Below are 40,955 nucleotides of genomic sequence, written 5' to 3'. Positions count from 1 at the left end.
GATGGCTCGTTCGTGTTCATCCCCAAGGGCGTGCGCTGCCCGATGGAGCTGTCCACCTATTTCCGCATCAACGCCGGCCACACCGGCCAGTTCGAGCGCACGCTGATCATTGCCGAAGACGGTGCCTACGTGTCGTATCTGGAAGGCTGCACAGCGCCGATGCGCGACGAGAATCAGCTGCACGCGGCGGTAGTGGAACTGGTCGCACAGGAAAAAGCGCAGATCAAATATTCCACCGTGCAGAACTGGTATCCCGGCGACGAAGAAGGCCGTGGCGGCATCTACAACTTCGTCACCAAGCGCGGCGATTGCCGTGGCGACGATGCCAAGATTTCCTGGACCCAGGTGGAAACCGGTTCGGCGATCACCTGGAAATACCCCAGCTGCGTGCTGCGCGGCGATCGTTCGGTGGGCGAGTTCTACTCGGTAGCGCTCACGCATCATCGCCAGCAGGCCGATACCGGCACCAAGATGATCCACATCGGCAAGGGCACCAAGTCCAAGATCGTGTCCAAGGGCATCAGCGCGGGCAAGAGTTCCAACAGCTATCGCGGCTTGGTGAAAGTGGAGAAGGGTGCCGAGGGCGCGCGCAACTACACGCAGTGCGATTCGCTGCTGATCGGCAAGAAGTGCGGTGCGCACACCTTCCCGTATATGGAAGTGAAGAACCCCACCGCCATCGTCGAGCACGAGGCCACCACCTCCAAGATCTCCGACGACCAATTGTTCTACTGCCGCGCGCGCGGCATCGGCGAAGAAGACGCGGTGTCGATGATCGTGGACGGCTTCTGCAAGCAGGTGTTCCGCGAGCTGCCGATGGAGTTTGCGGTGGAGGCGAAGAAGCTGCTGGAGGTTTCGCTGGAAGGAGCGGTGGGTTAAGGGTGGCGCGACATGTTCATGGACGTCATTCCCGCGGAAGCGGGAATCCATCTTCGCTTTTGCATCAGAGCAAAAATGGATTCCCGCTTTCGCGGGAATGACGGCTCTAGGTACATGACGAGGAAAAGGTCAATGGCAGACATTCAAGCTGTTGGATTGAACGCTGCTTCGCCATGGCACGTCGCGGCGGTGATAGCGATGCCGGCCTTCCGTTTGGACGTGCGTTTCGGTGATGGAACATCCGGCGTAATTGACATGTCAGCGCTAGTGAATAGCGACTCCGCTGGCGTATTTGCGTCGCTACGCGAGCCATCGGTATTCGAGGCCGTTCGAGTCGAGTCGGGGGCAGTGACGTGGCCTGGCGAGGTTGATCTGGCACCCGACGCGCTCTATGCGGCCATCAAGGCAAAAGGCAGCTGCGTTCTATCTGCGGAGGAGGTCATGCAATGAAAACATCATGGTTGTTCCTGCTGGGTCTTGCACTCCCCATCAGCGCGCATGCGGCAGGGGCGGATGTTGCTTGCTACGCAACGGGTTCACAGGCCGGCCTCAATGCTTGTGCCGCCGGTGAATTCACCAAGGCCGACCAGCAACTCAACAAAGTGTGGAAGGCCATCCTGGTCAAATACAAAGACCAGCCGGCTTTCCTCGAAAAGCTCAAGGCTTCACAAAAGCTGTGGCTGCAATTCCGGGATGCGGAAGTCGCCGCACATTTTCCGGTAGGCAAAGGCGAAGACGCGGCCACGCAGTACGGTTCGGTTTACCCCATGTGCGTGAGTCAGTTGCAAACCGACCTCACGCAGCAACGCATCGAGCAACTGCAAGCTTGGCTAAAGGGCGCACAGGAAGGCGATACGTGCGCCGGTTCCATCAAAAACTCTGCGGATTTGAAGTGACATGTTGAAGATCGAAAACCTGCACGCCCGCGTCGAGGGCAAGGACATTCTCAAGGGCCTCACGCTCACCGTGAATCCGGGCGAAGTGCACGCCATCATGGGGCCGAACGGCGCCGGCAAGTCCACGCTGGGCAACGTCTTGTCCGGCCGCGATGGCTATGAAGTCACGCAAGGCTCCGTCACGTTCCAAGGCCGCGATCTGCTCGCGCTGGAGCCGGAAGATCGCGCCGCGGCCGGTGTGTTCCTCGCTTTCCAATACCCGGTGGAAATCCCTGGCGTAAACAACACCTACTTCCTGCGCGCCGCGCTCAATGCCCAACGCAAGCAGCGTGGCGAGGCGGAACTGGATTCCATGCAGTTCCTGAAGCTGGTGCGCGAGAAGCTGAAGATCATGCAGATCTCCGACGAGCTGCTGCACCGCGCCGTCAACGAAGGTTTTTCGGGCGGCGAGAAGAAGCGCAACGAAATCTTCCAGATGGCCGTGCTGGAGCCGAAGCTGGCGATTCTCGACGAAACCGATTCCGGCCTCGACATCGATGCACTCAAGCAAGTGGCGCAGGGCGTGAATGCGCTGCGTTCGCCGGATCGCGCCTTCCTGGTCATCACGCACTACCAGCGCCTGCTCGATTACATCGAGCCGGATTTCGTGCATGTGCTGGCGGATGGCCGCATCGTCGAAAGCGGTGACAAGACGCTGGCGCTCAAACTCGAAGAACACGGTTACGCCTGGGTCAACGAGCGCGATCCTGCGCTGGCGAACGGGGCGCGTGCATGAGCCAGTCACCGGCACCGCTGCCTTTTATCGACGCCTTGCGCGAGGCCTCCAACCTGCGCCTGCCCGGTAGCGGACTGGCATGGCTGGATGCGGCGCGGCGCGAAAACCTGGAAGCGTTCATCGCGGCCGGCTTGCCGGATACGCGAGCCGAAGCATGGAAATACACCGCTCTGCGCGCGCTGGGCCAGCGCCGTTTTGCATTGGGCGATGCCGCCGCCGCCACGCATCCGGTCGACACCCATGCGCTGACCTTGCCCGGCATGGATGGTCCGCGCCTCGTATTCGTCAATGGTGTGTTCCGTGCCAACCTCTCGAAGCTGGAAGCGTTGCCGCCTGGACTGACGCTGCAGCCACTGTCCAAGGTGCTGGAGAACGATCCGGAACCGCTGCGCTTCGCGCTCAGCCGTCACTATCGCGACACCGCCGACGTGTTCGCTCGGCTCAATGCGGCGTTGGCCGGCGACGGCGTGGTGTTGCGCGTTGCCGCCGGTGCGCGCATCGCCAAGCCGATTCACGTGTGCTTCGTCGGCACGCCGGCGCAGGCCGACGTGGCCTGGCACGTGCGCAACGTGATCGAACTGGGCGAGGGTGCCGAACTCGATCTGGTCGAGCATCACCTGGCTACCGCGCAGCACAAGCACCTCGGCACGCTGGTCAGCGAGATCGTGGTGCGTGATGGCGCCAAGCTACAACACACGCTGCTGCAGAACGCCGGCGAGGAAAGCACGCTGATCCGGCGTGGCAGCGTGCATCTCGGCGCCAAGTCGCAGGCCATGTTGCACGTGCTGGAACTGGGTGGTGCACTGGTGCGCCATGACCTGCACGCCGAATTGCGTGGTGACGCAGCTCGCTTCGATACGCGCGGCGTGTTCGTGCTGCGCGGACGCCAGCATGTCGATACGCAACTGTCGATCAACCACCAGGCGCTCGACACTGCTTCCGAATCCATCTGGCGCGGCGTGGCCGATGAGCGCGCGCGTGGCGTGTTCCGCGGCGCGATCGTGGTAGCGCAAGGCGCGGATGGCAGCGATGCCAGCCTCAGCAACAAGAACCTGTTGCTGTCGCCGCTGGCCGAGATCGACACCAAGCCGGAACTGGAAATCTACGCCGATGAGGTGAAAGCCGCGCACGGCGCCACCGTCGGCCAGCTCGACGAGCGTGCGCTGTTCTACCTGCGCTCGCGTGGCCTGCCGCAGGCCGAGGCGCGTGCGCTGCTCACCGCCGCATTCTGCCGCGCGGTCTTTACGGCGTTGCCCAACGAAACCCTGCGCGATCACTTCTCCGACGCGTTGCTCGCGCATTTGCCCTGAATCGTTCCCATGACCGTCAAGCCCAGCCATCCTTCCGTTGATTTCGATGTCCAGCGCGTGCGCGCGGATTTTCCGCTGCTGTCGCGCAGTGTGCATGGCAAGCCGCTGGTGTATTTCGACAATGCCAACACCAGCCAGAAACCACGGCAGGTGATCGAAGCGGTCGACCGGCACTATCGCGAGCACAATGCGAACGTCGCGCGCGCGGTGCATCAATTGGGCGAAGAGGCGACGGCGGCCTACGAGAACGCACGCGATAAGCTGGCCGCGTTCATCAATGCCACGTCGCGCAACGAGCTGATTCTCACCTCCGGCACGACGCAATCCATGAACCTGGTGGCGTACAGCTATGCGCTGCCGCGTCTGCAGCCGGGCGATGCCATCCTTACCACGGTGATGGAGCACCACGCCAATATCGTGCCGTGGCAGCTCGTTGCCGCACGCACGGGCGCCACGGTGAAGGCCGCGCCGATCGACCAGAACGGCGAGCTGATCCTGGAGAAATTCGTCGAGCTGCTGACGCCGGAAGTAAAGCTGGCTTGCGTCGCGCATGTATCCAACGTGCTCGGCACGGTGAACCCGGTGCGCGAGATCGCGCGCGAATGCCGCAAGCGTGGCATTCCGTTAGTGGTAGATGGCTCGCAGGCATTGCCGCATCGGCCGGTGGACGTGCAGGCGCTGGGTTGCGATTTCTACGCGATCACCGGTCACAAGATGCTGGCTCCCACCGGTACGGGCGCATTGTGGGCCAAGCGCGAACACCTGCAGGCGATGCCGCCGTTCTTCGGCGGCGGCGAAATGATTCGCGAAGTGCGTTTCGACGGCACCACCTTTGCCGATCCTCCGCACAAATTCGAAGCCGGCACGCCGAATATTGCCGGCTTTGCCGGTGTGGGCGCGGCGATCGATTACTACCAGGGCCTCGGCTTCGAAGCGATCCGCGCGTGGGAATACGAATTGCTCACCTACGCCACCGAGCGCCTGCGCGAGATTCCCGGTGTACGCATCTTCGGCGAGGCCAAGGAAAAAGAGCCGGTAATTTCCTTCCTGATCGAAGGTGCGCAAGCGACCGATATGGCAACGCTACTCGATCTGGAAGGCGTGGCAGTGCGCTCGGGTCACCATTGCGCGCATCCGTTGATGCAGTTCTACGGCGTGCCGGCTACGTTGCGCGCATCGCTCGCGTTCTACAACACGCGCGAGGAAGTCGATGCGTTTGTCACCGCGCTGCTGAAGGTCCGCAGGCTGTTGATGTGACACGTAAGCTGGGATGAAATCCCAGCATCAGAAGGCCGCCAAGCTGGGATTTCATCCCAGCCTGCGCACGGCGGATCACCGCGGGCAACTTGCCAGGCAACGCCCCTGCAACCGTTTTTCCGCCACAGGCATCTACTCTCCGATAGCCCGTCACTTTTTGGCCGTCCATCCCGCTGCATGCCATGCATGCCGGCCGCGGGCCTGCTGCGCCTTTCAAAAGGAGAGCGTCATGCGTTCCTGTCTAGCCATGCTGTGCTTTGCCTGTTTTCCCTTTGCCACCCTGGCCGCCTCGGCGCACAACATTGAGGTGGTGAACGACACCCGTGGCAGCATCGTTTCTTTTGCGATGGCTCCGGCGGGAAGCGAACGCTGGACCGAGATGGACTTCAAAAGCCCCGCGAAGGATTCGTGGTTCGATTACAAGCTTGCCGTAACCCTGGCGTTTCGCGACGATGACGCGGGCTGCCTTCGCGATCTTCGCACCGTACTGTCGAATGGTCATCGCATCCTCGCCCGCAACTTCAACGTCTGCAAACATCACGCCTACCGGCCGGGGACGCTCTATCGCAACGACCACGTTGGTTCGTGGATAGTGCCGTAGCGTTGTAGTCTGCGATGAAATCCCAGCCTCGTCAGGTCATCGAAGCTTGGATTTCATCCCGGCCTACGACGGCGATTCACCGCGGGCAACTTGCCAAGCAGTGCAGGCAACGCAAAGCACACAGCGAGCGCCACCAGCCATGGATTGGACAGCCATGCCTGCACCAGTCTGCTGTAGCGCACGACCAATCCAAGCAATGCGACCGCCAACACGCTGAGCAACGCCCAGCTCAGATAGAGCTCCAGGCGCATCGTGTCGATAGTGTGGCGCTCAACTTCCTTGGCCACCTGGCTGGCGAAGTCGGATGGCAACGCTTCATCCAGCGGCTGCCGCAATGCGCGCGCGACGGCGCGATAACGTTGCAGCCTCGCATCATCGCGCGCGTCCAATCCAAGGCGCTCGTCGCGAAGGGCGCGTTCCTGCAGCGCCCATTCGCGTTCCATGGCGTTGTCGCTGGGCGGTTCGTGCTTCATGGCGATACCCCATAGGCAGTTTCCAGCTGTTGGCGCAGACGAAGCCGCGTGCGGAACAGATGGCTTTTGATCGTGCCGGCGGCAAGTCCGGTGAAGCCGGCGATCTCATCAATGGATAGCTCGTCCAGATGATAGAGCGTAAGCAGCGTGCGCTGCAGCGGGGGCAGGGCTTCGATGGCCTGGTGCAGGCGTGTGGCGATGTCGCGGTCGGCATAGGCCGTTTCCAGGTCGAAGCCGTCGGCCAGGTTCTCGATGGGATCGAGCCCGTCGTCGCCTTCGCCGAGATCGAATACGACGAGCTGCTTGCGCTCCAGATAACGCAGCGCCACGTTATAGGCGACGCGACCGATCCATGACTTCAGGCTGCTTTCGTGGCGGTATTGCCGAAGATGTTGATGCACGCGAAGGAACGTTTCCTGGCATAGATCACGCGCATCCTCCGGATGGCGCGCCATGCGATAGACGATGTGCCAGCACAGCGCCTGATGCTCGCGCACCAAGCGCTCGAACGCGCCGGGCGCGTTCGCCAGCACGGCTTCGACCAACTGGCGATCCTGATGGCTCATCCGCGCTGGCGGCACTCAGCCGAAACGTCGTGCGAGCATGAAGAACAGGAGTGAGCCAAGACCGAAGGTGCCCAGCAGCAACGCGACCACACCTGGATTGACGTCGTCCCAACCTGCAACCTGGATGATGCCAAAGCCGATAGCTTCCATCAGGGTGAGGATGCCCCAGCGCAATGCCGACATCTGGTCGCGACGCGCATCACTCTGCACCACGACGTCTACCAGCTCCTTCGAGCTGCAAACCTGCAACATCTTGATGCGCAGGCGCGCCGTCACCAGCAGCCTGACGATGTAAGTGATGCCGAAGGTGATACACAGGAACAGCACGATCGGAATGATCTCGCTCTTGTCCATCATCTACTCCCAATAAGCAGCGCCGACGAGCGCCAACGAGTATAGAGATACGGCCAGTGGCGGATCGGTTGCAGGCAGCGAGCTTGCAACTGTTTGCGCGCGCCACGCATCTACTTTTCTGGAGTTCGTTACCCCTCGCAGTCATTCATCTCGCTGCATGCCATGCATGCCGGCCAAGGGCTTGCTGCGCCTTTTCCAAGGAGATCGCCATGCGTTCCTGTCTGGCCGTGTTATGCCTCTGGGCTTTCCCGCTCGTCACGCTAGCCGATGCGGTGCACACCATCGAAGTGATCAACGACACCCGCAGCAGTATCGATTCGTTTGCCATGGCGCCGGCCGGCAGCGGACGCTGGACGGAGGTGAGCTTCAAGACGCCGATGCAGGAGTCCTGGTTCGACTACGAGTTTGCCGTGAAGGTGCAATTTCGCGACGGCGACGGTTGCTTTCGCGATCTGCGCACCATGTTGTCGGATGGGCGCCGGGTATTTGCCCGCAACTTCAACCTCTGCCAATACCAAAGCTATCGGCCCGGCACGTATTTCCGGAATGGGCACCCTGGCTCGCGAATCCTCCCGTAGGCTGCGCTAACCCAACCTGCAGGCTTTGGCCGGAGCGCGGGCGCGGATTATCATGCGCGGATGAATACGGTCATCACGCCCGCTTTCCGCAAAGCCGTCGAGACAGATATTGACGCCATCGTCGCCCTGGTTCAATCCGCCTATCGCGGCGACGCCAGTCGCCAGGGCTGGACCACCGAGGCCGATCTGCTCGATGGGCAACGCACCGATCCCGCCGACGTGGCACAGGTGCTGGCTGCGCCGGACAGTGCCGTGCTGCTGGCCTATGTGGACGACGCGCTACTCGCTTGCTGCCACGTGGAGCGGCATGGCGAGGCGGCGTATTTCGGCATGTTCGCCGTACATCCGCCACGCCAGGGCAGCGGGTTGGGCCGGCTGATGCTGGAGGCGGCGGAACGGTATGCGCAGCAAACCTGGCAATGCCGCGCCATGCACATGAAGGTGATCGACGTGCGCCACGACTTGATAGCCTGGTATGAACGCCGCGGTTATCGCCGCACCGGCGAATACTCGGCGTTCCCTTATGGCGACGAACGCTTCGGCATTCCGCGCCGCGACGATCTGAAGTTCGAATTGATGGTAAAGGACCTGGCATGTTGATGGTAAAGGACCTGATGGCATGAGCGAAGCATGGGTGGAAGTGGGTACGCGTTCGGAGCTGCTGCCAGGTGAATTCAAAGTCGTATGGGATGGCGATACCGCCATTGCCGTCTTCAATATCGACGGCGACTTATACGCCGTCGAAGATATCTGCACGCACGACGGCGGTGAGCTGGCCGGCGGCGACATCATCGGTCACGAAGTGGAATGCCCGCGCCACGGCGCACGCTTCGATCTGCGTACCGGCGAGCCGACCTGTCCGCCGGCGTATGAGCCGATTCACCGGTTTCCCGTCAAGGAAGAGAACGGCCTGATCTGGACACGCGATGATCGCTGAGCGCAATGCTCAGTCATCTGCTTGCAACGAATGCACGTGCTTTGTGCCTTGGTTCTCAAAACAAGCAGCATGCATGCGTTGTTGACAGATCTTTCATCATGGGATTGTTACACCGCAACATAAGTTGATTGATGTTGGTAAGTGACGTGATGCATCGATTCGCATCAGGGTCCGCGTAAGCAATCCAAGTGAAACGACGTTAGCCGACAGCATGCCGGCAATCGTCCCTTTTTTGCAGCACCCATCGTGCAAGCGTTTCTTTTCATGGCTGAAGTCGGCTGTGACGGTGCGCTTGCGTCTTGAAAAAGAGAGCGCAGTGCGAGGCGCCAGGGAGCGTGTATCCAGGGGTAACCACGATGAATCACGAAGCGAGTGCGATGCAGATGCAGCCGGCGTAACGATTCAAATCGCCGGCGGAGCCGAGCGTGCGCACTCGCAAGGAGATTGCGCCATGAGTCACGAGTCACCTATGTCGCTGCCGTTGACCACGGCCCAGCGTGGATTGTGGGTCGGTCAAAAGATTGGTGCAGCGGATGCCACCTTGAACATCGCCGAGATGCTGGAAATTTGCGGCCCGGTACAGCCTGACCTGTTCATCCGTGCGTTATGGCAGGTTACTCGCGAAGCCGAAACGCTGCGTGTCGGCGTGATCGAACAGCAAGGACGTCCACGGCAGATCGTGCGTCCCATCTATCACGGCCAATTCCCGTATCTGGACGTCAGCCATGAAGCCAACCCACGCATGGCCGCCGAAACGTGGATGATGGAAGAACTGAGCCGCCCGGTGGATCTGGCCAACGATCCCTTATGGGTGAGTGCGTTGTTCAAGGCGGCGGACGATCGTTATTACTGGTATCAGCGCGCACATCACGTGGTCTATGACGGCTACAGCGGCGGCGCCATCGCGCGGCGCCTGGCCGAGCTTTACAACGCCTATGTGGAGGCACGTGAACCAGCGCCGTGCGAGTTCGGATCGCTGCAGGAACTGATCGATGCCGAAGCGGCCTATCGCCAATCCGATCGCTTGCAACGCGACCGGGACTACTGGAAAGAAAAGCTCGCCGACTTGCCCGATGCGGTATCGCTGTCGCGCCTGGGCCCGCATAACAGCATGGGCGGCTTGCGGCGCGGTACCGGGCATTTGTCCATCGATACCGTGCAGCGGCTGCGCGAGCTGGGCAAGCAGACGTCGACCAGCCTGCCGCAAATCCTGATCGCGCTGGTGGCGGCCTACTACCACCGCGCTACCGGCGCGCACGATCTGGTCATCGGCATGCCCGTCTCCGGGCGCATCAATGCCGCCTTGCGTAAAACGCCAGGCATGGTCGCCAACATCGTGGCCATTCGCCTGAGTTTTGCGCCCGATATCACGGCCGTCGACTTGTTCGCGCAGGTAGCGCAAGTGGTGAGGCAAGCACTGCGCCATCAGCAGTATCGCTACGAAGACCTGCGCCGTGATCTGAACCTGATCGGGCAGGGCAAGCACATCGCGTGGCTGGGCGTGAACATCGAGCCGTTCGACTATCAGCTCACCTTCGGCGGTGCGCGCGTGATCTCGCACAACGTGTCGAACGGCTCGGGCGAAGACTTGACCGTGTTCGTCTACGATCGCGGCGACGGCAGCGAGTTGCGCTTCGATTTCGACGCCAACCCGATGCTGTACAGCATGGCCGATCTGGATGAGCACTGCCGCCGCCTCGCCTTGCTCATCGACGGGGTGTTGGCGGAGCCGCATCGCCCGCTCGATCAGCTCGACATTCTTGGTATCGAGGAACGCCGGCGCTTGCTGTACGTGTGGAACGATACGGCTGCCCCCATCGAACCGGAGAGCCTGCCTGTGCTGGTTGCACGGCATGCGCAGTCGACACCCGATGCGCCAGCGGTGTTTTGCGAAGACCGGGTCGTCAGCTATCGCGAACTGCACGAACGCAGCCTGCAGCAGGCGCGGCAACTGATGACGGATGGCGTGCTGCCCGGTGACATCGTGGCAGTGATGCTGCCGCGTAGTGAACAATGGCTAGTGGTGCTGCTGGCGATCATGCGCACGGGCGCTACGTTCCTGCCGCTCGATCCGGACGGTCCGCCGGAACGCATATCGATGATGCTGGACGATGCATCACCGATCGCGCTGATCGCCCCGCCCAAGCTGTGCGAACGCTTTGGGCTTGGCGGCATGATGTCGTTGCATCCGGAGGATTTGGATATCGCGCGGGATGCGGACAGCGACGAGCCGGACCTGTCGCGTCCGGATGGTACCGCGTATGTGCTTTACACCTCCGGCTCGACCGGACGTCCCAAGGGTGTGGAGGTGACGCATCGCAATCTGAGCAACGTGCTCCAAGGCATGCGAGCGCAGCTTGCGCTTGCGTCCAGCGATCGTTTTCTGGCGATCGGCACCATGGTGTTCGATATCGCTTTGCTGGAACGCTTCCTGCCGCTGACGTGCGGGGCGAGCGTGGTCATAGCAAGCAGCGAGACGGTGCGCCAACCGCCAGCCTTGTTGCGTCTGCTGCAGCAGCATCGCGCCACGCACATGTGGGCAACACCTTCGCTGTGGCGCGTGCTCCTGGCCGGTGCGAATGCGCAGCTCGAACACCTGCACGCGCTGGTCGGTGGCGAAGCCTTGAGTGCAGAGCTGGCCAGCCGCCTGTTGCAACAAGCTTCACGTGTGACACAGCTCTACGGTCCCACGGAAACCACGGTCTTATCCACCGCCATCGAGTTGAAGGAGGTGAGTTCCAACGCGCCACCGATCGGCCGCCCCGTTCTCAATACACGGCTGTACGTGCTGGATCAGCAGCAACGTCCCGTGCAGACGGGCGCTATCGGTGAGCTCTACATTGCCGGTGCCGGGGTGGCGAAAGGCTATCTCAATCATCATCAGTTGACGGAAGAGCGCTTTTCGCCGGACCCGTTCGCCGATGATGGCAGCCGCATGTATCGCACGGGCGACCTGGCGTATTGGGATGATCAAGCTCTGCTGCATTTCGTCGGACGCGCAGATGGCCAGGTGAAGATCCGCGGCCATCGCATCGAGCTGGGTGAGATCGAATGCCAGCTGGCGAAGCATGCTTCGATCGCCCACGCAGCCGTCGCGGTGCATCGCGAGGACGATGGCAGCCACGCCCTGGTGGCTTACCTAGTGATGCGTGAAGGCCGTCCGCTGGTAGCCGACGCATTGCGCCGCGATCTATCCGGTTTTCTGCCGGAATATATGCTGCCCGCACACTTTGTTGCCCTCGATACCTTGCCACTGATGCCCACCGGCAAGCTGGATCGCAAGGCTCTGCCGGCACCGGTACGCACTCAGCGCATGGCGTATGCGGCGCCGGTGACGGAAGTGGAAAAGAAACTGGCCGGGTTGTGGCGGCAGGTGCTGGGCGTCGAACGCATCGGCCTGCACGACAATTTCTTTCAGCTCGGCGGCGATTCACTCAGTGCGGCGGAAATGATTGCGCGCTTCCCCGAGCACTTCGGCATGGAGTTGCCGCTCGCCAGCCTGTTCGAAGCATCCACCATCGCCGGGCTTGCCGCGTATCTGCAGCGTGCGGAAAGCAAGAGCGATCCGCTCGGCGTGGTGCTGCCATTGCGCGTGTCGCATCGCGAGCGGCCCTTGTTCTGCATTCACCCGGCTGTTGGCCTCGGCTGGGGATACACCGGCTTGTTGCGTCATCTGGACGACAAGTTGCCGGTGTATGCCTTGCAGTCGAATGGATTGCGCGGCGATGGCCCATTGCCGGGCAATATCGCGCACATGGCCGCCGACTACCTTGCGCAGATCCGGCGCATTCAACCGGAAGGCCCGTATCGATTGCTTGGCTGGTCGCTGGGCGGATTGATCGCACACGAGATTGCCGCGCAATGGCAAACGCACGGGCAGCAGGTGGAATTTCTGGCCTTGCTGGATGCGTATCCGTTCGTAGTGGACGGTGCGCCTTCCGATCCCGGTTCCGCCCACGAAATCCAGGCGATTCTGCGTTTCCTTGGCTTCCACCGGCACGCCGAAAATCCGCCGGCCGACTTGGCTGCGTTGACCGATCTGCTATGCAGGGAATACGGCGTTTTCAGCATGCCGTTGGTGCAGGAGATCTCGCGCAGCCATCCGTCATTGATCGAGCACGTCTCGTCCGTCACGCTCAATAACCTTCGCCTTGCGCGCAAGCACGTGCCGCGGCAGATCGACGCCGATGTGATGTTCTTCCGTGCCGCGCAAAAGGAGGCCGTCGATCTGAGCGCGCAATTGTACGACCGGCCCGACGCATGGCGTTCTTATGTCGATGGCCGGTTGGAGGTGTATGACATCGCCTGCCATCACCAGAACATGCTGGATGCCACGCCGGCTGCGCAGATCGGAAAGTACGTGATGCAGCGGTTGCATGAACTGCAAGCGGCGCGCACGTCATCAGTGCAAGTCGTCCGTTCCGCGCCCGATCACTCACATGCGGGGGGCGCTGCTGCGTATGCTTGAATCCAGCGCACCGATTGCGATTTTCACCATCGGCACGCAAGGCGATATTCGTCCTTGCGTTGCGCTCGGCGTCGGCCTGCAACGCGCCGGCTATCCGGTGCGGATCGTCACCAGCGACAACTTCGAAGGCATGGTGCGCGCGGCGGGTCTGGCGTTTTTTCCGCTTACGGCCAATTTTCAGACCTTGCTCGACTCCAATCGCGAGATTGCCGACAAGGGTTTGGATATGTCGGCGATGGCGCGCATTTCCCGCCATTTTTATGGCGAATGGGCCATGCAATGGGCGAGCGAAGGCATGGCCGCGGCACAGGGGGCAGGCTTGATCATTGGCGTCGCCAACAGCACTTTGCTGGCCAAGGCGGTTGCCGAAGCGCAGGGCATTCCGTTTGTGGGCGCGCAATTGCAACCGCTCACGCCATCGCGCCATATGCCGCCGCTGGTGCTGGTCGGTGGCCGCAAGCTGGCGCCGGCGTTGAACATGGCGGCGTATAACGTGTTGCGCTTGCTGGTGTGGTACGTGATGAAGCCGGCCATCAACGACATCGTGCGCCCGCAACTCGGTTTGCCGCGCTATCCCTGGTACGGGCCTTATTTCAACAATCGGCATCATCGTGTGCTTTACGGTTTCAGCCATCACGTAGTACCGAGGCCGGCCGATTGGCCGGAGACAGCGCAGATCACCGGCTACTGGTTTCACCGCCAAGCGGATTGGCATCCGCCGGAAGCCTTGCGCGCCTTTCTTGATGCAGGCTCGAAGCCGATCTACGTAGGCTTCGGCAGCATGATAAGTACGCGCGCCGAACAGTTCACGGCGACCGTGCTGGAAGCCGTCAGGCGTAGCGGACAACGTGCCGTGCTCGCGACGGGCTGGGGTGGCCTGGCCGGTGAAGAAGGCGCGCAGGATGGGCAGATTTTCTTCACTCGCGGTGCGCCGCACGATTGGCTGTTTCCGCGCATGGTGGCAGCCGTGCATCACGGTGGTGCCGGCACCACGGCGGCGGCGGTGCGTGCAGGCATTCCTTCGGTGATCGTGCCGTTCTTTGGCGATCAGCCATTCTGGGCGCGATGCTTGCAACGCGAAGGCGTGGCGCCGGCGATGGTGGACCGCCGCACCATGCGCATGGAAACCTTGCTCGCCGCGATCGATGCGGCATTGAAGCCACCCATGCGCAAGGCGGCGGCATCGTTAGGCACGAAAGTGCGCGCGGAGGATGGTGTAAGGGAAGCGATCGCGTGCTTGCGCAATTGGGGATTGTTGAAGCCGGTGCAAGACGAAGAGCTTGCGCTCGCTGTCGCACGGTGAGGTCCAGGTAGGCTGGATGAATCCCAGCATCAGCAGCCATACGAAAGCTGGGATTCCATCCCAGCCTACTCACGATTGCTGCGATTATTTGGGCGCGAACTTCACCAGCACGCGCTGACCGATGCGCAATGGCGTCGACGGCGGTTGATCGAAGGTAAGCACGCATTCTACCGAACGTGTATTGGCGCGCACCTGCGGATCGTCTTCCAGTGTGCTGGCGCCGAACACGCGGCCGATGCGCAATACATGCGCTTTCAGCGGCGCGAGGCCGCTGCCGCTGTCGTCATCCACTTCGGCGGCCATGCCTTCATGCACCACGCCGACAAAGGATTCGTTGAGTTCGGCGCGCACGATGCGCGGCGAATCGGGCAGCATGACAAACAGCGGCCCCGTGGCCGGCGATACCGTGGCACCGGGCTGCACCATGCGCTGCACGATCTCCCCATTGCTGGGTGCATGCAGGCTGCGCAGTTCCAGCTGATAGCGCGTCCCGGCTACTTTCTGTGCGGCCAAGGCCGCGGCAGCGCGCGCGTTGGTCAGCTCAGCCTGCGCTTGCCGTGCGGCTTCGCGTGCATCGTCCGAACTTTGCACATCGCCGGCGCCGGCCTTGGCGGCTTGCTCAAGACGGGATGCGCGCAGTTCGGCGGCTTTGGCGCGTGCTTCCAGCGTGCCGATCTGTGCGTTGGCTTGCTGCTGTTCGGCGAGCGCCGTGTCCAAGGCGAGCCTGGCCGGCTCCAGGTCGAGCTGTGCCAGCAGCTGGCCTTTGTGCACCTGATCGCCTTCGTGCGCGTCGACCTGCGCCACCACCCCGTCGCTGGGCATGGTGAGTTTCAGCAGGCCGCCTTCGATGTCGATACGCCCGCGCGCCACCGCTGCATAAGCCGGCGTTGCGGCGTGGCTGGGCGCCGCCGGGGCATCGTCCTGCGAGCAGCCGGCAAGCAATGCTGCGGCAAGCAGGGTGAGCGGAAGACGGAGCGGGCGCAGGGTCATGCGTGGGTTCTCAACGGGGCTCGTTAGTGGGTGACGAAGGCGGCACATGGTCGCTCAGAATGCGCCCGTCTTCCATCGCCAGCACCCGGTCGGCGTGATGCACCAGGCGCGGATCATGGCTGACGCACAGCACGGTGGTGCCGTGCGTGCGGGCGATGCGATGCAGGATGTCGATCACGACCTGGCCGTTGGCGGCATCCAGCGCGCTGGTGGGTTCGTCGGCAAACAGCAGTTCCGGTTGCTTGGCGAGCGCACGGGCGATGGCGACGCGCTGCTTTTCGCCGCCGGACAATTCGGCCGGCAGCAGCTTCATGCGCGGACCCAGGCCGACTTCTTCCAGCGATTCCATCGCGCGTTTGCGCACCACGTCCTTGGCCAATCCCAGATAGCTCAGGGGCAATTCCACTTGCTCCAGCGCCGTCAGCGCCGGGAACAGATTGAAACCCTGGAACACGAAGCCGGTGTGCTGCAGGCGGAAGGATTCCAGTTCGCGCATGCCCAAGTGGCTCAGATCATGGCCGAGTGCGCGCACCTGTCCTGCATCGGCACGTTGCAGACCGCTTAGGATGGCCAGCAGCGTGCTCTTGCCGCAGCCGGACGGCCCGGAGATCAGCGTGAGTGCGCCGGCATGCACGTCGATAGTGAGGTCGTGCAGTACCGTGCTTTCGATGCGGCCGGAGGTAAATGTCTTGCGCACGCTGCGGGCTTGCAGCGTGACGGTAGTTGCAGACGCAGTGGGGGCGGAGGCGGGCATGCTCATCACAGCGGTTTATCTCAGCAGGCTCGCCGGATCGGCGCGGCGCAGCGTGCGCACCGCCGCCAGGCCGGACACGATCGCCAGCGCCATGCTCAGCGCCAGGCAAACGATAGTGATGAGCGGATTCAACTCCATCGGCACGCTGCGATTGCGCGCAATGGCGAGCAGAATGAAGCCGATCACGATGCTGCATACTAGGCCCAATGCGCCTACCCAGAACGCTTGCTCCAGCACCACTTTGCGCAGCGAGCCGCGGCCGACGCCAAGCGCGTTCAAGGTGGCGTATTCGCGGATCGAACCGATCACGGCGGCAATCAACGTCTGGCTGGTGATTACCGAGCCCACCAGAAACACGATGCCGGCCAGGAACAGCACGCCGGCGCCGGCGCCTGTGTCGAACATCCAGTACAGGCTTGATTCGCGCGCAAAGGCTTTGGCCGTCCAAACGGTGTAAGGGCCGAAGGCATTCGAACCGTTCAAGCGATGGGCCACCACGCGTGGCTTTACGCCAGCGCGAACCTTGGCGATGAAGTACGTCATCATGCCGGCATCGTCGGGCGCCACGTCGAGTACGCGCGCGGTCTCCAGCGAGGCGACGATGTTCACGCCGCCCAGGGCACGCAAGCCGCGGCTTACGCCGACCACGCGCACGCGTTGACCATTGATGGCGGCGGAGTCGCCGACGTTCACGCCGAGGCTGTCGAGGTCTGCCTCATCCACGATCACGGCGCCGGGTTCGTTCAAGCGCGCACGCAAGGCAAGCGGCAGTACGCGCGAGAACATCATGCCGTCAGGGCGTGCATCGATGCCCGATACGAACACCGATACGCCGCCGGTATCACGCGAGCCGCGCCAGTCGGCATCGACCCAGCGGAACGGTTCGACTTTCACTACGTCCGGATCCATGCGCAATCGCATCGCGACGTCTTCGCTGATCGGCCGGCCGAGGTTCACGCTTTGCGTGCCTGGATAACCGGCCCACAAATCAGCGGAAGAACGCGTGATGTATACGCTGGCGCTGCCGAAAATGCCCAGCACCAGTGCCGCCTGCAGCAACTGCAACAAGCTGGCGAAACCCACGGCGAGAATCGCTGGTAGAAAACGGCGCCATTCGTAGATCAGCGTCTTGCGTGCCAGCGCTACCATTATTTGCTTCCCTGTTTGTCGCCGAGCTTGTGGTAATCGGCGGCGACGTCGGGCGGTGGCAGCGGTGCGCCACCCAAGGCCTTGTAGAGCGATATATACGCAAGATCACGCTCGGCCCGCGCCGATACCAGAGCCAGCTGTGCGTTTTGCTGGGCGATCGTGGCGTCCTGCAGTTCCAGCGTGCTGGCAAGGCCAAGGCTGCGGCGCTTGTCCAGCGCGCTTATGTTGTCATTGAGAGCTTGCGCGGCCTGTTCGGCCAGATCTTCGCGCTGCTGCGTCTGCTGCAGGTCGCCCATGGCGGTTTCCGTTTCCGCGACGCCTTGCAGCACGGCTTGGCGATAGGCGTAGACCGCGGCGAGCAATTCGTGTTTCTGCGCGTGCGCCTTGGCCAGGCGCATGCCCCAATCGAACAGCGGCATGTTGATCACCGGGCCGGCCGAGAAGATGCCGTCGCCGGAACGGATGAAGGTGTGGTGGCTGAGCAGGTTCACCGACCAGTCCGCCGAGGCGCCGAGCCCGATGTGCGGATAGACGTCCGCGCGCGCGATGCCAGCCTCGCCGGCCGCGCGCAACACCTGTGCTTCGGCCGCGGCGATGTCGGGGCGTGTACGCAACAGATCGGCCGGGGCATGCGTCATTTGCCAATCGCCGAGCTGCGGCTGGGTGCCGCCTTCCAACCACGCTGGATCGGGTTCGCTTTGGCCGAGCAGCACGGCGAGTTGCTGCGCATTGGCGTTGACGGCGCGTTGCGGATCGGCCAGTGCCATGTCCGAACGGGCCAGTTCAGCCTTCGCCAAACTGACGTCGGTGGGCGACACGAGTTTCAGCCCTTCGCGCACTTCCAGAAGATGCAGCTTCGCGCGATTCGCATCGCGCACGGCGGTCAGTGCTATCACTTGCTGTTGCGCGGAACGTAACGCAATCCAGCAACGCGCCACTTCGGCCACGAGAGTGACGTAAGCGCTCTGCAGGTCCGCACGGGCCGCGTCGAGATTGCCGGCGGCGAGCCGATGGGTGCTTTTCAGCGCACCGAACAGCGGCATCTCCCACAACGCATCCAGGCCCACGATGAAGTAGGAGGCGCTGGCGTCGGGCTGGATCACCTGGTTGGTGTCGAGGGTCAGGCTGGGCAGGAACTTGTCATTGGTGTGCCGGTACAGCGTGCGCACGGCGATCAACCGTTCAGTGGCGGCCTTGACGTCCAGGTTGTTGTCCAGCGCGCGTTTGACCAGCGCATCCAGCTCAGGGTCGTTGAACGCTTGCCACCAGTTGGTGAGGTCCGGTTGCGCGGGGTTGGGGACGTTCGTCGCTGGTGCGTTGCGCCATGCCTGCGGCAGCGATGGCTTCAAGGCTGGCAAGGGGGCCGCGGTGCAGCCTGCCAATGCGGTCAGCACCAGGGCGGCAAGCAGAGCGGGAAGGGCGTGACGCGGTGCGGGATCGTGCACGGGAACCGTCGATGAAAGGCGCGCAAAAGCTAAGCATACCGGCTCAGCCCCAGATTTGGCCTATTTCTGTACGCGCTAGTTTGTCTTTTTGTGTCTGCGTTTTAGTCTGCTTCGCCGGATGGGCAACGTAAGGAAGCAAAAAATCACGGAAAGGAGACCGAAAGGGGCGCGTCGTCAAGATGCACTTATCTTGTGTGGGAGTGGGTGCGAGTGGCTGCTTGGAACATCCTGTGCGACTTCGACGGCACCATCTCCGTCGAGGACGTGATCGATTCGCTGCTGGATCGTTTCGGCCGCCCCGGCTGGGAAGCGTTGGAGCAGGATTGGCGCGCCGGCCGCATCGGTTCGCGCGAATGCATGAGCGGCCAGGTGGCCTTGCTCGACGTGGGTCGCGACGACCTGGATGCGCATCTGGATGGCTTATGGATCGACCACGCGTTTCCCGCGTTCGTTGCGCGCACGGTTGAACTTGGCACACCGATGCGCATCGTGAGCGATGGCCTCGATTACGCCATCCATCGCATTCTTGGGCGTTACGATCTGGATCACCTGCCGTTGGCCGCCAATCATCTGGCGCCGGGCATACCGCCGCGCCAATGGCAACTCACCTCACCATTCCAAAGCGAAGGCTGCCGCAGCGGTACCTGCAAATGCGCGTGCGTGGCGCAGGCGCGCCAAGGTGGCGGCAAGACGCTGCTGATCGGCGATGGCGCTTCGGATTTCTGCGCGGCCGATCGCGTGGATTTCGTGTTCGCCAAGCACCGCTTGATCGAGCATTGCCGCACGTCCGGCATTCCTTACGTGCCGATCACCGGTTTCGAGGATGCGCTGGAACTGCTGCCGCGCCTGCTGGATGGCAGCCTGCTGGAAGAGCATGCGCCGCGGGTGTTGCCGGCGGTTTCGAATTTTTAGTCTGTACGCGTAACGCGTCCCCTTTCCTTCGTGATGGTCGGTTTCCCACGTCGTCATTCCGGCGCAGGCCGGAATCCAGTTCCAATAAACCGTGCGAAGCACACAAAAGTCTTTTTATGTTGTGTGCTGCGCACGTCATGTTCGACTGGATTCCGGCCTGCGCCGGAATGACGAGGTGATACGAGCATCGTCCGCATTCATAAAAACGCTTGCCTTACTATCCATGAATACCTACGACCCCAACGCCGCCTCCTACGTCATCCCCGATGAGCAACTGCTAGCCGACGAAGCCCAATACAGCTCGTTCGGCGACACCGTGCACTACGTCGACCCGCCGAAGATCTTCCGCCACGGCCAGGGCAGCTACATGTACGACACCGCCGGTGTGCCGTTCCTCGATTTGCAGATGTGGTACTCGGCGGTCAACTTCGGCTACAGCAACAAGCGCCTCAACGACACGCTCAAGCATCAGATCGATGTGCTGCCGCAAGTCGCCAGCCAGTATCTGCATCAGACGCGCATTGAATTGGCCAAGACCATTGCGGTCGATGCGCAGAAGAAATTCGGCTTGAAGGGCCGCGTGCACTTCAACGTCGGCGGTGCGCAGGCGGTGGAGGATTCGCTCAAGCTGGTGCGCAACTACAAGAACGGCAAGAGCCTGATGTTCGCCTTCGAAGGCGGTTATCACGGCCGCACGCTGGGTGCTTCGTCGATCACCTCCAGCTATCGCTATCGCCGCCGCTTCGGTCACTTCGGCGAGCGCGCGATGTTCATTCCGTTCCCCTATCCGTTCCGCCGTCCGAAGGGCATGACGCCGGAAGAGTATTCCGATCATTGCGTGCGCCAGTTCGCGCGCCTGTTCGAAACCGAATACAACGGCGTGTGGGATCCAAAGGTCAATCAGGCTGAATACGCCGCGTTCTATGTCGAGCCGATCCAGGGCACCGGCGGCTACGTCGTGCCGCCGCGCAATTTCTTCAAGGACTTGAAGAAGGTGCTGGACCAATACGGCATCCTGATGGTGGTGGACGAAATCCAGATGGGTTTCTGGCGCACCGGCAAGCTGTGGTCGATCGAGCACTTTGGCGTGACGCCTGACATCATCGTGTTCGGCAAGGCGCTCACCAACGGCTTGAACCCGCTCTCCGGTTTGTGGGCGCGCGAAGAGATGATCAACCCGGCCATCTTCCCGCCTGGCTCCACGCATTCCACCTTCAATTCCAACCCGCTCGGCACCTCGCTGGGTCTGGAAGTGATCAAGATGGGCTACGAGCTGGATTACGAAAAGACCGTGCCTGAAAAGGGCGCCTACTTCCTCGATGGCCTGAAGGATCTGCAAAAACGCCACAAGGAAATCGGTGACGTGGACGGCCTGGGTCTCGCGTTGCGCGCCGAGATTTGTACTGACGATGGCTTCACGCCGAACAAGGCACTGTTGGACAAGATGGTCGACATCGGCCTCGCTGGGGATCTCGAACACAACGGCAAGAAGATCGGCCTCGTGCTGGACGTGGGCGGTTGGTACAAGAACGTGATCACGTTCGCGCCGTCGCTGGACATCAGCTACGAAGAGATCGATCTGGCGATGGCGTTGCTCGATCAGTTGCTGACGAAGGCAAAGAAGGCGATGTGATGTTTTTACTTCTTCTTTGCTGAGAAGGAGCGAGTTACACCAGCTGTGTAGGATCTCCGTGGCCGTCAATCCCGCGAAAGCGGAGGCGCTTTACAACGGCGAATGCCGGTCAATCCGTTTGCCCTGGCGCAAAAGGCCAACGTGGACTCCCGCTTTCGCGGGAATGACGGCATAGAAGTGAATCCATGGTTTTTGTCGATGTTCCCATGCAGGGGAAGCTGACAAACACGGCGGCGCTCAGCGCCGCCTTTTTTTCGGCTCTCGTACGTAGGCTGGGATGACAATTCCAGCATGCTTCATGGTCTCTCAATCGCCTGGATTTGTTTTATATCGTTTATCGATATAAGATAAATCATGATCAAGACGTTCGCGGATAGAGACACGGAAGCTCTTGCTAACGGTGAGCGGGTTCGTAAATGGATCAACATCGAAAGTGTTGCCAGACGTAAGCTGGCGCAATTGCGTGCCGCAGCAACGCTGGACTTTCTGCGCATTCCACCGGGTAACCGCCTTGAGGCACTTCGGGGTGATCGGGTCGGGCAATACAGCATACGCATCAACGATCAGTATCGCGTCTGCTTTGTTTGGAAGGATGGTGACGCTTACAACGTAGAGATCTGTGACTATCACTAACTTCTAATGGTTGGCCCGCAATGTTGAGAATGAGAGGAAGGAAAGATCATGGCCGCTAAGAAGCTGCTGCCACCGATTCATCCCGGCGAGATCCTGCGGGAGGAATACATGAAGCCGCTCGACTTGTCTGCGAATGCGCTTGCCCGCGCCATCGGCGTGACCCCGGCACGTGTGAACGAAATCGCCAACGAGCGTCGCGGTATCACCGCCGATACCGCGCTCCGTCTTGCGCGCTATTTCGGAACCGATGCGCAGAGCTGGATCAATCTACAGACGAACTATGAGCTGGAATGCGCGCGCCGAGAGCTTAGCGACGAACTCAAGCGGATTCATCCGCGCGCGGCATAATCAGGCGCTCCACAGCCGACTTTGTTTCACACATCCCGCGTTTGCGGAAAAACAATTTCCACGCGCAAGCCGCGCCCGTTGTTACCGCTGCGATAACGCACGCGCGCCTCATGCCACTCTGCAATGCGCTGCACGATGGCCAACCCCAAGCCGCTGCCTTGTTCCTCGCTGCCGGGCACGCGGAAAAAACGCTCGCCAAGGCGTTCGATCCATGCTGGCGGAACGCCGGGGCCGTTGTCTTCCACGGCCAGGCAGATGTGTTTGTTTTCGCGATCGAGCGAGACCGTCATGACGCTGCCGCGGCCAGCGTAACGCAAGCCGTTGTCGATCAGGTTGTCGAGCAGTTCCTGCAGGCGATGGCGATCGCCCTCGATAAGCAGCGGGCCGGCAGGGCCTTCGTAGCCGAGGTCGATGTCGGCGGCTAGCGCTTCGTGTACGCGCTGGCCGACCAGTTCGGGAATCAGCGTGGCGAGATTCAATGGTTCCGTATCGCCCGCTTCGTGTTGCGCCGTTTGTGCACGTGTGAGCGCGAGCAATTGGCTGGACGTGCGGTTGGCGCGCAGGATCAGGCGTTGGATGTGATTGAGTGCGTCCTTGATCGTGGCCGGATCGAAACTGGCTTGCGCGCGTTCCGCGTGCACGCTCAAGCCGGCCAAGGGCGTGCGCAGCTGGTGCGCGGCGTCGGCAATAAAGCGTTCGTGCAAGGACAGCATGCCGCGCAGGCGTGCGAACAGGCCATCGATGGTGCGCGTCAGTGGCAGGATTTCCACCGGCACCTCGGCATCACCGATAGGCGCCAGATCGTGTTCGCGACTGGCCAGCTGATTGGTCAACGGTTCGAGTTGGCGCAAGCCGGTGCTGACGCCAACCCATACCAGCAAAAACGCGGCGACGATCAGCAATGCCTGCGCAGGAATGCTGAGCAGCAGGATTTGCCGTGCTTCCTGATGCCGGTCGTGCAGGGTTTCGGCGATGGTGACCTCAAGCTGGTCATCCGGCTCGCGCGGGTTGGGCATCTGGATGCTGGCGGCGCGCAGCGCGTGTTTTTCGATCTGGATATCGTATAACTGGGGCGCACGGCCATCCGAAAACAGACCGCGCGGCGGTTTCACCGCTGGATTGCCGGCGATAAGACCGTGGCGTTCGCTGAATACGCTGAAGTAGTTGCGTCCTTCCGGCTCGTACTCCAACAGGAATTGCGCTTGCATCGTGATGCGGCCATCCGGACTTTTGTCGGCCATCAACTTCACCAGGGTCAGCGTGTCGTTGACAAGATTCACGTCGTGCACGTGATTGGCGTAGATCAGCGCACCGATGTAGGTGATCAGGCTGTTCAACAACAACAGTGCCGTGAGCGGCACCAGCAAGGTTGTGAGCAGGCGCCTGCGCAGGCTTTGGCGCCCAGGAGCCCGTCGGACTTTGCTTGGCCGGGCTGCAAATCTGTCTACGCGGTCCATATTTCCGTCCACTCTTGGCCCATAGAACCACTATGGGCCGGCGAGTGACCGAAAATCTGTCCTCGCGCAAACAGATTTTCGCCTCGACCACCAAAGCCCGACGGGCTCCTAGGGATGCTCTGATCTATTCCGCGCACCCGGCATGACGTCCAGAAGGCCCGCTGGGTGTGCTGCGCGGCGCAGGGCAGACTGACCGTCTGTTCAAGCCACGCGGCGCAGCCAGCGGGCCTTCTGGACGTCACCCCATCCTTAATTTCAACCGGTTGGGGCCGTACTTTATGCGCCTGTCGCCACGCCCCGGCGTCTCGACAGACAGCCAGTCTGTCTTCACCGCTGGGGCGTGGCGACAGGCGCATACAGTACGGTGACGGGTACGTGGAATAGATCAGAGCATCCCTAGCCTGCATGGGCTTCCTTGACCTCTTCCAGCAGATAGCCCAGTCCACGGATGGTGCGCACCTGCGTGCCGGAATCAGTGAGCTTGCGACGCAGGCGATAGATGGCGATGTCCAGGCCGTTGTCGGTGAGTTCCTGATCCCAGCTGCATAAGGCTTCGATCAACTGGGCACGGCTGGTGACGCGATCCGGGCGCGCAGCCAAGGCTTCAAGCAGGCCGAATTCGCGTGCGGTGAGTTCCAGCGGTTTGTCGTCCACCCAGGCGCGATGGCCGGGCAGGTCCAGGCGCAGGCGGCCGATGGTGATTTCCGGTGCGCCTTGCGTGGTGTAGCGGCGCAACAGGGCGCGCACGCGTGCCTCGAATTCGGCCAGCGCAAAGGGTTTCACCAGGTAATCGTCCGCACCCAGGTCCAGCACGCGTACGCGTTCGCGCAGGCCTTCGCGGGCGGTAATCACCAGCACCGGCAAGCCGCTGCCACGCTTGCGCACGCGTTGCAGCACTTCGCTGCCGTCCACGCCCGGCAAGCCGAGATCGAGCACGAGCAGGTCATAGGGCGTGTCTTTCAGCGCGGCATCGGCGCGGATGCCATCGACCACATGATCGACCGCATGGCCGCCCTGGCGCAGCGCCGCACTGACGCCGGCGGCAATGGAGGGGTCGTCTTCGGCAATCAGGATGCGCATGGTCGATAGGCTCCCTCGGAACGTCGCAGTATGTCCATGATTTTCAGCGAGTTCCGCGTAACGTGATTGAATGGCAAGCAGCTTAGCGCGTGCGTTTGGATTCGCACAGGTGTGCGCCCGCAGGTTGAGGCGCGAACCGCGACATCGCCATCCCGTGCGTGCTGTCGTGTTGGGGTTCGCACCCCAACCTACCGTGCGGCATGACGTCTGGCCGATGCCGCAACCGCTGCGCATGCCGCACGCTCGACGGATCATCGAAAGGGGAGACCGCAAGATGAGCGTTACGGCAAAACGAAGCGGGCGATGGCTTGCCACCTGCGTGGTGTGGTGGTCGTGTCAGGCGATCGCGCAGACAGTCGCGCCGGCGGGTGCGGTGCAGCGCACCGATGTGCCGCCGGCCCCCGTGTCGCAAGAGATTCCCTTTGCACCCGCGCACGACACCTTCATCCACACACAGAGCGCACCCGGTGCCTGGGGTGGCGAGCGCACCGGGCAGGAGCCGACGCTGTCCGACCGCGTGGTCAGCTACACCATCGATGCGGATCTGGATGCCCCCAGGCACGCCGTGACCGGCAAGGAGCACATGACCTGGCGCAATCGCAGCGATCGCGAGGTGCGCAGTGTCTACTTCCATCTTTATTTGAACGCCTTCCAGAACGAAGGCAGCACGTTCTTCACCGAACGCCAGGTACTCACCGCGCACGGCAGCTCGCGCGGCAACGCGGTGCTGGAGAAGGGCCAGTGGGGCTGGATTCGCTTGCAGAGCGTGCAGCAGGGCGGCACGCCGCTGACGTGGCGCTTCGTGCATCCGGATGGCGGCCCGGCAACGGATGAAACGGTGGTGCGCATCGATCTGGCGCAGCCGGTCCCGGCGGGCGGCACGCTGGCGCTGGATATCGATTTTCTCAGTCAGTTGCCGCGCGTGGTGGAACGCACCGGATGGTGGGGTGATTTCAACCTCGTTGGCCAATGGTTTCCCAAGATCGGCGTGCTCGAACTGCCGGGTGAGCGCGGCGCCACTGCCGTGCGCTGGAACGTGCACGAGTTTCATTTTCTCAGCGAGTTCTACGCGGATTTCGGCCTGTACGACGTGCATCTGACGGTACCCAGCGATTACACCGTGGGCGCCGTCGGCAAGTTGCAGGGCACGCCGGAACAGAAAAACGGCAAGACCACTTATCACTTCGTACAGGGTGACGTGCACGATTTTGCGTGGGTCGCCGCGAAGGGCTTCAAGACCGTGGACGGTACCTACGAAGGCCCAGGCAGCCCGAAAGTGGCGGTGCGCGTGATCTATCCGCCGGAATACGAAGCCAGTGCCGCGCCGACGTTGAAATCCACCATCGACTCGCTCGCTTATTTCTCGCGCATGCTGGGAGCTTATCCGTATGAAACCGTTACGGCGGTCGTTCCACCGTACAACGCGTCGGAAGCGGGTGGCATGGAATACCCCACCTTTTTCACGTCGGAAGGATTCAAGCAGGTCGAGCCCGATACGACGGATCAGATGTTCAGTGATTTCGTGAACATCCACGAATTCGGTCACGGCTATTTCTATGGCATTCTGGCTTCCGATGAATTCGAAGAGCCGATTCTGGATGAAGGGCTCAACGAATATTGGGATAACCGCATGCTACGTGAGCGCAAGCAGGAACTGGTGCTGGCCGCGCACTTCACCAAGTCGCTGGGCATTACGCCGCATTTGAACGGTTTTGATTTCGAGCGCTTGACTGCCACGCTGTTCCAGCCGGCTGATCCCTTGGCGGAAAACAGCTGGGATCGTCTTTCCGTCACCAGCTATGGTATGGTATATGCGCGCACGGCCACCGCCATGCACGATCTGGAAGAGCGTCTTGGCCGGCCCGCCTTGGAAAAGGCCTTCAAGCTTTACTACCAGCGTTGGAAATTCCGTCACCCGTCCGTCGCGGATTTCCGCGCCGCGCTGATCGACAGCTCGGGCAACGCCAAGGAGGTCGATGCCATCTTCAACCAATACGTCTTTGGCACGGCATTCATCGACGACAAGGTCGCGGACATCGATAGCTATGAAGTGCTGCCGCAAGCCGGCGTCACATGGAAGGACGGCAAGCAGACCGAAGTCGATGCCAAGGATGTCGACAAGCAAGTCGACAAGCAGCGCAGCGATTGGGACAAGGCGCACAAGGATGCCAAGCCTGGCGCACCGGGACCGTTTCCCTGGCATAGCACGGTGACGGTGAGCCGCGATGGCGTGGCCGCACCGGAGCTGCTGCGTGTGACGTTCGAAGATGGCACGCACCAGGACATCACCTGGGATGACGATCGCCGTTGGGCACGCTTCGATTTCGTCAAACCCAGCAAGGTGATATCGGCCGAGCTTGATCCGGATCAGCACAACTTGCTCGATCGCGATCGGCTCAACAACAGCCTGACCACCGAATCGAATGGTGCCGCGTCACGACGCTGGACCGCCGACGTCTCTGCGCTGATGCAGAGCCTCTCCGCCTTGCTGACCACGTTTTGAGGGCCGCAGCCATGTCTCGTTCCGTGAATATGGGAGCCTTGCTGTCCGGCATGCGCGCCGCAGTGCAGTGGCGGTTGCTGCTGCTATGGCTGCTGATCATGTTGATTCCCACCGCGCTGGTCGCCTTCCCGTTGTGGAACATGCTGGGCGGCTTGCTTGATACGTCGGTGCATTCGACCGAATGGGCGCAACAGTTCAATGCGGTCATGTTCGGCGATGTGATCACCAGCTTTTTCGATCATCCGGAATGGCTGGTCACAGGCTTTGTCGTCGCGCTCGTGTTTACGTTGCTGTTGTCGCCCTTCCTTGCCGGCATGGTGATCGGTAGCGGCCGGGCAGGGCGGGCGCTGGGCTTTAGTGCCTTGCTACAGAGCGGTGTGGTGGAATACGGCCGCATGTTTCGCCTGTTGCTGTGGTCGCTGGTTCCTTATGGCGTGGTGTTCGGCGTGCACTTTCTCGGCATGCACCTGGCGGACAAGCATGCAGAGCAGGCGGTGTTGGAATCGCAAGCGGATCGATACGCAACGATCGCGCGTTGGGCGTTGTTGATCGTGCTGGTGCTGATGCAGTCGATCGTGGAATCGGCACGTGCGGCGTTTATTGCCGACACCGGTCTGCGCTCGGCAACGCGTGCGATGTGGCGTGGCGTCAGGCAGTTGTTCAAGCAGCCGGTGAAGACGCTGTTGTTTTATTTGGTGGTCACGCTGATCGGCTTGCTGCTGGCATTCGTGTTTGGCGTGCTGCGCATCCACGTGACCGCCGTGGGTGTTGGTGGCGTGGTGCTGGCTTTGCTGCTGAGCCAGTTGATTGTGCTGGCTACAGGTTGGATGCGTGCAGCGCGGCTGCTTGCACTGGCGGAAGTCGCGCGTTTGGTGATGCCCGCACGACCTGCGTAGGTTGGGGTGCGAACCCCAACATCACCATGCATGCGAGATCGGGATGTTGGGGTTCGCACCCCAACCTACGAACTCACGCAAACGCGTGGCGACGCAATTGGCGATGCGGCGGGTAATACGCGAACACGTGGTTGTCGCTGCCGAAGAAATCGATGTCTTCGATGTGCTCGCCGCCCAGCCGTTCGGCAACGCGATCGGAAGCCTCGTTGCCGACGCGTACCAGGCTGATGACGCGCTGCAATTGCAGGTGATTCCAGGCGTAGTCGAGGATGGCGGCGCCGGCTTCGGTGGCGTAGCCGTGGTGGCGATGATCGGGCTTGAGCATCCAGCCCATTTCCACGTCGGGCCAGCCTTCGGGGTGCAACAATCCGGCGCGGCCGATGAATTCGCCGGCGGCTTTCAATTCCAACGCCCACATGCCGTAGCCACGCAATTGCCAGTGCCCGATCAGCATGGCCAGCGAGCGCCAGGCATTGGTGCGATCCAGCGGCAAGCCATCGCCGATCCAGCGCGTGCTTTCCGGATCGGCCAGCATCGCGGCGTAGTCGTTGAAGTGGCGTTCGGTCAGCGCGGTAAGGCGCAGGCGTTCGGTTTCAAGGGTGGGAATGTCGATCATTGCCGGTCAGTCGCTAAGCTTGCGCTATCCAACACTCTTGCCAGGGCGCGAGTGGTGGTCATGAGGCTCTCGTCCCAGGGCAGACCGATGATTTTCTCACCGGTGGCCGTGTCGATAAAGTCCTCCTCCTGCCCGGGCGGCAGCAGGTGACGGTAATCCACGGTGAGTTCGGTGCCGGCGGGCAGGTCGTGCAGGGCGAATACAAAACCCAGATGCCACAGACCGGTTGGCGCAAAGCTATGGTTGATGTAGCACTCGTCCGGCCATTCCGGTGACAGCGTGTAGCGGTCTTCGAACCAGCGTGCGCTGGCGTACATCTGCTCGGGTTTGGCCTGCAATTCGCTCAACGGATAAGTGCGGTCGATCGCATCCGGTGCGGTGATGATGCGCCCTGCTTCCACGTCTTCATCCAGGAACAACCCCTTGCCCGCACCACGAATCGTGGAGGAGCCAATGCGGTAGCGGGGCAGGATCATGGTGAGATGGCGGCGGCGAATGGAGTTGCGGCGCCGCGGAGTGTAGCGCAAGCCTTGCCTGAAAATACGGCCCGCATGTGCAGGCCGTATGGGGCTTGCGAGCGGATCAGTCCTGAGTGGCCTCCTCGGTGGCCGCCTTGGACTTCTTGGCGTGCTTGGGCCTGGTTGCCGCATCCGCAGGTGCTTTCGTGCCTTCGCCGCTGAGCAGGATCGCATCGTGATTGCGCTGCAGCGTGGCCGGGCCGATGCCCTTCACCTGCGACAATTCGTCCGTGCTCTTGAACGGACCATGTTCGTCGCGGAAGGCCACGATGGCTTTCGCCTTGGCCAGGCCGATGCCATCCAGCGACTTGGCAATCGTTTCCGCATCCGCGGTATTGATATTGACCGGCGTGGCGGCGAAGGCGGGCAGTGCGAACGACAACGCCAGTGCGGCAATGGCGGCGAGCTTTTTCAACATATGGAATCTCCCTGGAAAATGAATGGGCGGCGTTGTGCTGCCGCGACTTCACTTTGCGTTGTTGCATACGTGGGAGCCCAGTCGGTGGAGCGCGTACAGGCATGGCTGAGTTGCGCGCATGTGAGTGTCATCCAGACGCCCCGGGGTTGTGAGTGCGGATGTCGGCATGGCGAGTGGTGAACATGCCGTGTTTGCGCGCTTCGGTGACATAGCAGAAAACGCTGCATGTTCTGTTGCAGCAAGAGTTGTGGTAGCGCGCACTGTTAAAATCGCGCTTTCCCACCTTCAGGAGCCACCATGGATACCGCGCGCATCACTCGTTACATCAGCGATCTGTGGGATGCCGAGATCGTTCCGCAATTGGTGGAATACATCCGCATTCCGAACAAATCGCCGATGTTCGATAAGGATTGGGTGTCGCACGGTTACATGGATGCCGCGGTGAAGCTGATGGAAAACTGGGCGCGCAGCAAGCTTTCGCAGTTGCCGGGCGCGACCTTGGAAGTGGTACGGCTGGAAGGGCGTACGCCACTGATTTACATCGAAGTACCGGGCCAGAACGATGACACCGTGGTGTTGTACGGCCACCTCGACAAGCAGCCGGAGATGACCGGCTGGTCCGAAGGTTTGGGACCGTGGACGCCAGTGCTCAAGGGCGACAAGCTCTACGGCCGTGGTGGCGCCGATGACGGCTATGCGATCTTCGGTTCGCTCGCTGCCTTGCTGGCCTTGCGCGAACAAGGCGTGCCGCATGCGCGCTGCGTGGTTCTGATCGAAGCCTGCGAGGAATCCGGCAGTTATGACCTGCCGCATTACGTGGACCATCTTGCATCGCGCATCGGCAATCCTTCGCTGGTGGTGTGCCTGGATTCCGGTTGCGGCAATTACGAGCAGCTGTGGCTCACCACGTCGCTGCGCGGCATGACTGGCGGCGAACTCACCGTGCAGGTGCTGGAAGAGGGCGTGCATTCGGGCGATGCCTCCGGTGTAGTGCCATCCAGCTTCCGCATCCTGCGCGAATTGCTTTCGCGACTGGAAGATCCGCAAACCGGACACATCAAGCCGAAAGAATTGCACGTAGAGATCCCACCGCAGCGCATCGAGCAGGCCAAGGCGGCGACTGGCGTGCTCGGCAAGGCGGTGTACGAGAAATTCCCCTTCGTGGCCGGCATGCAGCCGGTAACCGAAGACCTCGCCGAACTGGTGCTCAACCGCACCTGGCGGCCGCAATTGGCAGTGACTGGCGCCGACGGGCTGCCGCCGCTGGAAAGCGCCGGCAACGTGCTGCGGCCGAAGACGAGCGTGAAACTCAGTCTGCGCCTGCCGCCGACGCTGGATGGCGCCAAAGCCAGTGCGTACGTAAAACAGTTGCTGGAGAAGGATCCGCCGTATGGCGCCAAGGTCACCTTCAAGCTGGAGAAGGACGGCAGTGGCTGGAACGCCCCGCAACTGTCGCCATGGCTGGAACAGGCAGTGGCCGACGCTTCGCAGCACTACTTTGGCGCGCCGGCGGCGTACATGGGCGAGGGCGGCACCATTCCCTTCATGGGCATGCTGGGCGCCAAGTTTCCGCAGGCGCAGTTCCTGATCACCGGCGTGCTGGGCCCGCACTCCAATGCGCACGGCCCGAACGAGTTCCTGCATATCCCGACCGGCAAGAAGGTCTCGATGGTGGTGGCCGACGTGGTGGCGAAGCACTTCCAGCAAAGCGCGCGATGAGCGATATCGCCGCCAATTGGGCCGCGGTGCGGCAGCGCGTGGACGCTGCCTGCCGCGACGCGGGCCGCGACCCCGCGGAAGTCTCCGTGTTGCCGGTGAGCAAGACCTTCGGCGCGGACGTGGTCAAGGCGGCGTTGGCGCTGGGCCTGCATCGCTTCGGCGAAAACAAGGTGCAGGAAATCCGCGAAAAGGCGGCAGCCTTGGCGGGCGAGACAATCGACTGGGTGGTGATCGGCCATCTGCAAACCAACAAGGCCAAGGACGTAGCGCGGCTGGCCAGCGAAGTGCAATCGCTGGACCGGATGGAACTGGCTGAGGCGTTGCAGCGCCGCCTGGAGGTCGAAAACCGGCGCCTGGACATCCTGGTGCAGGTCAAGACGGCCCGCGAGGAGACCAAGCAGGGTCTGCCTGCGGAAGAACTGCCGGACTTCCTGCAGCGGCTGCGCGCGTTTCCTCACCTGCGCGTGCAGGGCCTGATGACGCTGGCGACCTTGTCCGAGGATGCCAGTGAGGTGCGCGCCTGCTTCCGCCAACTGCGGGAATGGCGGGATCGATGTGCCGCGGAGGGTTATGAGCTGCCGCGGCTCTCCATGGGCATGAGCGGCGACTTCCCGCTGGCGATTGCTGAAGGCGCTACGGAAGTGCGCATCGGAACCGCCATTTTTGGTAGCCGTTCCTACGTGTCCAAGTGAGACTTCGCCTGCAAAACCTGTAAATGTTCCGAAAAATTTTGAGGTGCACGCTTACAGGTAAACCCTAGTTTCTAAAGAAAAGTTTTGTGGATCAAGTGGTTGGAGCGGCGACGGGGCGTCATTCGATTTTTCGAACGACGGGGTTCAGTTAACCCCATCCGAACATGTCGGCAGGTGGGCTTTGTTACTTTCACCCCTTCGTCACGGCCGCCGCAGGGGGCGACGGCCGGATTGGTAACCGCCCAGAGACCACCGAATGCCAAACACGCGACTTGTACTCGCCGCGCTTGCCACGGCTATGTGCTTTTCAGGCACCGCTTTCGCCGCTGACGCTAGCAGCAGCATTCAGGCCCAGGTTTCCGGAAAGTTTTCTACCGCATTGATGAGTCCGCTGGCCGCGTTTACCCCTGCGGTCGCCATGGCGCAGTCCACGCTCCCCACCCAGCTTCCCTTCGCTACCGTAACGTCTGCCAAGACCAACACCGCCGACGATGCTGCCGCGACGTCGGATGACGATAGCGACACCTCGGCCCAGTTCAGCGACGCCAAAACCAGCCAGGGCCTGCGCGACATGCTGATCGGCCTGGCCATGGAGCTGCGCCACGTGCGTTATGTGCGCGGTGGCCGCGACCCCTCCACCGGTTTCGATTGCAGCGGCTTCGTTCGCTATGTGTTTGAACGTGCCATCGGCTTGCAGCTGCCGAGCAACTCCGCTTCGCAATATCTGGTCGGCAAGATCATCCACCGCGACGACATGAAGCCGGGCGACCTGGTGTTCTTCCGCACCGCCGGTGGCCGCCATGGCAAGGGCCGCATCTCGCATGTGGCGATCTATATCGGCGAAGGCCGCTTCATCCATTCTCCGCGCCGTGGCGAGTCCGTGCGCGTGGACAATCTCTCCGACAGCTACTGGGCCAAGCGCTTTGCTGGCGCCCGTCGTCCGGAAGCCATGGCGCAGATCGACGCTGGTACGCACAACGGTTGATTTTCCGGTAAATGACGACTGTGAAAGGCCACCTGCGGGTGGCCTTTTTTTATGGCTTGCATGTGCTGTACGCAGGCAGGTTGCCGTGAAAGTGTGGGCGCTCTCTGAACCGTCGCCCCGGCGAACGCCGGAGCCCAGCGACTTTGTTGGGGATACCTCAAAAGCTAAGACACTAGGCCCCGGCGTTCGCCGGGGCGGCGGTAATGGAAGCGACTTTCACCATGACGGCCGTTGCCGTGCTGCATGACTGTTGGCTTGGCTTAGGGCAGCAACCCAGCAACACCGCCGCGTTTGGCAACAACCGTTGGGTTACGCTGCGCCAACCCAACCTACGTGCCCAGTGCATCCAGATAGCGCATCTCCATGCCGACCCGCCTGCCGCCCATCACGCTCTACCTGCTCATCGCCAACATCGTAGTGTTCCTGCTGCAGCAGATGATGCATGCGACCTTGCTCGCGCACTTCGCGCTATGGCCATGGGGACCGGACCAGATGGCCCAGCTCCCGGACGGCAGCGTTACGGCCATCGGCTTTCGGCCATGGCAGCTGGTGACCTACGGCTTCATGCACGGCAGCATCCAGCACATCTTCTTCAACATGTTCGCGCTGTACATGTTTGGCGGCGCGATCGAGCAGACCTTCGGCCCACGTCCCTTTCTGCTTTATTACTTCGTCTGCCTGATCACCGCCGCACTGACGCAACTGCTGGTGGTGAAGTACTTCACGCACGGCTTCGAGCCTACGCTTGGCGCATCCGGCGCCATCTTCGGGCTATTGCTGGCGTTCGGCATGCTTTACCCGCACGAGCGGCTGATGCTGATTTTCCTGCCGATTCCCATTCCTGCGTGGTTGTTCGTCATCCTGTATGGCGGGGTGGAACTGGTGCTTGGCGTCGGTGGGTGGCAGGCGAACGTTGCCCATTTCGCCCACCTTGGCGGTATGCTGGGCGGCTTCTTGATGATCGAATATTGGCGCGGCAAGTTTCCAATTAAACCTAAACGCCGTTTGATGCGCTGAACAAAAATCCATAAGGGCGGGAACACATGACGCAACACCTGCAGCGCCGGCTGATGCCGCGCCACATCACCTTCATGGCGCTGGGCATGGCCATCGGCACGGGCCTGTTCCTCGGCTCGGCCAGCACCATCCAGTTGGCCGGCCCCTCGGTGTTGTTCGCGTACATGTTCGGTGGCCTGATGATCTTCATCATCATGCGCGCGCTCGGCGAAATGGCCGTGCACGATCCGGTCGCCGGATCGTTCAGCAGCTACGCGCATCGCTACCTGGGTCCGTTCGCCGGCTACGTGACCGGCTGGAACTACTGGCTGCTGATGGTGGGCGTCGGCATGGCCGAGAGCACCGGCGTCGGCATTTACATGAAGCAATGGTTTCCCGACTTGCCGCAGTGGATCTGGGTACTCGGCAGCGTGGTGATGATCGGCTCATTGAATCTCATGGCCGTGAAGGTATACGGCGAAATGGAATTCTGGTTCACCATGATCAAGGTGGTGACCGTGGTGCTGATGATCCTGGGCGGTGCGGGCATGATCTGGCTGGGCTGGGGCAATGGCGGCCACGCGGTGGGTCTTTCCAATTTGTGGAGCCATGGCGGGTGGTTCCCCAATGGATTCGTGGGCATGGTGTTGGCACTACCGGTCGTAGTGTTTTCGTTCGGCGGTATCGAAACGGTGGGCATGGCGGCGGGCGAAGCTTCGCAGCCGGAGCGCACCATTCCGCGCGCCGTCAATTCGGTGCTGTGGCGCATTCTGATTTTCTACGTGGGCGCGCTGTTCGTGATCATGGCGATTTACCCGTGGAACCAGATCGGCACGCAGGGCAGCCCGTTCGTTACCACCTTCGACAAGCTGGGTATTGCGCAAGCCGCGGGCATCATCAATTTCGTGTTGATTACTGCGGCGTTGTCAGGCTTCAACAGCACCACGTTCAGCGGCAGCCGCATGCTCTACAGCCTGGCCAACAAAGGACAGGCGCCGGCGTTCCTGGCCAGGGTGAGCGACCATGGCGTGCCGGTTCGTGGCGTATTGGTTACGCTGGCATGCTTGCTGTTCGGCGTAGTGCTCAATTACGAGCTGCCCAAGCGCATCTTCGAGATGATGATGTCGATTCTCTCGTTCAACACCGTGTGGACGTGGTCGATGGTGCTGATTGCGCACTTCAGTTTTCGCCGACGCTTTGGCAAGACGGCATTTCCGCTGCGCGGCTGGCCATTGACCAGTGCTATCTGCCTGGCGTTTTTGATGTTCGTGCTGGTTATGCTCGGTTATCACCCGGATACGCGCGTGGCCTTGTATGTAGGCGCGGCGTGGGTAGTGCTGCTGACGGTGGCGTACTTCGTGTTCGGCATCGGACGCAAGATGCGCCTGGCCGTTGCCGACGCAAATGCGTAGGTTGGGGTGCGAACCCCAACATGGTCGCGTTGATTGAGTATCGTGATGTTGGGGTTCGCACCCCAACCTACATCAGCGTAAGGCTAAAAAATCCGGGCTCACCACGAACCGCACCGCATCCAAGCGCAACCGCGCCTGCGGCAATGCAGCCAGCAATGCCGCACGTTCTTCTTCCACTCGCGCGATCTCTGCCTCGCTTATCGACGGATTCACCGCACGCAGCGCATGCAGGCGCGCCACTTCCGCATCCAGCGTTTCCTTGGCTTCGGTCAGCGCGGCAGTCATGCTGGTTTGCGCACGCAAGCTTGCGGCGGCCTCGGCCTTTTCCAGCATCGGCGGCACCAGCTTGGCGAGGAACTTGCGATAGCGCGGCACTTCAATCGTGCGGTCCCCCGCTTTGCGCACTGCCATATCGCTGGGCTGAAAGCTGGGACGCTCGGTGAGCTTGGTATCGATGGTTGCCACGATCGGCTGCGTGGGCAGGAAGCGTTCCGCATCCAGGCTGCGCTCGGCGACGCATTCCAATACATAGACCGCCTGCAATAACGCGTTACGTGGCGGTAGCGCGTCATCCACCATGAAGGTGGCATTGCCGCGTTCGTTGGAAAGCACCAGATCGATCGCGCCGGCGATCATCGGATGATCCAGGCGCAACAGCGGCAACTCCTCACGCGCAAGCGCCACCTCGCGCGAGCACGTGACCGACACCGGGCCTTCGGCAAAGCCGGGCAGGGCATCGGTGGAGAGATATTGCGGATCGAGCAGCAACACGTTGGCGCTGAGTTCTTCCGCGTGAATGCCGAAGGATTCCAGCAAGCGTTGCTGGAACGCATCGCGCGAAGGATCATCATCTTCACGGCGGAATGCCTGCGCCAACTCATCCGCATGCAGGTCGCGGCTCGCCGCCAACTCAAGCAGATGATCGCGGCCAGCGCGAATCAACTCGGCCATCTGTTCGTGTGCGGCGCGCGTTTCGGCCAGCAATACGTCCAGTTCCTGGTCGCGCTGGTCATCGCCACGCGCATGTTCTTCGGCCAGCTTCGCCAAGGTTTCGCCAAAACGGCGCAGCAATTCACGGCCATCGGCTGGACTGGTGCGGAACGCATCGATGCCTTCGTCATACCAACGCGCCAGCACATGCTGCGCGCTATCGGGCGCGGCAATGATATGGATGCTGATGTCGTGCTTCTGCCCGATGCGATCGAGGCGACCGATGCGCTGCTCAAGCAGATCCGGATCGAGCGGCAGATCCCATAGCACCAGGCGATGCGCGAACTGGAAATTGCGACCCTCCGAACCGATCTCCGAACAGATCAGCAGGCGTGCGCCATCCGGTTGCGCAAAGTAGGCGGCATTGCGATCGCGCTGCACGATACCCAAGCCTTCATGGAAACGCGCAATGCCCGCGCCGGTGCGCGTGCGCAAGGCTTCTTCCAGGGCCAGCACCTTGGCTTGGCTGCGGCAAATCAGCAGGAACTTGTCTTGCGGATAGCGATCGAGCAGCGCGACCAGCGTGTCGATGCGCGGATCATTCGCATAATCCAGCTCGAGCACCGGCATCGGTTGCTGGATGTCCGCATGGAATTCCACCAGCAAGGCTTGGCGCGCGACTTCATCCAGCCGTTCCGCATCGACCAGTTCCCACGCCGGCACACGCCTCGGAAAACCACCGATGCTGGCGCGGCGATTGCGAAACATGGAGCGGCCGGTGCCGTGGCGGTCGATCAACGCTGCCAGCAATTCACGGCTGTGTTCGGGTTTGGTGGTGTCGGCAAGGCAGGCTTGCAGCGCTGCGTCGCCTTCGAAAGCCTTGCGCAACTGCTCAAGTTCCGCTGCTTGGAGTGCGGTGCGTGCCAACAGCTTGTCGGCGATATGTGAAAGCGTCTGGAAGTGTTCCGATTCGGCGAGGTAAGCATCCAGGTCGTGATAGCGCTGCGGATCGAGCAGGCGCAGGCGGGCGAAGTGGCCGCTGCGGCCCAACTGCTCTGGCGTGGCGGTCAGCAGAATCACACCAGCCGTCGTCGCGGCCAATTGTTCCACCAAGGTGTAGCGAGGACTGGCACTTTCTGGTGTCCAGGCCAGGTGATGGGCTTCATCCACCACCAGCAGATCCCAGCCGGCCTGCCGCAATTGCTCGGCACGCTTGGGGTTGTGCTCAAGGAAGCCGAAATCGGCAATTACCAGTTGCTCGTCTTCGAAGGGATTCGCGTCGCTGCCGGATTGCTCCAGCGCCTCGCAACGCTCCTCGTCGTAGATCGCAAAACTCAGATTGAAACGGCGCAGCAGCTCCACGAACCACTGGTACACCAGCGTGTCCGGCAGCAGCACCAATACTCGCGAGGCGCGCCCGGCTGCAATCTGGCGCGCAATGATCATGCCCGCCTCGATCGTCTTGCCGAGGCCCACTTCATCCGCCAGCAGCACCCGAGGCGGCCGGCGTGCCGCGGCAATACCTGCCACGCGCAACTGATGCGGCACCAGGCCGATACGTGCAGAACTCAGCCCCCAGCTCGCCGAGCGCCGCGCTTCCGCCCGGCGCTTCAGGCTTTCCAGGCGCAATTCAAAATGCGGCACCGGATCGGTACGCCCCCCAATCAGCCGGTCATCCGCCTGGCTGACACTCTGCTCATCATCCAGCTGCCCCTCGTGCAGCTCGCGCCCCTCGCCGCGATAAACCAGCAGCCCCTCGCGCTCCTCCACCCGCTCCACCAGAAAGGCAATGCCCTTGCCCGCCACCCGCTGCCCCGCCCGAAACTCTGCCCGCACCAGGGGCGCGGAATCCACCGCATAAGGGCGCAACACCCCCGACTTGGCAAACAACACCTGCACCCCGCGCCCTTCGACGCGCAACACAGTGCCGAGGCCGAGTTCGGGTTCGGCGGTGGAGATCCAGCGTTGACCGGGTATGAACATTGACTGCTGTTGCGTGGTTTCGAGGGGTGTCGATTATCCGCGCAACAGAGGGGGCTGGCTACGCCCTAGGCGTTGCCAGGAATGGCGCGAGTAGATCGCCAATGTCACGACGGTTTCAATTTCCTCACCAACAACTGGAGCCGCCAGACGTTGTGGAGGGCAGTTGGTTACCCAGATAGTCGACTGAATAGGTTCCGCATCCGTCACCGGTCTGCGAACCAGTAGGAGTGGCTGAGGCCGTATAGCTGCTTGCACTGCTGCCTGAAGTTGCGGGTGCTGTAAAACCGATGGTGTAGGTGGGATTGTTGCTGTTCGGTACCTGGATCTGATTGTTTGTGATGTTGCTATAGCCAAGGCTCACCAAGTTGAGCGTATAGCTATTGTTGGTCGAGTAGTAGGTTTCCTCGCGCCTCGACAGGTCCAGGAGTGCCGATTTTGCAGTGGCACGGTTCGATTTCTGGACGTACTTGCGGTATTGCGGAATGGCGATCGCAGCCAATATGGCCACGATCGCAACGACGATCATCAGTTCGATTAGCGTAAAACCACGTTGATGGCGCCTTGTTACACGTGCTGAGGCACATTGAACGCGAGGAAATGCATTGGACATGGCTACTTCTCCTTTCTCAGCGTAATTGCAGCCATGTCAAGCGCTGCCCGGTTTGTCCGCCCGGAGGATTGATCTGGTTGACGGTACCGACACCCGAAACGGTCTGGTTGACCAGATAAGGCTGACCTTTTGCCGTCACCACCGACGGACTACCCACTGCGCTGAGTGCGATGCCGCTGATGGAGCCGCTGATCACAACACCCGTTGCGGTAGAGAAGAAAGAATTGGTGAACCCACCGCCTGTAGCCGGATTCAGCGCCATCGTCCAGCCCGCCGTTGTCACTACCGTGCAGCTCAGCGGCGAGTTGTTAGCCGGAATCGTCGTGTTCACGATAAACGCACCTTCAGACTCAATCGGGCTGTAGATAACCTGTTCGGTCTGATTGCTACCGCCGACCCAGGACACGCCGTTATAGGCAGGCAGGTTCAGATACCAGCCAAACTGGGTCCCGGCTGTATTAACGAGGTTACCGTTCGAATCAGTCGTTGCGCACGTCGAGCCTTGCATGCACACCGTGTTCTGGCTCACCGTGCGATAACCCAAGATGGTGGACGTGGAACTGCTTGATGTCGTGGTGCTGGTAATGGTCTGTTGTTCCAGGGAACTTTGTTTGATTGGCGAAGATGCAGTAGGCGTGCCAGTAGCGCCTACAGACAGGCCGGCATAGCTTGCGCCCGCTGTGCCTGCTACGCCCATGCCCCAGTCCCAAATGCCATATAGAGTTTGCGGTCCGTTCGAATAGGTGGCGCTGGACGTTACTGATTGCGGTTGGATAGAGCCGGTACCGAATTCCACCAACACGTAAGGTGTATTGGAGTTTGAAGTTGGCTCCGTCGTTGCAACGACGACCAATTGGGTGGTTATTGGCTGAGGACTGATCACTGTGTAAGTGGTGGTGCTGCCACTGGTGGTGCTGGTGGTGCCGTATGCGTAAGTGGATTGTTGCGATGGTGCCACCGGTGACAGGTAGGTAATCGTCGGTGTCGATGTCGTGGTAGTCGTGGTGCCGTTACTGGTTGTCGTGGTAACGGTGTACACCGTCTTCACCGGCGGCGTAGTGAACAGTGGCGTAGCCGAACTGTTGCCGTAGTTGGAAACTCCCCAATTGGCAGGATTACTACTTGTCAAGTCAAAACGCCAGATGTTGCCGTAAACATCGCCCGCATAAACGTAATCGGCGATGTGATCGCCATCGGTATCGACAGAGGATACATAGCCAATGCCGTTGGGATTGCTTGAGCTGCCCACGCCAGTGTCCAAGAAATAGACGCTGGAGCTGCTTTGGCTGCTGGCGCTGATGTTGCCGTTGCTATCCACCAGCATGACGTAGATGCCCGCATGGCCCGTGACGCTGTTAAAGCCATTGCCGAAAATGATCGCCCAGTTTCCGCTGTGCAAACGACGGATTTGCGGAGTGCCGACTGTCTGGCCTAGATCATTGCCGCAGGCGCTGGTAGATGTGTCGTTGTTACACACGAGTGTTGTGGCGACCGAGCTGCCTGATGAAGTGGTGGTAACGGCTGTGCTCCACTCGCCTTTCACACTACCAGTACCGAAAGCGTTGGCGCCAAGATCAGTGACATCAAGCGCGAAGATGGCATTGCCACCGACGCCGAGCCCACTAACTAGCCACGTATGCCAAGCGTTACTGTAGAACAAATCACCAGTGCCAGGCGTGGCATCCATGTAGAAGTTGTGCGCGTAATTGACCGAGGAATAATCCAGGGTCGAGGTGGAGGCATTGTGGATGGTTGCCAATACAGCGCCCGGAATATACGCAAGCACTTCCTTGCCGTCATTGGCGGTGCCGTCAGCGCAAAGGTTATAGATACCGTTGCTGTTTTTACTTGCGCATGCGTAGGTGCCATCGGTGTTGTA

38 protein-coding genes are annotated in these 40,955 nt (G+C 61.4%); 23 read left to right on the top strand and 15 right to left on the bottom strand.

Translation table 11 applies throughout. From position 1 onward, the window contains the following. From sufB to VJR68_RS04510, 7 genes are all read left to right on the top strand, one after another. A partial coding sequence (gene sufB / locus VJR68_RS04540; protein WP_324146370.1) for a Fe-S cluster assembly protein SufB occupies positions 1–879 on the top strand: 879 nt, incomplete at its 5' end. A gap of 132 nt (positions 880–1,011) precedes the next feature. After that, positions 1,012–1,329: a DUF2442 domain-containing protein gene (locus tag VJR68_RS04535; RefSeq protein ID WP_324146369.1), complete on the top strand. Its 318-nt coding sequence runs from the start codon at positions 1,012–1,014 to the stop codon at positions 1,327–1,329. Continuing rightward, positions 1,326–1,775, top strand: a complete 450-nt coding sequence (locus tag VJR68_RS04530; RefSeq protein WP_324146367.1) for a lysozyme inhibitor LprI family protein — start codon at positions 1,326–1,328, stop codon at positions 1,773–1,775. Before VJR68_RS04535 ends, VJR68_RS04530 begins: the two co-directional genes overlap by 4 nt. A gap of 1 nt (position 1,776) precedes the next feature. Further along, complete coding sequence (sufC, locus tag VJR68_RS04525) at positions 1,777–2,550, top strand: Fe-S cluster assembly ATPase SufC (RefSeq protein ID WP_324146366.1); 774 nt, start codon at positions 1,777–1,779, stop codon at positions 2,548–2,550. Continuing rightward, positions 2,547–3,860 carry a Fe-S cluster assembly protein SufD gene (gene sufD, locus VJR68_RS04520; RefSeq protein WP_324146365.1) on the top strand — a complete coding sequence of 438 codons (1,314 nt, stop codon included), beginning with the start codon at positions 2,547–2,549 and terminating at the stop codon, positions 3,858–3,860. Before sufC ends, sufD begins: the two co-directional genes overlap by 4 nt. 9 nt (positions 3,861–3,869) lie before the next feature. Continuing rightward, a complete protein-coding gene (locus tag VJR68_RS04515; protein WP_324146363.1) occupies positions 3,870–5,117 on the top strand; it encodes a cysteine desulfurase in 1,248 nt (415 codons plus the stop codon). Between the two features lie 13 nt (positions 5,118–5,130). Further along, positions 5,131–5,718 (top strand): hypothetical protein, encoded by a 588-nt coding sequence (locus VJR68_RS04510; RefSeq protein WP_324146362.1) that lies wholly within the window; start codon positions 5,131–5,133, stop codon positions 5,716–5,718. Between the two features lie 53 nt (positions 5,719–5,771). Here VJR68_RS04510 and VJR68_RS04505 read toward each other — a convergent pair whose 3' ends face one another. The 3 genes from VJR68_RS04505 to VJR68_RS04495 are packed head-to-tail and all read right to left on the bottom strand — an operon-like array spanning position 5,772 to position 7,111. Further along, positions 5,772–6,191: a hypothetical protein gene (locus VJR68_RS04505; protein WP_324146361.1), complete on the bottom strand. Its 420-nt coding sequence runs from the start codon at positions 6,189–6,191 to the stop codon at positions 5,772–5,774. Beyond that, the gene (locus tag VJR68_RS04500; RefSeq protein ID WP_324146360.1) at positions 6,188–6,757 is read right to left on the bottom strand and encodes an RNA polymerase sigma factor; all 570 of its coding nucleotides are present in this window, start codon (positions 6,755–6,757) and stop codon (positions 6,188–6,190) included. Before VJR68_RS04500 ends, VJR68_RS04505 begins: the two co-directional genes overlap by 4 nt. 15 nt (positions 6,758–6,772) lie before the next feature. Continuing rightward, the gene (locus VJR68_RS04495; protein WP_324146359.1) at positions 6,773–7,111 is read right to left on the bottom strand and encodes a hypothetical protein; all 339 of its coding nucleotides are present in this window, start codon (positions 7,109–7,111) and stop codon (positions 6,773–6,775) included. Positions 7,112–7,320: 209 nt separating this feature from the next. Here VJR68_RS04495 and VJR68_RS04490 point away from each other — a divergent pair, with 209 nt between their 5' ends. From VJR68_RS04490 to VJR68_RS04470, 5 genes are all read left to right on the top strand, one after another. Continuing rightward, the gene (locus VJR68_RS04490) at positions 7,321–7,689 is read left to right on the top strand and encodes a hypothetical protein (protein ID WP_324146358.1); all 369 of its coding nucleotides are present in this window, start codon (positions 7,321–7,323) and stop codon (positions 7,687–7,689) included. A gap of 60 nt (positions 7,690–7,749) precedes the next feature. Then, a complete protein-coding gene (locus VJR68_RS04485; protein WP_324146357.1) occupies positions 7,750–8,289 on the top strand; it encodes a GNAT family N-acetyltransferase in 540 nt (179 codons plus the stop codon). A 19-nt stretch (positions 8,290–8,308) separates the two neighbouring features. Beyond that, positions 8,309–8,626 (top strand): non-heme iron oxygenase ferredoxin subunit, encoded by a 318-nt coding sequence (locus VJR68_RS04480; protein WP_324146356.1) that lies wholly within the window; start codon positions 8,309–8,311, stop codon positions 8,624–8,626. Positions 8,627–9,077: 451 nt separating this feature from the next. Continuing rightward, on the top strand, positions 9,078–13,094 hold the full coding sequence (locus VJR68_RS04475) for an amino acid adenylation domain-containing protein (protein WP_324146355.1): 4,017 nt from the start codon (positions 9,078–9,080) through the stop codon (positions 13,092–13,094). Continuing rightward, the gene (locus VJR68_RS04470; protein WP_324146354.1) at positions 13,087–14,397 is read left to right on the top strand and encodes a glycosyltransferase; all 1,311 of its coding nucleotides are present in this window, start codon (positions 13,087–13,089) and stop codon (positions 14,395–14,397) included. Before VJR68_RS04475 ends, VJR68_RS04470 begins: the two co-directional genes overlap by 8 nt. 84 nt (positions 14,398–14,481) lie before the next feature. On the opposite strand, the gene VJR68_RS04465 is transcribed toward VJR68_RS04470, so the two are convergent. The 4 genes from VJR68_RS04465 to VJR68_RS04450 are packed head-to-tail and all read right to left on the bottom strand — an operon-like array spanning position 14,482 to position 18,735. Next, complete coding sequence (locus VJR68_RS04465) at positions 14,482–15,387, bottom strand: HlyD family secretion protein (RefSeq protein ID WP_324146353.1); 906 nt, start codon at positions 15,385–15,387, stop codon at positions 14,482–14,484. 10 nt (positions 15,388–15,397) lie between these two features. After that, positions 15,398–16,147 carry an ABC transporter ATP-binding protein gene (locus VJR68_RS04460; RefSeq protein WP_414647733.1) on the bottom strand — a complete coding sequence of 250 codons (750 nt, stop codon included), beginning with the start codon at positions 16,145–16,147 and terminating at the stop codon, positions 15,398–15,400. A gap of 9 nt (positions 16,148–16,156) precedes the next feature. After that, positions 16,157–17,290, bottom strand: coding sequence for an ABC transporter permease (locus VJR68_RS04455; RefSeq protein WP_324146351.1), 1,134 nt, complete (start codon positions 17,288–17,290; stop codon positions 16,157–16,159). Further along, on the bottom strand, positions 17,290–18,735 hold the full coding sequence (locus tag VJR68_RS04450) for an efflux transporter outer membrane subunit (protein ID WP_324146350.1): 1,446 nt from the start codon (positions 18,733–18,735) through the stop codon (positions 17,290–17,292). Before VJR68_RS04450 ends, VJR68_RS04455 begins: the two co-directional genes overlap by 1 nt. Before the next feature lie 210 nt (positions 18,736–18,945). On the opposite strand from VJR68_RS04450, the gene VJR68_RS04445 reads away from it, so the two are divergent. From VJR68_RS04445 to VJR68_RS04430, 4 genes are all read left to right on the top strand, one after another. After that, a complete protein-coding gene (locus VJR68_RS04445) occupies positions 18,946–19,647 on the top strand; it encodes an HAD-IB family phosphatase (protein WP_333677868.1) in 702 nt (233 codons plus the stop codon). Positions 19,648–19,870: 223 nt separating this feature from the next. Then, positions 19,871–21,280: an aspartate aminotransferase family protein gene (locus VJR68_RS04440; protein ID WP_324146348.1), complete on the top strand. Its 1,410-nt coding sequence runs from the start codon at positions 19,871–19,873 to the stop codon at positions 21,278–21,280. A 354-nt stretch (positions 21,281–21,634) separates the two neighbouring features. Beyond that, entirely contained in the window at positions 21,635–21,913 is a 279-nt protein-coding gene (locus VJR68_RS04435) for a type II toxin-antitoxin system RelE/ParE family toxin (RefSeq protein ID WP_324146347.1), read from the top strand. Between the two features lie 48 nt (positions 21,914–21,961). Next, positions 21,962–22,261, top strand: a complete 300-nt coding sequence (locus tag VJR68_RS04430) for a HigA family addiction module antitoxin (RefSeq protein ID WP_324146346.1) — start codon at positions 21,962–21,964, stop codon at positions 22,259–22,261. Positions 22,262–22,287: 26 nt separating this feature from the next. On the opposite strand, the gene VJR68_RS04425 is transcribed toward VJR68_RS04430, so the two are convergent. Together VJR68_RS04425 and VJR68_RS04420 are read right to left on the bottom strand one after the other, a co-directional pair. Continuing rightward, entirely contained in the window at positions 22,288–23,622 is a 1,335-nt protein-coding gene (locus VJR68_RS04425) for a sensor histidine kinase (RefSeq protein WP_414647734.1), read from the bottom strand. A 492-nt stretch (positions 23,623–24,114) separates the two neighbouring features. Further along, positions 24,115–24,798, bottom strand: a complete 684-nt coding sequence (locus VJR68_RS04420; protein WP_324146344.1) for a response regulator transcription factor — start codon at positions 24,796–24,798, stop codon at positions 24,115–24,117. A 274-nt stretch (positions 24,799–25,072) separates the two neighbouring features. On the opposite strand from VJR68_RS04420, the gene VJR68_RS04415 reads away from it, so the two are divergent. After that, positions 25,073–27,301 (top strand): M1 family metallopeptidase, encoded by a 2,229-nt coding sequence (locus VJR68_RS04415; protein WP_324146343.1) that lies wholly within the window; start codon positions 25,073–25,075, stop codon positions 27,299–27,301. Between the two features lie 11 nt (positions 27,302–27,312). Then, the gene (locus VJR68_RS04410; protein ID WP_324146342.1) at positions 27,313–28,197 is read left to right on the top strand and encodes a hypothetical protein; all 885 of its coding nucleotides are present in this window, start codon (positions 27,313–27,315) and stop codon (positions 28,195–28,197) included. Between the two features lie 73 nt (positions 28,198–28,270). Here VJR68_RS04410 and VJR68_RS04405 read toward each other — a convergent pair whose 3' ends face one another. The 3 genes from VJR68_RS04405 to VJR68_RS04395 all read right to left on the bottom strand — a co-directional run bounded on the left by VJR68_RS04405 (position 28,271) and on the right by VJR68_RS04395 (position 29,749). Next, the gene (locus VJR68_RS04405; RefSeq protein WP_324146341.1) at positions 28,271–28,813 is read right to left on the bottom strand and encodes a GNAT family N-acetyltransferase; all 543 of its coding nucleotides are present in this window, start codon (positions 28,811–28,813) and stop codon (positions 28,271–28,273) included. Next, a complete protein-coding gene (locus VJR68_RS04400) occupies positions 28,810–29,289 on the bottom strand; it encodes an SET domain-containing protein (RefSeq protein ID WP_324146371.1) in 480 nt (159 codons plus the stop codon). The genes VJR68_RS04405 and VJR68_RS04400 overlap by 4 nt, the downstream gene beginning before the upstream one ends. 106 nt (positions 29,290–29,395) lie before the next feature. Continuing rightward, positions 29,396–29,749 carry a helix-hairpin-helix domain-containing protein gene (locus VJR68_RS04395; protein WP_324146340.1) on the bottom strand — a complete coding sequence of 118 codons (354 nt, stop codon included), beginning with the start codon at positions 29,747–29,749 and terminating at the stop codon, positions 29,396–29,398. 297 nt (positions 29,750–30,046) lie between these two features. On the opposite strand from VJR68_RS04395, the gene VJR68_RS04390 reads away from it, so the two are divergent. The 5 genes from VJR68_RS04390 to VJR68_RS04370 all read left to right on the top strand — a co-directional run bounded on the left by VJR68_RS04390 (position 30,047) and on the right by VJR68_RS04370 (position 35,553). Continuing rightward, a complete protein-coding gene (locus VJR68_RS04390; protein ID WP_324146339.1) occupies positions 30,047–31,468 on the top strand; it encodes a M20 family metallopeptidase in 1,422 nt (473 codons plus the stop codon). Further along, the gene (locus VJR68_RS04385) at positions 31,465–32,160 is read left to right on the top strand and encodes a YggS family pyridoxal phosphate-dependent enzyme (RefSeq protein WP_324146338.1); all 696 of its coding nucleotides are present in this window, start codon (positions 31,465–31,467) and stop codon (positions 32,158–32,160) included. The genes VJR68_RS04390 and VJR68_RS04385 overlap by 4 nt, the downstream gene beginning before the upstream one ends. 418 nt (positions 32,161–32,578) lie before the next feature. Next, entirely contained in the window at positions 32,579–33,145 is a 567-nt protein-coding gene (locus tag VJR68_RS04380; RefSeq protein ID WP_324146337.1) for a C40 family peptidase, read from the top strand. Positions 33,146–33,508: 363 nt separating this feature from the next. Next, positions 33,509–34,162 (top strand): rhomboid family intramembrane serine protease, encoded by a 654-nt coding sequence (locus VJR68_RS04375; protein WP_324146336.1) that lies wholly within the window; start codon positions 33,509–33,511, stop codon positions 34,160–34,162. Between the two features lie 26 nt (positions 34,163–34,188). Further along, positions 34,189–35,553 carry an amino acid permease gene (locus VJR68_RS04370; RefSeq protein WP_324146335.1) on the top strand — a complete coding sequence of 455 codons (1,365 nt, stop codon included), beginning with the start codon at positions 34,189–34,191 and terminating at the stop codon, positions 35,551–35,553. A gap of 72 nt (positions 35,554–35,625) precedes the next feature. On the opposite strand, the gene rapA is transcribed toward VJR68_RS04370, so the two are convergent. The 3 genes from rapA to VJR68_RS04355 form a co-directional block, all read right to left on the bottom strand. Further along, positions 35,626–38,466, bottom strand: a complete 2,841-nt coding sequence (gene rapA / locus VJR68_RS04365) for an RNA polymerase-associated protein RapA (RefSeq protein ID WP_324146333.1) — start codon at positions 38,464–38,466, stop codon at positions 35,626–35,628. 124 nt (positions 38,467–38,590) lie between these two features. Next, entirely contained in the window at positions 38,591–39,076 is a 486-nt protein-coding gene (locus VJR68_RS04360; RefSeq protein WP_324146332.1) for a type IV pilin protein, read from the bottom strand. 16 nt (positions 39,077–39,092) lie between these two features. Then, positions 39,093–40,955: pilus assembly protein (locus VJR68_RS04355; RefSeq protein ID WP_324146331.1), on the bottom strand; the 1,863-nt coding region annotated here is incomplete at its 5' end.

The organism is Dyella sp., assembly GCF_035277725.1.
In the GTDB taxonomy this organism is placed as follows: Bacteria; Pseudomonadota; Gammaproteobacteria; order Xanthomonadales; family Rhodanobacteraceae; genus Dyella_B.
The sequence above is the reverse complement of the archived record's forward strand: the minus strand, read 5'-3'. Positions and strand labels throughout refer to the sequence as shown.

Coding starts and splice junctions, on each gene's coding strand:
- VJR68_RS04380 (WP_324146337.1), top strand. CDS start 32,579: ATGGCGCAGTCCACGCTCCCCACCCAGCTTCCCTTCGCTACCGTAACG.
- VJR68_RS04475 (WP_324146355.1), top strand. CDS start 9,078: ATGAGTCACGAGTCACCTATGTCGCTGCCGTTGACCACGGCCCAGCGT.
- VJR68_RS04535 (WP_324146369.1), top strand. CDS start 1,012: ATGGCAGACATTCAAGCTGTTGGATTGAACGCTGCTTCGCCATGGCAC.
- VJR68_RS04385 (WP_324146338.1), top strand. CDS start 31,465: ATGAGCGATATCGCCGCCAATTGGGCCGCGGTGCGGCAGCGCGTGGAC.
- VJR68_RS04470 (WP_324146354.1), top strand. CDS start 13,087: ATGCTTGAATCCAGCGCACCGATTGCGATTTTCACCATCGGCACGCAA.
- VJR68_RS04430 (WP_324146346.1), top strand. CDS start 21,962: ATGGCCGCTAAGAAGCTGCTGCCACCGATTCATCCCGGCGAGATCCTG.
- VJR68_RS04510 (WP_324146362.1), top strand. CDS start 5,131: ATGAAATCCCAGCATCAGAAGGCCGCCAAGCTGGGATTTCATCCCAGC.
- VJR68_RS04500 (WP_324146360.1), bottom strand. CDS start 6,757: ATGAGCCATCAGGATCGCCAGTTGGTCGAAGCCGTGCTGGCGAACGCG.
- VJR68_RS04395 (WP_324146340.1), bottom strand. CDS start 29,749: ATGTTGAAAAAGCTCGCCGCCATTGCCGCACTGGCGTTGTCGTTCGCA.
- VJR68_RS04530 (WP_324146367.1), top strand. CDS start 1,326: ATGAAAACATCATGGTTGTTCCTGCTGGGTCTTGCACTCCCCATCAGC.
- VJR68_RS04405 (WP_324146341.1), bottom strand. CDS start 28,813: ATGATCGACATTCCCACCCTTGAAACCGAACGCCTGCGCCTTACCGCG.
- VJR68_RS04410 (WP_324146342.1), top strand. CDS start 27,313: ATGTCTCGTTCCGTGAATATGGGAGCCTTGCTGTCCGGCATGCGCGCC.
- VJR68_RS04400 (WP_324146371.1), bottom strand. CDS start 29,289: ATGATCCTGCCCCGCTACCGCATTGGCTCCTCCACGATTCGTGGTGCG.
- VJR68_RS04375 (WP_324146336.1), top strand. CDS start 33,509: ATGCCGACCCGCCTGCCGCCCATCACGCTCTACCTGCTCATCGCCAAC.
- VJR68_RS04515 (WP_324146363.1), top strand. CDS start 3,870: ATGACCGTCAAGCCCAGCCATCCTTCCGTTGATTTCGATGTCCAGCGC.
- VJR68_RS04390 (WP_324146339.1), top strand. CDS start 30,047: ATGGATACCGCGCGCATCACTCGTTACATCAGCGATCTGTGGGATGCC.
- VJR68_RS04415 (WP_324146343.1), top strand. CDS start 25,073: ATGAGCGTTACGGCAAAACGAAGCGGGCGATGGCTTGCCACCTGCGTG.
- rapA (WP_324146333.1), bottom strand. CDS start 38,466: ATGTTCATACCCGGTCAACGCTGGATCTCCACCGCCGAACCCGAACTC.
- VJR68_RS04465 (WP_324146353.1), bottom strand. CDS start 15,387: ATGACCCTGCGCCCGCTCCGTCTTCCGCTCACCCTGCTTGCCGCAGCA.
- VJR68_RS04505 (WP_324146361.1), bottom strand. CDS start 6,191: ATGAAGCACGAACCGCCCAGCGACAACGCCATGGAACGCGAATGGGCG.
- VJR68_RS04435 (WP_324146347.1), top strand. CDS start 21,635: ATGATCAAGACGTTCGCGGATAGAGACACGGAAGCTCTTGCTAACGGT.
- VJR68_RS04485 (WP_324146357.1), top strand. CDS start 7,750: ATGAATACGGTCATCACGCCCGCTTTCCGCAAAGCCGTCGAGACAGAT.
- sufD (WP_324146365.1), top strand. CDS start 2,547: ATGAGCCAGTCACCGGCACCGCTGCCTTTTATCGACGCCTTGCGCGAG.
- VJR68_RS04455 (WP_324146351.1), bottom strand. CDS start 17,290: ATGGTAGCGCTGGCACGCAAGACGCTGATCTACGAATGGCGCCGTTTT.
- VJR68_RS04370 (WP_324146335.1), top strand. CDS start 34,189: ATGACGCAACACCTGCAGCGCCGGCTGATGCCGCGCCACATCACCTTC.
- VJR68_RS04480 (WP_324146356.1), top strand. CDS start 8,309: ATGAGCGAAGCATGGGTGGAAGTGGGTACGCGTTCGGAGCTGCTGCCA.
- VJR68_RS04440 (WP_324146348.1), top strand. CDS start 19,871: ATGAATACCTACGACCCCAACGCCGCCTCCTACGTCATCCCCGATGAG.
- VJR68_RS04490 (WP_324146358.1), top strand. CDS start 7,321: ATGCGTTCCTGTCTGGCCGTGTTATGCCTCTGGGCTTTCCCGCTCGTC.
- VJR68_RS04495 (WP_324146359.1), bottom strand. CDS start 7,111: ATGGACAAGAGCGAGATCATTCCGATCGTGCTGTTCCTGTGTATCACC.
- VJR68_RS04420 (WP_324146344.1), bottom strand. CDS start 24,798: ATGCGCATCCTGATTGCCGAAGACGACCCCTCCATTGCCGCCGGCGTC.
- VJR68_RS04360 (WP_324146332.1), bottom strand. CDS start 39,076: ATGTCCAATGCATTTCCTCGCGTTCAATGTGCCTCAGCACGTGTAACA.
- sufC (WP_324146366.1), top strand. CDS start 1,777: ATGTTGAAGATCGAAAACCTGCACGCCCGCGTCGAGGGCAAGGACATT.
- VJR68_RS04460 (WP_414647733.1), bottom strand. CDS start 16,147: ATGAGCATGCCCGCCTCCGCCCCCACTGCGTCTGCAACTACCGTCACG.